The sequence below is a fragment of the Duncaniella sp. genome (genome assembly GCF_029054785.1).
Taxonomy (GTDB): domain Bacteria; phylum Bacteroidota; class Bacteroidia; order Bacteroidales; family Muribaculaceae; genus Duncaniella.
In genome coordinates this window covers 1-57,671 of sequence record NZ_JAIDEN010000178.1, presented here as the reverse complement: position 1 = coordinate 57,671, position 57,671 = coordinate 1, and the positions used below count along the sequence as shown (strand labels likewise).

Genomic DNA, 57,671 nt, shown 5'->3' with positions numbered 1-57,671 from the left:
AAGTTAGGGGTTATTGTCTTAATATAATATAACAAAAGTGTTAAAATTTCAATAAAGGGGTGGATTTGGACCAATGATCCGGAGTTTTGGGTGATTCGGCAGCCGGAGGGGTCAACTTTTGTGGGACGGAGTGTGTTTTAAAAGACGAAAAGGCATTAACCACTGTTTTAACTGTTTGATATTATGAGTGAGAAAAAATCAAAATCCGGGACAGCGCTGTGGCTTGTGATCGGTGTTGTCGTTCTGATCATATTGCTGTTTCTGTGGCTGACGATCGCTGACATATTCGGCGATACGGATGTGGCTGCGGCCATCATGCCCGCTCTTTGATGAAAAAAAGTAAGAACCGCGGAAGTTTTCTCGCCTCACGGTGATACGACTTGCGGTTCTTTAGAATGTCCGGGCGATGGAGTTGGGGGACGCCCGGACGGGCGGGTATTACTTTCTTTAAGCTTTCTTCACTACGCGGCGCTCTTTGATACGGGCTTTCTTGCCGGTGAGGGCGCGGAGGTAGTAGAGTTTAGCGCGACGCACTTTACCATATTTGTTGATGGTAATTGAGTCGATAAACGGTGATTCGATGGGGAAGATACGCTCAACGCCGATGTTGTCGGAGATTTTGCGTACGGTGAAGCGACGCTTTGCGCCGTCGCCTGAGATGCGGATCACAACACCGCGATACTGCTGGATACGTTCCTTGTTGCCTTCCTTGATGCGGTAAGCGACTGTGATGGTGTCGCCGGGCTGGAAGTCAGGGTGCTGCTTGCCTGTGGCGAAAGCTTCTTCAGCAACTTTAATTAAGTCCATTTTTCTATACGTATATTAAAAATGTTAACAATGCTCGCAATATACGCAGGCTGCTTGTCCGTGCCAGAGATTGCGAATTCGGGTGCAAAGGTAGTGCAAAATCTCTTTATTCGCAAGCGTTTGAGCGAAATTTTCTTTCACGAAGTTCGAGGATGAGTTCGTCGACAAGATAAATTTCAGAGCGGGCGTGAAGGTCGGCGATCCCTTTTTCGATGAGTTCGAATGTGGTGGAGGAGTAGAAGAGATCCATCGCTTTTTCGATCGGGAGCTTCAGTTTTTTTGCGAGGCCGTCGATTATGCGGGCATATTTCATCTGCAATATTATTCTGCGTCCGTCCATAGTGTTGTGGATGATGAGAAATGAAGATATCTGTCAATTGCCTCCTGTGATCTGAAGCAGATCTGATGGTTTGGCTTTTCGAATCTGAGACGGTTCAGGGCATCGGTTTTGGTGATGTCGCCCGACAGGTAGAGGTCGATGGTCCGGAAAATTTTGTCGTCGGCGATGCCGCCCTCGATGATGTCGTAGGGTCTGACCGGAAGGTTTTGGCGGTTTGCCATTATGAAGTCAAGCCACTCCTGGTCATAGGAATCGAATTTCCGGAAATTTGAGTTGACATATTCGGGGTCGAGAGTGTATTCGTTGAGGATTGCCGGTTTGCCGCGCAGGCGGAAGCGCTGTCCGTAGGTGACGGCTTGTTGCCGGATGAGGGTGCAGTAGAAGCCCTTGCCGAAGTCGAGGCCTTCGCGGGAATGGCAGATGTCGGGGGCGGAGATTTCGACTGTTGATGTGTGGTAGACTATCATTTGATCACCCCCCTTTCTCTCATTAGGCTGACAAGATCGTCGGCGATGTAGTCGGCGCCGTAGGTGTGCAGGACATCATAGCTGGGTACGATGTAGGAGGACAGGATGTCCGAGTCTCTGAGCATCCGGAAGATGACGGGTTGTGCGATATTCAGTTTTTCTGACAGCGCCCCGATGCAGTAGGTCGTGAAGTCCAGTTGGTCAAATGTCATGAAATGAGTGTTTTTGTTTCACAAAGATATGATTATTTTGTCGAAGATCATAGTGAGGACGGATTTTTTTGGATTGTAAATTTCGATGGAAATGCCATAAATAGTCCCCCGGATAGGTAAATCGGTGTCCTGCCGGACACCAACCGTATATGAAAATCACGAACCCGTGACACCTGTCGCTTGCGCGCCGGTGTCACGGGCTATGATAAATCTGCGTCCTGCGGACGCCCGTCCGGGACGTTCTTTGCTACGGACGCCCGTTCGGGATGCCCATCGTTTGCGGGCGGGACCGCGGGGGGTTATTTCAGGTCTTTGAGGAGGGTTTCGACGGCGGTGGTGAGCTGGTCGTCGATACCGCGGGTGATGCGGGCGGGGTCGTTGGCTACCTTGACGTCGGGTTCGAGCTGGGTGTTTTCAAGATAGTTGCCTTCGGCGGTGCGGAATCCGATCACGGGGATGCCGAACACGAGCGAGGGATCCTGCATGTCGATCCAGTTGACCGAGCTCATGGTGCCGGGGACGGGCATGCCGACGATCTTGCCGAGCTTCATGTGGCGGTAGACCCAGGGTGTGCCGTGGGCGTTGGAGTAGTTGGCCTCGCAGGTGAGCATGATCGAGGGTTTGTTCCAGCGGCGCGAGGGCATTTCGCCTACGGTCTCGCCCTTGATTTCCTGGGTGAGATATTTCTTGCCGCTGAAGAGGACTTCGATGTCTTCGTGGAGGCGGCCGCCGCCGTTGTAGCGGGTGTCGATGACGATGCCGTCACACTCGTTGTACTTGCCGAGGAGGTCGGCGTAGATGGTGCGGTAGCTTGCGTCGTTCATTGACTTGATGTGGACGTAGCCGAGGCGGCCTTTCGAGAGCGAGTCGACCAGGTGGGCGTTGCGCTTGACCCAGCGGTTGTAGAGGAGTTCGGTGATGGCTCCTGACTTCACGGGGAGGATGACTTCTTCTTCCTTGGCTCCTGAGGGGAGGGTGAAGGCTACGAGGGTCTTGCGGCCCGCTATGGAGTTGAACAGTCGGGTTGGGTCGGTCTTGGCGTCGATTTCAGTGCCGTTGATGGCGGTGATCACTGCGCCGGGCTTCATGGCCGAGTCGGCATGGTCGAAGGGACCTCCGGCGAGCACTTCGCCGACCTTGAGGCCGGGACCGGTGTGGGTCAGGTCATAGAGCAGACCGAATGAGGCAGTGGCCTCGCGTGCGCCCTGGGGATAGTAGCGGCCTCCGGAGTGGGAGACGTTGAGTTCGCCGAGGATCTCGCTGGTCAGTTCGGCGAAGTCGGCGTTGTAGGTGATGTGGGGGAGGAACTTGCGGTAGGCCTTGCCCATAGCTTTCCAGTCGACGCCGCTCATCGCGGGATCGAAGAAGCGCTTTTCGGCCTCGGTGAGCATGTAGTCATACATGTATTCACGTTCGGCGGCAGCGTCGAATTTTTGTGTGGCAGAGAAACTTACGCCTTCCACCTTGCCGCCGGGGAGGGCCATCTTGCGGATCGAGCCGCCGCCGGTCAGGAAGAGGGTGCGGCCGTCGGCTGTGGGCTGCATGCCGGTCGGACGGGCACCGAGTTTGCTTGCGAGGCTGACGTTGCCTTTGCGGAGGTCTTTTTTCCAGAGGTCATATCCGTTGTCGACCTGGGCGAGGAACCAGAGGGTCTCACCCTTGTCGTCAATGTAGGCGTCGGAGATCATGGCCGAGAAGGGTGTCAGGCGCACGATGCGGTCAGAGATGCCTTCAAGCTCGATGTTGAGTTCGGGGGTCTTTGACTTGGCGTTTTTGGTCGAGTCGGCCTGAGCCTTTTTCTTGGAATCCTTCGAGGCCTTGGCGTCGGCTTTGGCCGGAGCCTTTGCGCGCGAGGCCTTCAGCTCTTTCTGAAGATTGAAGTCTTCGGGCGAGAGGCGGTAGCGGTCATAGGCGGCCTGGTTGGTGAAGGCGAGAAGCACGTCATACTGCGATCCCCATGAAGCGTGGCTGCGCATGCCGTAGCGGTTGCTGAGGAAGAGGATGGCGTCGCCGCCCATCACCCAGCGGGGCGAGTCGTTCATGTAGGCCGTGTTGGTGATGTTGGTGATCGAGCCGTCAGTGGCGTTGATGATCGCGATGTCGAAATAGGGAGAGCGGCGGTGCATGTCGACCACGGCCACAAGCCATTTTCCGTCGGGTGACCAGGAGTATTCGAGCTGGCCGTCGCGGTCGTTGCAGATGTTGCCGTTGGTGAGGCGGCGCACCTTCTTGGAGTCCATGTCCATCACGGCGATGTCGCGGCGGTCAATGGTGAAGGCCATTTTCTTTCCGTCGGGCGACATGACGGGAGTGGCGCGGTCGGTGCGGTCATTGGCGGGGAAGACGGCGCTCTCTTCGATCAGAGTGGCGTTGGGGAAGTTGGGGTCGGCCTCGCGTCCGATGCGGGTGCTGTATATATTAAGGTGGCCGTCGCGGTCAGAGGTGTAGTAGAGAGTGCGGTTGTCCTTGCCCCATGCGATGGCGCTTTCGGCGGCAGGGGTCGAGGTGATCTGACGGGTGGTCTGGTAGTCGACCGAGGTGACGAAGATGTCGCCGCGGTTGGAGAAGGCAACCTGCTTGCCGTCAGGCGAGGCTACGGCACCGCCTGCACCGCTGACATTGCGTATGCGCAGCGGTTCCGACTGGTCGGCAGTCACGTCGATCTTGACCTTGGCAGGTTTTGAGCCGGGGCGCATGGTGTAGATCTCGCCGTCATAGGTGAACGCCAGAGTTCCGTCGGCTCCGCGGGAGAGGAAGCGCACGGGGTGGGTTGTGAAGTTGGTCAGGCGTGTGGCCTTCGAGAGATCGTCGGCAGGAGCCGAGTAGACGTTGAAGCTGCCGCCGTCACGCTCGCTCAGGAACCAGAGGGTCTTGCCGTCGGGGCTGACCACAGGGTTGCGGTCTTCGCCGGCGCGGGCGGTCAGGTTGGTGTGGCGGCCTGTCGAGGCGTCATATTTCCAGAGATCGCGGGTGACAGACGAGGTGTGGTGTTTGCGCCACTCGTCTTCAAGACCCTTGCGGTCAACGTAGACAAACGATTTTCCGTCCGGAAGATAGCTGACAGCCTCGGCGGGAGTCGAGAGGATCTGTACAGGGCGTCCGCCGCTGACGGGAACCTGATAAAGCTCGGTCTGCCATGAGGCGGGGAAGAGCAGTGAGCCGGGGGCGTCCTGGATGGCAGCCGAGTAGACCACGGCTGATCCGTCGGGGGTGAAAGCCCACGGGGTCTCGGCGACGGAGTTGAAGGTCAGGCGTGTGGCTTCACCGCCGTTGGCATCCATGATGTAGATGTCGGCGTTGCCTTCGCGGTCGCTGGTGAATGCGATTTTCTTGCCGTCGGGCGACCATACGGGCATCGCCTCGTAGGCCTGGTTGGATGTCAGACGTGTGGCACTTCCGCCGTTGGCGGGGACGGTGAAGATGTCGCCCTTGTAGGTGAAGGCGATCTTTGAACCGTCAGGCGAGATGCGTACGTCGCGGAGCCACATCGGAGTGACGGCTCCTGCACCGAAAGCCGCGCCCAGAAGGAGGGCGGCGAGGAGGTTGCGTTTCTTCATACGGAAAACAATATGGAAGTTACTTTGCTTGATTGGAAAATTCGATTGACTGGGTCGGCGTTCTGTGGAGGATCACGGGCGGATGGAGGCTCCGGAGCCGCGCTTCTGGAGGAAGTCGGCGAGCCAGACTCCGAGGAGGATCATGGCGCAGCCGCTGATTCCGATCAGGGTGATCTTCTCGCCGATGAGCAGGAAGGAGAAGATGAGGGTCACGACGGGCTGGAAATACATGTAGTTCGAAGCCTTGACGGCCCCGATCTTTCCGTTGATAACGGCCCACATCAGGTAGGCGAACAGAGAGCAGAAAAGGGCGAGGAAGAGGATGTTGAGCAGCAGCTTGGGTTGCATCAGAACCACGGGCGATGTGATCTGCGGCTCGATCAGCAGGAAAGGAAGCGCGGTGAGCACTCCGTAGAAAAAGGTCTTGCGGGTGATGAACAGGGCGCTGTAAAGAGGGTTGAGCTGCTTGATGATGATGCTGTAAATGGCCCAGCAGAGGGCTGCGAGCAGGGCAAGGAGGTCGCCGAGCGGATTGATGCTTAGTGCGAAACTACTGTTGAAGATGACAAGCCCGACACCGACGAATGCCACTGTCGATCCCAGCAGCGTGGCCTTTCCCGGACGCTCTGAGCGGTAGAGGAAGCCGACAAGGAGCACAGTGAGCAGCGGAGAGAGCGAGGTGATCAGGGAGACGTTGCTGACAAGCGTGTATTGCAGGGCTACGTTCTCGGAGATGAAATAGATCGAGCCGCCGAAAAGGCCGGCGAGCATGAAAGTGAACTCGTGGCGCCATGAGTTGCTGCGGATTCTGTTGTGGCAGAAGAGCAACAGAGCGATGTAAGCGATTGCAAAACGGTAAATGTAGACTTCGATAGGCGAGAGGCCGTTGTCCATCAGGACTTTTGTAGAGATAAACGAAATACCCCATCCCGTTACTGCCACAGCCGCGCCGGCATGATAGATGAGGTTGCTTCCGGCTGAAAAACGCTTCGTTGACATAAGAAAGCCAAAAAATCGGACACCTGCGCGCCGGTTGGTTCACTGGTATTCAAGCGCGCAAGGCGAAAAATTTAAGGTTAACCTTCGTTTTAGACGCGCAGCTATCAGCTGACCGGTGCCAGTTATGCCGACGGAAGGATTTGACGTCAACCATAACTGATGGCAAAATTAAGAATTTTTTGTCAAAGATCACACTCTGCGGTAAAAACTTTATGTCTTTGGCAGATGTATTATCTAATATAGGCGCAGGAAAGCTGCAAAACACCCCGGATTGTAGATTTTATTGGGATATGTTGAGGGATTTTCCTATTTTTGCGTCTGAATTAACACGTTAACTTAAAAATATTAAAAGCAATGAAACTCGCAAAAGCATTAGGGATTCCTGCAATGGCACTGTGTGTGCTGCTTTCGACAGGATGTTCTTCCTGGTCTAACACGGGCAAAGGCGCTGCCATCGGCGGCGGCGGCGGTGCGGCTCTCGGCGCCGGCCTCGGTGCGCTCATCGGCGGCGGCAAAGGCGCTGCTATCGGTACGGCCATCGGTGCTGCGGTAGGCGCAGGCGCAGGTGTGCTCATCGGTAAAAAGATGGACAAGCAGCAGGCTGAACTTGAGGCCGAGCTTGCAAAGCAGGCTGAAATCAAGCAGGTTACTGACGAAAACGGTCTCCAGGCCATCCAGGTTACTTTCAACGGCGGAATTCTCTTCCCAACCAACGGTACGACTCTCAGCGCAAGCGCGCGCACTGACCTGAGCAAGTTTGCCGCCTCGCTGATCAACAACCCCGGCACCAACGTGCAGATCTACGGCTATACTGACAACACCGGTACTCTCGCTGTCAACGAACGTGTTGCCACCGGACGTGCCGACGCTGTCCGCAACTATCTGCTCAACAGCGGAGTCTCAGCTACCCGCCTTTCTGCCGAAGGTCTGCCCATGCAGGACTACATCGCTTCGAATGAAACTGCCGAAGGCCGTGCGCAGAACCGCCGTGTGGAGATCTTCATCACTGCAAGCAAGGAGATGATCGACCAGGCCAACAGCGGAACACTCAAATAAGCCAACAGGCGTCTCGACAATTACAGATCATCAATTCTAATTTCATAGGATCATGAATGCGGGTGTGGGCGTTTCGGAAAACGCCTCCGCGCAGGCCCGGAGTCATACGGGACCGACCGCATTTTGACGCCCCACAAAAAAGAACAGGGCGCTTTCCGATCAAGGAAAGCGCCCTGTGTTGCGTTTATGTCTTTGGATCTTTACCTACTGCACACAGTGGATCTCGTTGTAGATGAGATTCAGCACGGTCTGTCCGGCTGCCTGCATTGCCGAGGGGTCGATGTTGTCAAGATTGTCTTTGACGGTGTGCCAGGTCGGTGCGAACGATCCTGTCTCGTCGTTTTTGGTCTCGATGATGTCGATTGCGGGGATTCCTGCTTTGTTGAGGAAGATGTGGTCGTCGATGACCGCGCCGCCGCTCTTGTTGATGAAGCGGTCGCCATAGCCTGAACGCTCGGCCACGGACCAGACTTTGTCGACGAGCTTGCGGGCTTCGTTGTCAGAGAAGAACTCTCGGTGGAATTTGGCATCCACTCCGCCCACCATGTCGAAGAGAATTGCGTAGCGGGGAAGCGAGTCGGTGGAATAAGGCATGTGTTCTACCCAGTACTGGGTGCCGAGACACCAGGTGTTGTCATGTGTGGAGAATCCGGAGGCCTGTCCGTAGTCCTCGGCATCGACAAAAAGCAGGTCGACACCGACTGGAGCTTCTTTCGAGTTGAGCTGACGGCCGATTTCAAGAAGCACGGCCACTCCGCTTGCGCCGTCATTGGCGCCGAGTACCGGTTGGAGCCTGTTTTCTTCGTTCATGTCAGAGTCGGCCCAGGGACGGGTGTCGTAATGGGCGAGCAGCAGAATGCGGTCTTTCAGTTCCGGACGGTAGGAACCCATGATGTTGCCGATCGGAAGAACGTCTCCGTTGAAGGCTTTGACTTCGCCTGTCTGGACGTTGACGTTCTGCGCGCCGTGGCGCTGAAGCTCGGAAACGATGTAGTCGCGGCAACGGAGGTTGGCCGGGGTGCCTGAGACGCGCGGCCCCAGAGCTACCTGACGGCGCACATAGGCGTATGCGCTGTCGCGGTTGAACGAGACAGGAGCTTTCAGACGCTTTTCTGCGGTGTGCGTCTCCTCCTGGCTTGTCTTTGATGATGTCCTGCAACCGATGGCGACAACGGCAACAGCAATGCAAAGCATTGCAGTATATAAAAAACGTTTCATGTTCTCCCTTCTGTGTTTGACTCTTCGAGGTGATTTTGCAAATTCGGCTGTGTCATTCACGACACAGGAGAGGTATTGTGCAGCAAAGTTACAACATAGTTACAAATTGTCAACAAATCTGTTACAAAATAATCGGCGTGTTAATTTTAATTAACACTATGGTAGCCCGCGGACTTGGATGTGAAAAAAGGCGCACACTCGCATGGAGTTGTGCGCCTTGTCTGTCTAATAGTTATTCTGTCGGTGTTCAGGACACTCTCTTATTTTTTGAAATAGCGGTTGTAGAGACCCTGGAAGCCCTGGCCGTGGCGTGCTTCGTCTTTTGCCATTTCGTGAACGGTGTCATGGATTGCGTCGAGGTTGAGCTCTTTGGCACGACGGGCGATGCGCATCTTGTCTGCGTTTGCGCCTGCTTCGGCTGCCATGCGCTTTTCGAGGTTTTCTTTGGTTGACCATACGCATTCACCGAGGAGTTCGGCAAACTTGGATGCGTGTTCGGCTTCTTCGATAGCATAGCGCTTGAATGCTTCTGCGATTTCGGGATAGCCTTCGCGGTCAGCCTGGCGTGACATTGCAAGATACATGCCGACTTCTGTGCATTCGCCTTCGAAGTGGGCGCGGAGATCTGCCTTCATTTCGTCGTCGGTGTCTTTGGCGATGCCGATCACGTGTTCTGTCACGAATTCGAGAGCTGCGCTTTCGTCAAGTTCTTTGAATTTTGAACGGGGAGCCTTGCAGAGGGGGCAGATTTCGGGTGCTTCGTCGCCTTCGTGAACATAACCGCAGACGGTGCAGATGAATTTCTTTTTCATAATTTTGGGTTTTAGATAATTATACGATATATTTTTATATTTTGATTCCTATGTGTGAGATCGGTGTGGACTGATGACGTCAGATGTTGTTTTTGATGCAGTGCGGACAGGTTCCGCGGAAGATGACATCAGCCGAGCGCACCCGGTAGCCTGGGGCGGGGAGGGGGAGCGAAGCCGGCATCGTGAAGTTTACGTCGGTCACGCGTCCGCATTCCGTGCATAGAAAATGGGCATGGTCATGCTGTGAGTAGTCCCAGCGGGCGCCGTTGCCTCCGGTCTCGATGCAGCGGATAATGTCCGCTTCTGTCAGCAGGCGCAGGGTGTTGTAGACAGTCGTGCGCGATAGTGTCGGGTTTTCGGGCTGAAGTGATCTGAAAATCTCGTCAACAGTGGGATGCACCCGGTTTTCCATCAGGAACCTCAGGATCACCATCCGCTGTGCCGAGGGTTTTACGCCTTTGGCCGAGAGGGTGTCAAGGATTTCCGAGGTGGTATAATTGTAAGAGTGCATCGAATTTTAGTTTTTAATTGATTTTAAATTTGTAATTATTACAATTTTAATTCGGATGCAAAGATAGTGTCTTTATTTCGAAAAATCAATAGTGGAATTAAGATTTAAGTGTTAAATTTTTAAAAACGGGTAGTGGCCGCTCAGGTGATGGTTTCATTTTTGCGTAAAATTAAACGGGAGCAGCTTCGCGCGGCTCCCGTTTATGAGTTTCCAATAGGTACAATTTCTAAGGTAAAAAAGATTGTTTTAGGTTCGTGATGCAAAGGTAGGCCAAGATTTGGCCTCTGACAAATAATTCTATATGTTTTCCAACATAATTTTATATCAAAGAATTTGCAATTATTGCAAATTTGGAGAATTTAGGCCTGTATATCAATGAGATGTGCAGATGTGAATTTTCGTTCCTATTTTTTAAAATATATTAATAAAGTGAACTTTTTTGATTTTTCAGCCCTCGAAAATGTGAGTTGAAAGGGCCTTTCCATCCCAGACGGCATAGCTGAAACGGCTGATCCAGTCGCCTAAAATGACTATTTCAGAGCCATTGCCGAGCGGCTTTCGAAGCAAAATGTGGCAGTGGCCGAAAATGAAATAGTCGACTTTCGGATTGGAAGGATTACTGTTGTACTTGCCGGCAAATTCGATCAGCGAGTCACCGGCCCGTTCGGAGGCAACATAGCCTCCTTGCTTGCGCGAGTGTGACGACCAGGAATGGGCGAAACCGACAGTCCATCGCGGATGGATGGCGGCGTAGAGGCGCTGTGCGGTGCGGTTGCGGAACAGTGAGCGCAGACGGCGGAACGACCAGGGGAGACGCCCCACTCCGTCGCCGTGCTCCAGCAGGAAGCGGTGTCCGTCGATCTCCGTGACGAGGATTCCGTCATGGACTTTCAGTCCGATCTCCGAAGGGAGATAGTCGAAAATCCAGATGTCATGGTTGCCTTTGAGCCATGTGATCTCGACTCCGCTGTCGGCCAGCTGTGCAAGGGCGCCGAAAAAGCGTGTGAATCCCCGCGGGACCACGTTGCGGTATTCCCACCAGAAGTCCAGCACATCGCCCAGCAGATACAGACGGCGGCAGTCCTCGGCTATGGAGCGCAGGAAGTTTACCACCCGCATCTCATGAGCGCGCGGATCGCTGATGTAGGAGGCTCCTAAGTGGAGATCGCTGATGAAATATGTCTTGGTGCGTGTTGCCACTTGCTGTTTGGTTTCTTAGAGGAATCCGAGGTCGAGTTTGGCCTCTTCGGTCATCATGTCCTTGTGCCATTCCGGTTCGAAGACTATGCGGATATCGACACTTTTGATCCCCTCGATGCTTTCGAGCTTGATACGGGCATCGTCCACAAGGAAGTCGGCAGCCGGACAGTTGGGAGCTGTCAGGGTCATGTCGATCTTCAGATTGCCGTCGTCGTCCAGATCGATGTTGTAGATAAGACCCAGGTTGTAGATGTCGACAGGGATTTCCGGGTCATAGACGGTCTTGAGCATTGTGACGATGCGTTCTTCTATCTTGAGTTTTTCTTCGGGTGTCATGATTTTTCAGCTATTGACTTGTTACTTATATATTAATTAATGTGGCTGATTTCTAAGAAACAGGTTAATTCATGTGATTTAAACTGATTCTCAGTGGGCTTCCAGCCAGTTTCCGGCCACTCCGGCCGAGACGGTGAGTGGGACTGCGCCGTGATAGGCGTTTTCCATGCAGCTGACAACCAGCCGGTGCATTTCATCGGCCTCGCCGGGGACAATGTTGAAGATGAGTTCGTCGTGGACCTGCATCAGCATTCTTGAGCGGAGGCCGCGGGCTTCCATTTCGTTGAAGATGCTGACCATCGCCACCTTTATTATATCTGCCGCTGATCCCTGGATCGGGGCATTGACGGCATTGCGTTCGGCATAGCCGCGGACAACGGCGTTGCGCGAGTTGATGTCGGGAAGATAGCGGCGGCGCCCCATGCGGGTGCTGACGTAGCCCTGCTCGCGGGCTGTCTCAACGGACTTGGTGAGATAGTCGCGTATGTGGGGATAGGTTGCGAAATATCCGTCGATCAGTTTCTTGGCCTCGGCGCGGGCAATGCCGAGTCTTTCAGAGAGTCCGAAAGCCGAAATGCCGTAGATGATGCCGAAGTTTGCGGTCTTGGCGCGGCGGCGCTCATCTTCGGTGACTTCTTCGAGGGGGACACCGTAGATCTTTGAGGCCGTGATCCTGTGGATGTCATCGCCGGAAAGGAAGCCTTCGATCATGTCGCGGTCTGCTGACAGGTCGGCGATCAGGCGCAGTTCGATCTGCGAATAGTCGGCGCTCATCATCGAGTCGCCGGGGTCGGCGATGAAGGCGCGGCGTATCTCACGCCCTTCGTCCGTGCGGACGGGTATGTTCTGGAGATTGGGGTTGGTCGAGGAGATGCGTCCGGTAGCGGTGACTGTCTGGTTGTAGGACGTGTGGATCTTGCCGGTTTTGGGGTTGACCAGTGCCGGGAGAGCGTCGAGATATGTCGTGACCAGCTTTTTCAGCCTGCGGATTTTCAGGATGAGGCTGACAAGCGGCACTTTGGCTGCATATTTTTCGAGGATCTGCTCTGTGGTGGAATAGGATCCGCGGGCGGTCTTCTTGGCTTTCGGGTCGATGTTGAGGCGCTCGAAGAGCACCATGCCCACCTGGGCGGGTGAGCCGATGTTGAACGGTCCGCCGGCCATCTCGTAGGCCTCCTCTTCGAGTCCGCGGATGCGCTCTTTGAGCCGGGCCGAGAGGTCGGTCAGTACGCTTGCGTCGATTCTGACTCCTGTGAACTCCATTTCGGCGAGCACTCTGATCAGCGGAAATTCCACATCGGTCAGCAGTCCGCTCATCTCGCGCAGGGCTACTTCCTCGTTCAGCGGTGCGCGCAGGCGCAGGGCCAGGTCTGCCTCTTCGCAATAGCGTGCCATTGCAGCCTCGGTGGTCAGGGGTGTTTTCGGATGGCCCGGTTTCATGTCGGGGTCCACGCCGGAAAGCTCCATACGCAGATATTTCGACACGACATAGCGCAGCTCGTGCTTCATCTCCGGGTCTATCAGATAGTGGGCCACGGAGGTGTCGAAGTAGGGGGCGGTCAGGTTGATTCCTTCGTTTTTGAGCAGCAGATAGCCGCGTTTGACATCGTGGCTGACCAGAGTGGCCTGACCGGTGAAAAGCGGTTCGATCGCCGCGAGTATCTCCCGGCGGCGTTCCTGATTGTCGCCGGAGAGGTCTATGAACCATCCCTCGCAGTCTTTCACAGCCAGTGCGAGTCCGTCCCAGCGGGCTGTCATGGCCTCTTCGCCAACGGCATAGAATGACGCGCCGATGAATTGGGAGGATGCTATCCGGTTGACGGTTTCAGCAACCTCCGCAGGACTTGTCAGCAGGCGGTAGTCGCGGTCCTCGCAGGCCTGGGGAAGCGTTTCAGGCCCGGAGTTTTCTTCGGGAAGATCGAAGAGGGAGCCCATTCCGCTGTCGTCGGCAGCCGGTGCCGGCGTTTGGGGTGCGGAGATGTCGGCCTGCGGGGCCGATGTCTCCTGACGGCTCTTCGATCCGGCTTTGAGCCGTGCGGCCAGGGTGCGGAACTCCAGTTCGTTGTAGACATCCAGGAGCTTGTCGGCATCCATCGGCTTCCTGATGAGAGAGTCGATTTCGATCTCGACCGGAACGTCGGTCTTTATGGTCGCAAGATATTTCGAGAGACGGATCTTCTCGGCATTCTCTCTGACCTTCTTCTGGAGCGCGCCTTTCAGGCTGTCGGTGTTTTCAAGCAGATTTTCCACCGATCCCCAGGTCTCGATCAGTGTGCGGGCTGTCTTCTCGCCTACACCCGGACAGCCGGGAATGTTGTCGGAGGCGTCACCCTCCAGTGCAAGCAGGTCGATCACCTGCGAGGGGCGTGAGATCCCGTAGCGTTCACAGATCTTGGCCGTGTCGCGTATCTCGAATCCTTCGCCACGGAGAGCGGGACGGTACATGAAGATGTGATCGTCGACAAGTTGTCCGTAATCCTTGTCGGGCGTCATCATGTAGGTGTCATAGCCCTCGGCTGCGGCGCGTTTGGCGAGGGTGCCGATCACGTCGTCGGCCTCGTAGCCTTTGACCTCGATCACGGGGATCTGATAGGCTTCGAGAATGCGTTTGATATATGGGACGGAGGCTGTTATGTCCTCCGGCTGTTTGTCGCGGTTAGCTTTATAGTCGGCGAATTCCTCATGGCGGAAGGTCGGCCCTGACGGGTCGAAGCAGACTGCGACATGAGAGGGATTCTCTTTGCGCAGAAGTTCGTCGAGCGTATTGCAGAAGCCGAACACCGCCGACGTGTTGAAACCGTTGCCGGTGAAGCGTGGCGAGCGGATCAGTGCGTAGTAGGCACGATAGATCAGCGCGTAGGCATCGAGAAGGAATAGACGTTTCTCCATTTTTGTTACTTGTTAAGCGAGTGTAAAATTAGCCAAAATCCCTGACAACGCCGAAACTTTAAGAAAATTTGTAGCTGAATGTAAGTTTTTGTAAATTTGCACCTCATTATGACCGCACTTGCCGACATACGCCAATCGCTTCAGCCGGAATTAACCCGCCTTGACGAGCTGATCAGCAGCTCGCTTGATTCGTCAAACACCCTGATGAATCAGGTGATAGGCACTTATCTCCGCCACAAAGGGAAGCAGCTGCGCCCGATGCTGGTGATGCTTACAGCCCGTCTTTTCGGCGGAGTGAACGAAAACGTGCTGACCGCCGCCGCTTCTGTCGAGATTCTCCACAACGCATCTCTGATCCATGACGATGTTGTCGACGATTCGTGTCAGCGTCACGGACAGCAGACAATCAATGCCATGTGGGACAACCATGTGGCGGTTCTCGTCGGCGACTTTTTCGTCTCAAATGCTCTGAGTCTCGCAGTCCGCACCGCCGACCTGCGTGTCATCAACGCAATCGCCGACCTCGGCAAACTTCTCTCGCTGGGAGAGATGGACCAGATCTACAACGCGCGCTTCCATGAACTCAACGAGGAGGCCTATTTCAAGGTGATCTCCCACAAGACAGCCTCACTCTTTGTCTCCTGTGTGGCAATGGGCGGTTATTGCACCGGTGCCGACGAGGAATCAATCGAAGCAATGCGCAAGTTTGCCGAACTCTTCGGACTCTGTTTCCAGATCAAGGACGACATTTTTGACTATTTCGACTCGAAAGCCATCGGCAAGCCGACAGGCAACGATCTCCGTGAGGGCAAAGTCACCCTTCCGCTGCTCTACGCCCTCAATTCAACCTCAGGAGCCGAAAGCGAAGCCATGATGGCCCTTCTCCGCTCCGGCGAACCGCTTGGAGAGGAAGAAATCGAGCGGCTGCTCGGTTTTGCCCGCGACAATGGCGGCATTGACTATGCCTATACCACAATGCAGCGTCTCCGCAGCGAGGCCGCAGCAATTCTCGCCCGCTTCGACTCACCCGCTACGGCCCATTTCCTCGCCCTCTTCGACTACATCATCTCCCGCGAGGTGTGATTAAAAGAAACTCACAAGCAGAAAAGATATATTGCTAAAATTTTTGGAGAGTGTTGTTAAGCACCCTCCCATTTTTTTATAGTGGCAATATCAGATGTCCGCAAACGCCACCCCGTATGGGGTGTCCGCAGACGGCATCCCGAACGGGCGTCCACGCAACAAGGGGCAAGCCGCATTGGCGTCCTCCAATGCCATCCGGGCGTCCTGCTGCGAGGGATCCCGGACGGGCGTCCGCAGTGAGAGACGGAAATCCGGACGGGCGTCCGTAGGACGCAGATTTATCATAGCCCGTGACACCGGCGCGTAAGCGACAGGTGTCACGGGTTCGTGATTTTCATATATGGCAGGTGTCCGGCCGGACACCGATTTACCGATACAACAATTCAAAACAACATTCGGAAAAATCATCGTTATTTTGTAAATCCGTGTCCTACCGGACACGTCTATTGGGGGGATAATCCGTGGACCCGTGACGCCATAGCGTCACGGGCTACGATAAATCCGCGTCCTGCGGACGCCTACCCTCACCCCCCCAACCCATCTGGGATACCATTGATGATCCATGTCATACGGACGCCCGCCCGCTGAATGGTCTCTTACTCTTTGCTGATAGTGAAATGTACTTTCTGAAGACCGTAACCGCTGACATTCGCCAGCACGAGGCCGAAGTCAAGCGTCCTGCCGCTTTCATACTCGGTCACAATCTCATCGAACAGCTCCTGCGAGATCACATCTTTGAGATAGAGCGTTCCTCTTGTCAATCTAACCTTTTCAATCTTATCGGTCAACGGAGAGAGCACATAGGCATAATATGCCATCTTGCCGATGCGGTTGAACTCAAGGAAATCGGGAGAACTTTTGTCAATGGCAAATTCGAGCCGGATAGCGGCGAAACTCATGTCAAGCGAGATATCGCCATCCTTGTAATTCGCATAATGCATTTCCCCGTTGGCATTGATGACGAATGCGTCTTTGTAAAGGTCATAGATATGATAGGGGCATCTCTCCTCATAAGGGATATCCTCCTCCTTGTTGACTGTTATCTTATTGTCTTCTTTCGGCTCTTCAGGCCATATTCTGTCTTCCAGAATGGCAAGGAGGCGGTAAGTATAAGAGCTTGCGTCGGCCGGAGGATTGGCAAGGATCGTGCGACGGACTTTCAGGGTGTACATGTGGCCGATCTCGTAGTCAAACCCTTCAATGGCAGACATGGACAGATTTCGCCACTCTCCGGGGAAATCCTCGTCCATCACCCGGAGGCATGGGATGGGATACTTTCCCTCATAATCAAAGAGATCATACATTACGCCGGGTTCTTCGGATACAGACATGATAATGTCTTTGGTCTTGTCTTTTGGTCCATTGTCACTGCTGCACCCAATCATAAAAAGACAGGCAATGACAACAATGGGATAGATTAGTTTGTTCATATTGAAGATGTTAAGATCAGTTTATTCTGATTTTGAAATTCCGGTGCATTCAACAGGTCGTTTTGTCTGCATCATTTCTGTGTGCGACATGCCATATAAAGAAAAAGCGTGAGAGCCGTACTTGTTGCCCGTTCCGCTACTTGAGGCCCTGGAATTGCCTTTCACTGTGGAACGGACAACGCAGAAGCCTCACGCAGAATATGTGCAAACGCACCATGACATGACGCTCGCGCGTTGTCATGGAGTAATATACATATCCATAAGGCATCTACCGTTGTCTCATCCTTGACAGTGAGTTGAAGTTTTCCAGGTTTCAAGTAGCCAAGAAAGAGCGTCGAGTAAACGCATTTTCATTATGTTCCGGCAAACCGCAAGCGGTCAGCCTGTCATTGCCGAACCCTCCCGCGTTCTCCTCAGACCGAAGATTGATCCGAAAGGGACCGTGCCATTGTCCGTGGCAGTCTGCGTGAGAAGGTCTGCACTCGCAAATGTACAACTTAGTTAGTTGTTTTGCAATAATTAGAGTCACTATTCAGCGAATATTTCCAATCTAATAGCCTCATTAACCTCGTTTTCGGATGCACCATGGTGCATCCCTACCCTAATAATGAGGCTCTTAGGTTGGCAATATTCGCTGAATAGTCACTCTTAGGGAATAAAAAATTGCGCCTTCAGGCATGCCGATTGTATGAGGGGCATGGCTGAAGGCGTTTGGGGTTAAGCCGGTCTGAGTCTTTCGGCGGTCTGGAGCGATGCGAGGTGCTTTGGGACGGACTCAGATCGTTCAGCGGAGGGAGTCCAGGAGGGCCGGGGAGGGTGATTCGTAGTTGGTGATGGGGAGTGAGATTTTTTTCAGACGGTCGAGCGGGCAGTCAGGCTGTGTTACACCGGCGGGATAGGGCAGGCCGGAGAATTCACGGAAATATTGCAGACAGGCGTCTTTCCACCATCGGGCATCGGCGGCCTGGGTGCGCAGGCGTTCGGCCACGTCGGTGTGCAGGGCCGGATCAATGTATGGTGCGGCTTGCTGCCAACGTCGCTGATAGTCCTGGGCGGTGTTGACGCCGCGTTCGTAGTGGTAGCAAAGTTCATCCCAGAGGGTGCGCCCCGATTTGAGACGGTGGATCCAGGGGACATGGTGGAACCACAGCAGAAATTCCTCAGGACAGGCCGAGAGACTGTCGAGCCGCGAGCGAAGCGGTTCGGGGTATTGTTCAACGGCATTGCTTCCGGAGGAGGTGCGGTCGAATCCGAGGCCCTTGGTGTCGGCACGGTGATAGTATTTCGGGAGCCAGTCGGGACGTGCGCCGGGGACGTCACACCAAGGCTCAGGGCCGTAGTGATGGCCGAATGCGAAGATGTGGTGCAGTCCGAGGGGCATCATGTAGTCCACGACGGTCTCGCGGCTTGTGAGAAACATGTCGGTCAGGCTGTCGTATATGCTGTCAGGCACAGCTGACGGATTAGTAAACAGCCGGCTGTCGATCCATTCTTTTGCAATCTGTCCTGCCGACAGTTCCGGGTCCCAGGCGAGACGCCCGAAGGCATACCAGTTGGCGGCTGCGAGCGGATTGCCGGTCATGTTGTCGGAATCGCCGATGTTGGCCACTCCGGCGATGGCTTTGAGTGAGGATGGCCTGACGTAGTCGAAGAACTCCTTCCACATCGGGGCCAGGTAGGCCAGGTGGTTGGCATGGCCGAGATATTCCTGGGTCACCTGAAACTCGACCATCTCGTCGGTCTGAGGCATTGCCCCGAACAGCGGCGAGTATGGCTCGCGGGGCTGGAAGTCGATCGGTCCGTTTTTGATCTGGATGATGACGTTCGGATCAAACTGACCGTCGAGGGGCTGGAACTCCATATAGGCCTGCTTGGCGCGGTCGGCGTCGATCGGCGAGTAGACAAAGGCGCGCCACATGACTATACCATTGTGGGGCGCAAGCGCGCGGGCAAGCATGTTGGCCCCCTCGGCGTGAGTGCGTCCGAAATCCATCGGGCCGGGCTGACCCTCGGAATTGGCCTTGACAAGGAAGCCCCCGAAGTCGGGGATGAGCCGGTAGATCTCGTCGGCCTTGTTCTTCCACCATTGGCCTACATCCGGGGAGAGCGGATCGGCTGTCGGCAGCGAGTCAAGGACCATCGGAGATGCGAAGTTGACAGAGAGATAGACCTTTATGCCGTAGGGGCGGAAGATGTCGGCCAGACGCGCCACTTTGGTGAGATAGTCGGCGGAGAGGATGCGCGGCGAGGCGTTGACATTGTTGAGCACAGTTCCGTTGATGCCAATGCGGGCGTTTTCGCGGGCATATTCTTCATAGCGAGGCGAGATGCTGTCAGGAAGCGCTTCCCAGTCCCAGAGAGAATGGCCGGCATAGCCCCGCTCTACGGTGCCGTCGAGGTTGTCCCAGTGGTTGAGCAGGCGCAGGGCGAAAGCCGGCGACTCCTCACGCGGAATCTGCATTGAATCGCGCAGCAGAGAGTAGGCACCGTAGAGCGCGCCCCGCTCATCGGCGCTTGAGATCACTATCTTTTTGCCGTCGCGCCTGATGCTGAACGACTCGGCTTTTAGACCTGAGTCATGACGGAATTCTACCGGAGTGCCTTTCCACTCGCGGTCAAGCTCCCGCCGCGCCATAGCCGGTTCGGACGAGGTGCAGGAGGCCAACGAAAGCAGGACGGAGACGAGGATCAGAAGTTTGTGCATTGTGGGTGGGGGAGTGGTTGAGGTGGTGAATGGTGGGATTGACCGATTGCTGAAATAAGCCAAACTGGTCCGGTAAGTCTGAAACTTTAGCCTGGATTATTCATCCCAGGGGTCGCCGCCGCCGTCGATCGGGAGGATGCGGCCTTCGGCATCGTAGGTCAGTTCGCAGACTTTCAGGCTGCGAAGCCAGGATTTGCCTCCGGAGGGCACACTGTCGTGGTGGAAGAGATACCATTTGCCGCCATATTCGATGATGCAGTGGTGGGTGGTCCAGCCGACAACCGGCGTAAGGATCACTCCCTGATAGGTGAAGGGGCCGTAGGGGTTGTCGCCGACGGCATAGCAGAGCAGATGGCTGTCACCGGTCGAATAGGAGAGGTAATAGCGGCCATTGTACCTGTGGACCCAGGAGGCTTCGAAGAAGCGGTGGGGATCATTAGCTTTCAGCGGATTGCCGTCGGCATCGAGGACTACGATCGGGCGCGGTTCCTCGGCAAACTGGAGCATGTCGGCGCTCAGTCTCACACAGCGCGAGGGAAGTGCGGGCTGGTCTCCTTCTGGCAGTTCGGCCGATTCGAGGGCCTTGTTGTCACGGTAGCGCTGGAGCTGACCGCCCCAGAGGCCTCCGAAATAGAGATAGTATTCGCCATTGTCGGGGAGCACACAGATGTCCATCGAGTATGATCCGCGGATCGGATCCGGCTGAGGGATGAACGGACCTTCGGGGCGGTCGGCCACGGCCACTCCGATACGGAAGATGTCATTTTTGTCCTTGAGAGGGAAGTAGAGATAATATTTCCCGTCCTTTTCCGTGCAGTCGCAGTCCCAGAGCTGGCGTCCGGCCCAGGGGATGTCGGCGATGTCAAGCGCCTTGCCGTGGTCGGTGACCTTTCCGGTCATAGGGTCGCCGTCGATCGAGAGCACGTGCATGTCCTTCATGACATACTGGTCGCCGTTGTCGTTTTCGACATTCTCGCATTCCCAGTCATGGGAGGGATAAATATAGATTCTGCCGTTGAACACATGGACGCTCGGATCGGCCATGAAATCGTCAGGAAAGAGGTAGCGTTTATCGGGATTGAGCAGTTTCATGATTGTATTTCTTTTATAGACTTGGGTTATGAGTTGACTTTGTCTGAGATGTTGTCATTCCTTCTCTGCGGGGGCGAGGCGTTTGGCAAGGAAGGGTTTGAGCTGATAGTCGCGGTCGAAGAGCAGGGGATATTCGACGCGGCCTTTCATCGGGAAGTTGTTTTTCCATGACATTCCGTCGAAAGTGCCCCAGGCGGTCACACGCGAGATTACGTCGGCATGGCGCAGGAGGATGTCGGTGACGGAATCCATGCGGGAGTTCCACTCATCGGAAATCTCGGCGGGGAGTCCGTCGGGATAAGGATTGAAGAGGGTGTTGTAGACGATGCTGTCCGAGATGTTTGCGCTGTGGCTGACGGTCGGGAGGGCGCTCATGTCCCACTCGGTGATCATCACCTTGCAGCCAGTCGAGGCATAGGCTTCGATCGACTTTTCAAATTCCGAGAAGTCGGGATAGTCCATGCCCATGTGGCCCTGCATGCCGATGGCATCTATCCGCAGTCCTTTTGATTTCATGTCGTTGACGAGTCTGACGTAGGCCTCGCGCTTGGCGGGCATGTTCATGGCATAGTCGTTGATGTAGAGTTCGGCGTCGGGATCGGCCTCGTGGGCATACTGGAACGCCAGTGGGATGAATTCTTCGCCGAGAATCTCGTAGAAAGGCGACTTGCGGTAGCTGCCGTCGTCGACTATGGCCTCATTGACCACGTCCCAGCCCTTGATCTTGCCTTTGTAACGGGTCATGATGGTGGTGATGTGGTCGCGCATGCGTTCTTTGAGCACTTCGGCTGTGACCTGGGCGCCGGTGGAGTCTACGGCAAACCAGGGTGCGAGCTGGGAGTGCCAGATGAGGGTATGGCCGATGATAGCCATATTGTTGCGGGTTCCGTAGTCGACAAAGGCATCGGCATCGTCCCAGAAGTAGACACCCTCCTGGGGGTGGATTTCCTCGCTTTTCATGCAGTTTTCAGCTACGATCGAGTTGAAGTGGCGGCACACGATGGAATCTGCCTTCGGGTCGAGGCCCTTGACATGGTCGACATTGAGGGCTGTCCCGATGAGGAAGTCATCGGCGAAGTAGTCCTTAAGAGTCGGCTCCTGCTTCTCGGCTGTGCAGCCGATGGCGAGCAGTGCCGGGAGGCTGAGCAGTATGGCTGATGGTTTCATGGGGGGTATAAGTTGTGGGAGACTCGGATTTTAACTCTTGTTTTTAAACAATCTCTTAGTTTCTTGATTCGATTTCACGGTTGATGCGGTCGATGACATCGTCGTCAAGCTCGTAGCGCGAGATGATGAACATAGCCAGGGCGAGGAGGATTGCCGGGATGACTGCGACAAGCCAGAGAATGCCCTGCTGGGCGAAGGCTGTCTGCGTGAGGGCTTCTTTCTCGAATCCGACAAAGGCGAGCACAAGGCCGGGGACAACTCCGCCCAGGGCCATGCCGGCTTTGTAGAAAATGCCTGTCAGGGCGTTGACTATGCCGGAGATGCGGCGTCCGTGGGTGTATTCGCCGAAGGAGATCACTTCGGGGACGAGCGCCCACATGTAGCCGGTGGCCACGATCACTCCGGTCGATTTGATGAACTGCGCGATGTAGACAAGGATCATGTGTTCCTTGAGCGCGTCGATCATGGAGATGGCATAGAGCATTGCCATGCCGATGATGGCCACAAGAAGGAAAATGTAGAACATCCCTTTCTTACCAACCATTTTCTTGATTGCCGGGATCATCGGCATGAAGATGAAGGCGGGGATCGAGCCGAGTCCCATGAAGATCGAGAGTTCGGCGGCTGAGCCTCCGAGATTGTACTGGATGTAGTAGGCTCCCGCGGCATTTCCGACAGCCATCATGGCGAAGGCGGTCACGAAGAAGAAGGCGAGGATGCGCAGCGGACGGTTGTGGACAAATTCCATCCAGAGGTCCGAGACGCTGACATTTTCAGTCTCTTTGGAGTCCATCACAACCCGCTCTCTGCACTGCGAGAAGCAGAAGAGGAGCAGGGCGAGACCGACGCAGCCGTAGAGGGTCATGGTTGCGAACCAGGCACCGTCGTCCATCGACATGTCGGTGTTTTCCGAGGGGTCGAACAGGCGGAGGACAAAGGGGATGCCCATGCCGACGGCAAGACCGCCCACATTGGCCATGAACATGCGGACCGAGGTGAGCTTGGTGATCTCGGCGGTGTCGCGGGTGAGGGAGGCGTTCAGTGCGCCGTAGGGGACATTGACCAGTGTGTAGCACATCGAAAGTCCGACATAGGTTATGTAGGCATAGAGCAGGGAGCCGGAAAAGCCGTTCCAGAAGCAGAGGATTGCGAATCCGGTCAGCGGAATGCCTCCGAGCACAAGGTAGGCGCGATATTTGCCCAGGCGGGGATTGTGTTTGTCGACAAAGGTGCCGACCAGCGGGTCCCAGATCACATCGACAATACGCACGATCAGAAACATCACTGCGGCCACTGCCGGTGCGAGACCGTAGACGTTGGTGTAGAAGAACAGCAGATACATGCTGATGGTCTGATAGATGAGGTTCTGGGCGAGGTCGCCGGAACCGAAGCCGATGCACTGGAGCATCGAGAGCTTGTAGAAGCCTTTGGCTTCCTGCGATTTGGTCATGTTTATGCTTGCGTCCATGATTTGGATGGTGTGGTTTTGTCTGTTTGGAAATTTAGGTCTCTTAGAGGTCGTACAAATGTACGACCTCTTATATTCAGCCTCCCTATTACTTTTGGGGTGTTTGCGGCTGACTGTCGGAGAGAATCTTTTCGGCTACACGCTGGCCGAGGGTCTTTTTGTCGAGCGGATGGATGTCGTTCCACTCGCCGAGATCGGAATTTCTGACGAGAGTGGCGCCTGGAGTCTCTTCGGCTGCCTCGGCCTGACGTTCGCGCATTGTCTGCCAGGCCGCGCGGCCTCCGCGGTCGTCTTTGTGGAGGAAGTCGGCGAGTTCGACGATATAGAATGGCATGTCAGCATCGCCCGAAGCCTTGCGCCAGTCGGCGATCATGGTTTCGAGCAGGGCGGGATACTGGTTGCTGCGGCCTACGTTCGATTCGCCCTGATACCAGACGGCCCCGCGGACCGGATAGCTGATCACAGGTGAGATCATGCCGTTGTAGAGCACGCAGGGCATGTAGCAGTAGAACATCATCGGCGGCCCGGCGGGCATCGGGGTGCCCTGATGGTAGCGCCAAGAGCCTTCGAGCGTGATCTCATCCGGGCAGGTCTGTCCGTAGAGTGCATAGGGGCGCTTGCCGAAAATGATCTTGTAGGGCTTCTCGGCAACGAAGTGCGGGGTGCCGTTCTGAGAGATCAGGCGCACGGCTATCGTGTTTTTGCCCTCTTTGAGGAGACCTTCGGGGATAGGGTAGATGCGTGGCGGATACTGATAGGATGTGAAGCCGACCTGGCGTCCGTTGACCCACACGGAATCTGCGTCGACCACGCATCCGAGGCGCAGAGTGGCCGCTTGTCCGGCGTGGGCTGCGTCGATCTCGATCGTCTTGCGGAACCAGTGGGAACCGTTGACGGGGTTCATGCCGTCAGTGGCCCATGAGGTCGATAGGAGATCAGTCTCCTCCCATCCGCTGTCGTTGAGATCGGGGGAGTAGTATTTCATCGGGTCCTTTAAGCCGGGATCTGCGGCGTCGATGACCGAATTCCAGGCCTGATAGTTGCGCCATTCCTGCTCTTTGATTGCATTGCGGTAGGCTTCGGAACTGTACAGCGCTTTCTGGTTCAGATAGTAGGGATAATCGGCCAGGGCGCTCTCTGAGATCCATGACTCGACCGGAGTCCCGCCCCAGGAGGCGTTGATGATACCGACCGGAAGGCCTGTCTGTCCGTTGATGGCCTTGGCCGTGAAATAGGCCAGAGCGGAGAAGCTCATCACATCGTCGTCCACCGACTTCCAGGCCGTCGGGCTGACATCGCTGCGCTCTGCGTCGAAATCAAATTCTTTCGGGACAAGAAACTGACGTATGGCCGGATTTCGGTATTCGAGGATTTCATCGGCAAACATATCGGTCACGCGGCTGACAGGCAGCTCCATGTTCGACTGTCCGGAACAGAGGAGCACATCGCCTACGGCCACATTGCTGATGGTCTTGTCGCCGACAGTGATCGTGTAGGTCCTGCCGGTTTTCAGAGCCGGAAGCTCGGCGCGCCATTTGCCGCTCTCGTCAGCAGTGACGGTCGCGCTTTTACCTTTGATGACCTTGACGGTCACACTTTCGCCCGGATCGGCGGTGCCCCAGAGGGTCAGCGGCCTGTCGCGCTGCACCACCATGCCGTCTGAAATGATCTGAGGCAGTCTGACTTCGGCCTGAAGAGCCTGCGCGAGAGATCCTGCGCCTAACAGGACTGCGAATATCAGTGATTTATTCATATTTATAGAGTTTTACACGGAGGATTTTAAAGTCGTCGACGCCGATTCTGACGTGGCGTCCCTGGTGGGTCTCGTCGCCGTTGAAAGTGCGGAGTTTCCGCTGCGATCCGTCTTCTCCGACGGCAATCTCCTCGACAGATGCTAGCCCGATGCGGCACCCTTTCCATTTGGAGGACGTTTCGGCGCTGCGGTCGGAACCGGCGGCGAGAAAGCCGTCCTCGCCGAGTTTTTTCGCAGGTGTGGAGGCAACGCCCTCAGGCTCGAAGGTGATGACCAGTCCGGAACCGGCAACGATGTATTCCATCGGGGCCACCTTTATAATAAGGCCGCCTGTCGCGGGCCATGCGGAGCCGTCAGTGGCACGAGGATCCCAGGGGAGGGTGAAGTAGTGGCGAGCGGTGATCCTGAGTCCGTCGCGGTTTAGGATGCGTTCGGTCGAGTCGGCATCGAAATAGAAACCGTTCATCGACCCCTTGCCGAGATTGTCGGCGATCAGAGGTGTCAGACTGCGCAACACGGCGGTCCCGGCAGCCTGAAAGGAGGTCTCCTTGAGTCCGTCGCGGCTGTTGTAGGCGAAGGGGCAGAGTCCTATGGCGTTGTGCTCGCCGACGGTATATAAAGCCTGGGCTGCGTTGGGCTGCGCACATTTTATTTCGGGGATGAAAAGCGGATTGTCAGGCAGTGCGTAGGCTCTGACCCAGTCCATGAAGCCTGAATCGTAGAGGTCAGGAGCGAGTATATTGACTGTCGGTGCAGCCGCATGCCAGATGTCTTTGAGATGGGCGAGAGGTCCGGCAGAGGGATATTCGCCGGGCTTGCGGCCACGGGAGTTCATGGCTGCGTTGACGTAAAGCGGCATTGTCGGGAAGATCCCGCGGGCGATCTGTGCGAGGCCTTCCACGTAGCGCCCGTAGTTCCAGGCCATGAAGATCTCGTCGGTGTAGATGTCGTCGCCAAACACTTCGGTCCAGCTTCCCTTTTGCTTCATGCCCGCGTCCTGCCACTTTTCGAGGAGCTGCGGATGAAGTGATTTCTTTTGGTTGATGAGGTTGAGATGGGCGGTGAGAGCACCCGGCACACCTTTGGCATATTCTTTTTCGGCCAGTGGCGAATGGTCACGGGCATCTTCCAGCATCCCGATCTCGTTTTCGATCTGAAGGATGATCACGGTTCCTGCTGTGTCGGTGTCAGCGATGTGGCGCAGCAGTTTTGTGAATGCCGCTGCATCGGCATCGAATACGTTTTTCGAGAAGGCTGAGGCGATTTCCATCGGTTTGCCCGAAGCGGTGCGCGCCCGCGGATAGCGTTTGCTGTCCGCTTTGAACCATGCGGGGGCATAGCAGCTCATGGAGTTTTTCCAGGCGCCGAACCAGAGGACGCCGACCTTGATTCCACGTCGGGTGGCCTGGCTGACGATCTCGTCGACACTTGAAAAATCGAATTTGCCTTTCTGCGGCTCGATCAGCTCCCAGGCAATCGGAAAAAGCACCGTGTTGTAGCCGTGGAGGTCGGCCACGTCAAGACATCGGCTGACATCGTCGGCACATGAGGCCATTGAATTGCCGCATTCACCGCCGATGATTATGAACGGTTTGTCATCGACGATCAGTTTCGTGGCTGTGCCCTGACGCTCAAGACGAGATTCGTTGCGGGCCATAAGGGAGGTCCAGCAGAGCAGCAGGGTGATGAAAAGCACTGTTTTCTTCATGGTCAGTGAGAGATTCGGGGTGATATGAGTGGTGTGGAGGGAGGTTGAGGGAGAGAGATGTTTGAAAAACTCCCGCAGCCGGGTCAATAGCCTGGCCGTCGGCTGCGGGAGTAGGGGGGAGATTATTGCATTCTGTCAAGAATCTGTGCGATTACGGATTATTCTTCGGTCTCCTCTTTCTGATAGAGGTCTTTCCAGGCATCGCCTGAGAACTCGGCGCCGATGTCGAAGCCGGCGAGAGCGTCGCAGACTCCCTTGTAGGCAACCTTGCGCTGGTATTTGGCGTCAAAGATGTTTGGCGCATCGCCCTTGAACCAGTACTCGTGTTCTTTCTTGTTGTCAGAAAGAGTCCAGAGGGTGATTGACGACTGCTGTTCCTTGGGGATGTTGGTCAGATAGGAGGTGAGAATCATCTGATAGACTTCAGACTGCTGGATAAGCTGTGCGGCTGACGGTGTGATCTCCTTGCCTTCCTCGACACCGAAGTTAACGTCAAGTTCGGTGATACGGATGAGCTTGCCGGTTGCGGCGAGAGTCTGGAACATGGCGTCGACCTGAGCCTTTGAGATTTTAACGTTGACGTGCATCTGGGTGCCGATACCGTCGACCTTAGCGCCGTTGGCATCGATGTAGTTGACGAAGTCGATGAGTGCGGCGAGCTTGCCGGGGCTGGTCTCAAGGTTGTAGTCGTTGACGAAGAGTTTCACATCGGGGTTGGGAGCGTGTTTGCGGGCAAATTCGAAAGCCTTGACAGCATAGTCCTTGCCGAGGTAGTAGCCCCAGTACCAGTGCTGGTTGCCGACATCGTTGGCCCAGTTGAGGTTCAGGCCGCTGTCTTCGGTTTCAACCGGAGCTGCGTCGGGAGTGCCGTCGTTGGCGTTGCTTCCGAAGATGTTGTCGATACCGCGCCACTTGTTGTAGCCGTCGGCGATAGGTTCGTTGATCACGTCCCAGGCGTCCACGCGGTCACCCATATGGGTCATCACGTCCTTGATCCAGGTCTCCATAGCGTCGAGGAGGATGGCTTTCTTCTCTTCGGCCGACTTGGGAATGAAGGTGATGCTTGATGCACGGCTGGCACCTGCGCGTGAAACGGTCCTGGCGGCGCTTTCTTCGGTGACGTCGGTGACAACGATGTTGTCGATATAATATGTCATGTCGGGGATGTAGCCGAACTCAAGGTTGAAGTGCCACATGGCTTCGCCTTCGGCAAAGTCGAAGCTATAGTTCTGCATGACGAACTTGATCTGGGTCCATTCAGCGGAAGTCTCGAAAGCTTCGGTCCAGCTTGACTGATTGCCGGTCCAGTTGATCCAGGGCCATTCGTTGGTCATGCCTTTGAATGTCAGGCGGCCTTTGCCTGTGCCTTCTGACTTGACGAAGAATGATATCTCGACCTTCGAGCCTGGCATTGTAGGCATGTCGGGGCTGAGCACCTGAAGGTTGTAGGCTTCCTTTGAATCAGCACTTGAGATGAGCTTCATTACTTTATTGTTGCCCGAAGGTGTGCCGTCCATATCTATGACACTCACTCCTGCGCCTTCATTTTTGATAGTCCAGCCGTCCATTCCTTTTGAGAAATCGCCGTTGGGGCAGAGTCCGGCCGGAGCTTCAGTCTTTTCGCCGAATTCAAAGTCGTCGACATAGATGACGGCGTTTTTATTATTACCGAACTGGATGCCGATGCGGTCGATCTCTTTGGACTCGTTGTACTCGAAAGAGCCTTCGCAGAGAACCCACTTGTCGCTAAGAGAGAAGAAATCCTTGTAGATTCCGGCGTAGCTATTCGAGTTCTGGCCTACGAACTGCACCTGGACATTGTCTGGAGACTTGGCCCAGAAACGGTAAGCGTAGGTTTTTCCTTCTTCAAGATTGTAGCTCCACCAAAGCTGGCAGTCATAGTCGACGGCGGTCTTGTCGTCACACTCAAGACGCAGAGCATAGTCCGACTCATGACCGGGCGATACGACACTCATTGAATAGTTGCCCCAGTCGCCGATCCATCCGTTCTTGGTTCCGTTTTCGAAATCTGAGTTGGTGATGATGTTGTTGATACCGCTGTTTCCGGTGGAAGGGAAGATAGGTTCCGGCGCGATGAGCGATTTGAGGTAGGCCTGCTGCTGCTGGGTGTGCCAGAGGAGGTTGTGGCCGTAGAATTTCATGCCCTGCGGGAGTGATGCGAGTACCTGGTCTACGGTGCTGAAGTCGATGGTGCCGTTTGATTTCATCAGCACGCCCATCTTCATGGCGTTGCCTAAGGTGATGCCGGTGAAGTTGGCATCGACCGTGGCTTTGTAATCGGGATCGCTGAGATACATGTCAGCCCCCATGCCGATGGCAAGGTTCAGATGAGGCTGATACTGGGCCACGTAGTCCTTGATCGGTTTGTAAAGAGCTATCTGTTCCTGGAGCTGGAGAGGGATTTCAGAGATCTCCACCGTCGGGTCGCCCGGTTTCCATTCCATGATCTGCTCGTCACAGGCGGTGGCGAGAAGCGCAAGGGCAAGTGTTGCGGCGGAATATGTGATTTTATTGCGTTTCATAATGTTGGTCTCTTGGATTTAAGATTTATTCTTCGGTCTCTTCATCTTCGGGGTAGTCGGAGATGGTGACAAACTTGTAGGGGACAATGCGCCAGTTATCTACGTAGATCTCCTGGGTCGAGAGTGCCGAGGGGAATTTGGCTACTGTTTCTTTGCCCTTGTCGTTGGTGTAGGTCACCTCGATGTCTGAGTTGACGAAGCCCATGCCGAACTGCTGGTTCGAGGCGTCGTTGCGCAGGGTGATCACATCCTGGAATGTCGGTGCTACGGCTTCTTTGTCTTCAAGAATCTTCTTGTAGTTGTTGAATTCCGACAGAGGTACTGTGACGGTTGTCCATCCTTCGGTGAAGAAGGGGATGCTTGCCGGATTGCCCTCTTTGTCGGTGCCGAGCCAGGGGATGTAGAAGTAGGTGTTCGAGCTGCGTTCGTCGCCGTTGTAGCCGCTGAAAGTGATGTTGTTGACCAGGGTGATGACAACCTGTCCGGTGACGGCCCAGGGGTTGGGGACATAGACTTCAAACTGAAGTGCCACTTCGGTCAGAGGCGTTGTGGCGGGGATGAAAGGAGTCATGCGGGTCCAGTCTTCGGTCTCGTGTTTGTTGCCGGTTGTCCAGACTTCGGTCGCGCGGGGCTTGGCCGAGGAGATGCCTCCTTCGTTGATAAGACGCTGGGGGATGAGCTGACACACCTTGCCGTAGCCGGTTCCTAAGGGATCGTCAACGAGGTCGGTGTCATAGATCATGGAGACTCCGGGCTTGATGTTGTCATTCTCGTCTTTGTTTGACGAGCCCCAGAATCCGTGGACGCCGTTGCCGTCGAAGTCGAGAATCATGCAGTTGCGGTTGTTGAAGAAGTCGGGCGACTGGGCCTTGCCGTTGGCGCCGTCAGACTGGATGCAGCCTGCTTCGCTGACTCCTGAAGGCATCACGAATGAATACCATTCGCCCTTCGGGTCGTTTTCGATGTTTTCAGTCACCTGAACGCCACCGGGGAGGGTGATGAGATAGGTTTCGTGGAGCGAAGAACCGTAGACGGTCACTTTCTGTCCGGCAGAGGGGAGAGTGTTGCTCACTGAGGTGATCGAGGGGAAGGCGGCGCGGATCTCGAATTCATAGACGGTCTCTGTTCCGTCCTTTACAAGGCGGATGGTGTTGCGGACGGTCTCGTCGGCCTCGGTTATAGGGGTTTTGCCGTTAAGAGTCACGAGCATGGACTTGTCGGAGACATAGGCGCGGTTGAAGTAGGTCTCATAACCGTTGATGTAGACTTTCTTCATGCCCATGAATCCCTGGCCCTGGAGGCGGATCATCTGGCCGAGGCGTGCGAACGAGACTTCGCGGTCAGGAACGGATGATTTCACGTCTTCAAGGAAGACTTTCTCGATTACGATTTTGCGGCCCTGATATTTGTCGTCGAAATATTCGTCGTCTTTGTTGCAGGATGCAAAGCCTGCCGACAAGAGGACTATGGCGGTGAGCCAGATATATTTTAAACTTTTCATGGAGTCGGATTATTTAAAAAGGTCGTTAACGTTGATTTCACGCGGACCGAATTCGTAGGCCACCGGATCTTTGCCCAGAAGCGGGTTGCGGCCGCGGTCAACGTCGGAAATCGGGAGTGTGAGATGGGCGACAGTGGCTGTCGATACGTCGTCGGCATCAGCTGTCTTGGCATACTGGCAGTCTTCGCTCTCGTCCCATGCGTAGGAGGCGTTGCGGTCCTGATGGTTGAGATAGTTGACCACTTCCGACTGCTGATAGTAGGAACGGCGCAGAAGATCGTACCAGAAGAGGCCTTCGAAGGCAAATTCGATGCGGCGTTCGTAGATCAGGTCAGAGTAGCTGACAGAGCTGAGGCGGGGCATTCCGGCGCGTTCGCGGATGCGGTTGAAATATTCGGTGTCGTTTGTCGATGCGCTGTTGCCCATGGCGGCTTCGGTGTAGTTGAGATAGACTTCGGCGAGGCGCATCATGTAGGTGTTGACGCCTGATGACTGCTGGTAGCTCTGGCCGTTGTCGTCGAGCTTGCCGATGACGTGTTTCTTGACGTTACACTTCTTTTCGTAGTCGGCTTCGGTCACGTTGTAGATATATCCGTCGTTTTTGGTGTTGAGGTCGGGGTAGACTTCGCCGACGGTGCAGATCGAGTAGTGACGGCGGATGCGGTCTTGCGGATCGTAGGTGCGGACAAGGTCATAGGAGGCGTATGTCGCGTTGCCCCAGTTTGTCTCGCCGACCATTGTCGACCAGCTGAAGAAGGCCGAGATTGCGTTGTTGGCGCCCCAGCCGATTGCATCGGTCGAGCCTGAGAGCCACTGGAGCTGGAAGACTGATTCCTCATTGTTGTTCCAGGTCTTCACGGCAAAGAGGTCGCCGTAGTTGTCAAGGAGACGGTAGGGGCCCTGGATGCACTTGAGGGCGGCTTCCTTGGCGAGATTCAGATAGTAGGGGTTGCGGTTGCCGCGGTCGAAGTCGGTGGCGATGTTGGTGCCGTCATATTCGCCGTCGGTTGTCAGACCCGCCATCGAGAGATAGAAGCGTGAGAGCATGCCGAATGCGCTGTAACAGGTGACGCGGCCCGGATTGGCCTGGCTTTCCGAGAGGTTGGCGGCGGCATATTCCATGTCGCGGATGGCGAATTCCATCACGTCGGTCATGCGGTGGGCCGGAGTGACGGTGTTGGCCGATGCCTCGATTGTGTTGGTGTAGATGATGCCTTTGTTCCAGAGAGAGCCGATGTACCAGTAGGCGAGACCGCGCATGAAGCGGGCTTCGGCCATGCCCTGGGTCTTGGCGGCTTCAGAAACCGCAGAGCTGCTGTATTTCTCGATACGGTTGATGACGTTGTTGGACTGTGCGACCACGGAGTAGAGCGCGTTCCATGAGTCTTCAAGACCGGGCGAGAGAGCTGTTTCGGTGAAGTTGGTGTAGGGGAAGATGTAGTCCGACCATCTTGCGGTCAGGTTGTTGGCGCGGCCGTCGCCCATGCTGTAATAAGCCTTCTCGTTGAAGTTGTTCCAGACATAGTTGTAGAGAGGCGAGGTGGTCGCGGCGACGGAAGCGTCGCTGTCGAGGAAACTTTCGTCGTTGCCCTGGGTGGTGTTCTGTGTTGTCAGGAAGTCGTCACACGAGATCATCGAGAGGCTTCCGGCCACAAGGACAGCTGAGATTAATATGTTTTTCTTCATTGCTGGTTTCGATTAGAATGATACGTTGAGGCCAAACGTGTAGATGCGCGGTGAGGGGTAGCGGCCATAGTCGACTCCGGTCATGAGGGCATCGCCGTACATGGCGCCCACTTCGGGATCGAGACCTTTGTATTTGGTCCAGGTGTAGAGGTTCTGGGCGCTGAAGTAGACGCGCACGTTTTCAAGATAGAACTTGTTGACGATCTGACGGGGCAGAGTGTAGCCGAACGATACGTTCTGGAGACGGATGTAGGATGCGTCTTCCACAAGCAGGTCGCTGATGCGTGTGAAGTTGGCGTTGGCATCGGTGCGCTGGAGGGCGGGGAGAGTCGTCGAGCCGGGATTGATCACCTGGAGGTTGCGGTAGTCGGTGTCGGGGAGCGAGGGATCGATTACCGATACTCTTGCGAAGTTGAGCGACGAGCGCAGGATGTTGGAATTCTGGCGCGGGTCTTCGATGCGCATGCGGGTGAGGTTGAGGGCCTTGTTGCCGTAGGCGCCGGAGAACATTACGTTCAGGTCGAAACCTTTGTAGTTGAATGTGTTGCCGAAGCCCCAGGTGAATTTCGGTTCGGGGTTGCCGATGAAAGTGCAGTCTTCGGCGTTGATCTTGCCGTCTTTGTTGATGTCTTCGAAGATGTAGTCGCCGATCCAGGTGGAGCTTTGTGAGATGGTGTTGCCTTCGGGGATGGCCACCTGCTGGATGTTGCCGGCGGCGTCATGGCGGTAGAAGTCTTCGGGCTTGTCGAAGCGTCCGATCACTTTATAGCCCCAGAACTGGCCGATGGGCTGGCCTACCACTGTTTTGGTCACGATGTAGTTGGTCGAGCTGGGCTGGAAGGTTTTTTCGATCGACGAGCTTGCGGTGTCAAGCGATTTGACCTTGTTGCGGTTGAGCGAGAAGACAATGTTAGAGGTCCATGAGAAGTCGCGGTTGGTGATGTTGGTGGTGTTGAGTGTAAGCTCTATACCTTTGTTCTCGATCGAGCCGACGTTGCCCCAGGGGTTGCTTGCGGCGCCGTGTCCGGCAGATCCGAGGAAGCCGGGGAGCGGAAGCTGGAGCAGGAGGTTGTCGGTTTTCTTATAGTAGAGGTCGGCTACTAATTCGATACGGTTCTGGAGGACACCGAAGTCAACACCGAGGTTGTAGGAGCTGGTCGATTCCCAGGTGAGTTCGGGATTGGCGGTATTGCCGGTGAGCACGCCGACACCCCAGGGAGTGGTCTTGTTGGCGAGGAGCGCCATGTAGGCGTAGTCTGAGACATTCTGGTTACCGGTCTTGCCCCAGCCGAGACGGAGTTTGGCGTTGTAGAGCCACTGAACGTCGCGGAGGAAACTTTCCTGTGAGGCGCGCCATGCGAGGGCCACAGCGGGGAACCAGCCCCACTTCTCGCCTGCGGCGAACTTCGAGGAGCCGTCGCGGCGGATGGTAGCGGTCAGGAGGTAGCGGTCGTCAAACGAGTAGAACGCGCGTCCGAAGAACGATGCGAGGGTGTTGATGTTTCGCGAACCTGTTGATGTCGAAGTGCTGATGTCGCCTGCCGAAAGGTCGGGAGTTGTGTTGTTGAGGAAGCCTGATGTGGTGCCGACCTGTGTTTCCCAGTAGCTCTTGGAGATTTCCTGGCCGACCATCACGTTGACATTGTGCTTGCCTGCGAAGGTGTTGTTGTAGTTGAGGATGTTGCGCCATGACCAGTACTTGGTGTCAGTCTTGGTCCAGCGTGAGGTGCGGATGTCCTGGGTCTTGATGCCGAAAGTATAGTCGGGCATGTAGTAGTAATACTTGTTCAGGTTGTAGTCGCCCGAAATTTCGGTCTTGAGGGTCAGGCCTTTGTAGAGAGTGGCTTCAAGATAGGAGTTGAAGCGGAAATTGACTTTCTTGTTCTTGTTGGTGATGATGGTGGCGAGGCCTACGGGGTTGTCAGGCATCCAGACATCGTCCGGTCCGTCAAAAGTGCCGTCGGGAGAGGTCACGGCCACTGTCGGCTGCTGGATGAGGGCGCTGATGATGGTGTTGTTGTCAGTGCCTACATTCTGCTTGGAGTCTGTGAATGAGAAGTTTACTCCTCCTCTAAGCCAATTCTTGATCTGAGAGTCGAGGTTGGAGCGCAGAGAGAAGCGCTTGAAGCCTGAACCGCGGGCAATACCGTCCTGATCGAGATAGCCGCCTGAGAATGCATAGGTTGTCTTCTCGTTGCCGCCGGAGACGGAGATGCTGTGGTTCATCATGAATGCCTTGCGGAAGAGTTCGTCCTGCCAGTCGGTGCCTTTGCCGAGGAGGTCGGGGCGGATGAATGCCGCGCTCTGGTCCACGGAGCTGATGTATTTGGCGCGGTAGTTGTGGTGTTCGGCATATTCGCGCAGGTTGAGCATGTCATATTTCTTGGGCATTTCCTGCCAGCCGAGATACATGTCGTAGGTGACAGTGGCTTCGCCTGACTTGCCGCGCTTGGTGGTGATCATGATCACACCGTTTGACGCGCGCGAACCATATATAGCGGTTGCGGAGGCGTCCTTGAGGATGTCCATCGACACGATGTCAGAGGGGTTGATGGAGCTGAGGGGGTTGGAGGTCTCGTCGTCGGTAGTGGAGTCGATCACCACACCGTCGATCACGAAGATAGGCTGGTTGGTTGCGTTGAGCGAGTTGATACCGCGGATGCGGATCGAGGTCGATGCGCCGGGCGTACCGGAGTTGGCCTGGATCTGCACACCGGCCGCACGGCCCTGGAGCACCTGGTCGATGCTGGTGGCGATTGATTTTTTGACAGCGTCTTCGCCTACGGAGGTGACAGATCCGGTCAGGTCGGATCGTTTCATCTGTCCGTAGCCGACAACGACTACTTCGTCAAGCACTTCGGAGTCTTCTTTGAGGACGATTGTCAGGTTTGTGCGTCCGTCGACAGCCACGGTCTGTGTGGTGTAGCCTACGTAAGAGACAACGAGAGTAGCGTTTTTCGGAAGATTCAGGCTGAAACGACCGTCAACATCGGTCGCAATGCCGTTGCCTGAGCCCTTTTGTTGGACTGTCGCGCCGATCAGCGGATCGCCCGCTTCATCCTGCACGGTTCCCGTCACTGTGATGTTCTGGGAGAAGGCCCATAGCGGCGTCATGCAGACAAGCCATAATACTATGGACCTGAGATTGGTTACTGTGCACTTCATGAAATGAAAATGGTTTAGGTGGATTAAGGTAAGAATATTGGTTTGTATTGATTGGTCAGTAGAGTTTTGATCCATTGCAAAGATATGGATTTAATCTATTTTTCAAAGAAATTTTAATGAAAATAACAGAAAAATTTCATCAAAATGTCCATTTGAGGCTAAAAATGTAAGAAATAAGATAAAAAATGCAAATTTTGGATTTTCGAAGGCAAAAGAGGTGCTTTTATTGTCTAAATGTCTGTTTTTGACTTCTCTGAGGGGCTTATTGTATTTTGTTCGCTAAGAATGTTCCCCTCTATCGGGAGGCGGGAGCGGAGACTTGTTGTCCGCTGAGCGAGACGGCGCCTTCATCGGCGAGGGCGCGGATGGCTGCCAGGATCTGCTCACGCGGACCTGTGCAGTTGCTGAGGATTTCTGCCACTGTGCACCCTCCTGCGCGTGAGGCCTGGTAGACAATGCTTTCGTGCAGAGACCTGGCGGTGTTTGCGCGGTCTGATGCCGAACGGCGGCTGCGGCAGACGTCACATTTGCCGCAGTCTCCGGCCTCGCTTTCGCCGAAATAGCGCAGCATGCCCCGGACCCTGCATTCGGTGGGGTTGAAGGCGAAGTTTTTCATGGCCTCGATGCGCAGGGCCATGCGTTCGCGCTGCCGTTCGTAGACTTCAAGCGGCATCTGGACATGTTTGGGAAGTTCGCGCGAGGTGCTGTAATATATATATGGTGTGGTGCGGCGCGGCACGTAGTGGATCGCATGGATGCGCCCCAGATAGAGCAGCGCCTGATAGACCTGTTCGGACGAGAGGCCGGTGGAGCGGGCGATGAGCAGTTCGCTGATGTAGACGTAGTCGGCGAAGAGTCCGGTGTAGTTGCGCAGCACGCACTGGAACACCTCTTCGGCATCGGCTGTCAGTTCGAGATCATAGAGCTGGTCCTTGCGCATGATGACCATGAGGCGCGAGCGTGAGGTGGTCTCGTCGATGTATTCGAAGTAACCGGCGCGGCTCAGAAGAGTCAGGGCGCTGCGTGTCGGCGTCGGGGGGAGGGAGTAGGTGCGGCAGAAGAGGTCGAAGTTGAATTCATAGAGCATGCCGTAGCCTTCGCCGACGGCTACGCTCAGGAAGTTGCCCGCGAGTTCGTAGATGTGGCGGATGAAGTCTTTGTCGGGGAAACTTTCGGTCAGGCGGCGGCTGAGTGTGGCCTTGTCGCGCGGCGAGGTGATGACCACGGCGAATGACTCGCGTCCGTCGCGTCCGGCCCGCCCGGCTTCCTGATAGTACTCTTCGAGTGAGGAGGGGAGGTCATAGTGGACCACGGTGCGCACGTCGGGTTTGTCGATTCCCATCCCGAATGCGTTGGTCGCGACCATTATGCGCACGCTGTCATCTTTCCAGAGGTTCTGCCGCAGGTCTTTTTCCTCAGGGTCAAGTCCGGCGTGATAGAATTCGGCGCTGATCCCCTCGCGGCGCAGCAGATCGGCGATCTCGCGGCAGCGTCTGCGTGAGCGCACATAGACTATGCCGCAGCCGGAGGTTGCGCGCAGCACCCGCAGCAGGGTCTCTTCCTTGAAGTCGGCATAGCGCACGATGTAGGAGAGGTTGTCGCGTGTGAAGCTGCGGGCATAGACTCTGGGCGATCTGAAACGGAGGACGCGCATGATGTCGGCGGTCACCTCAGGAGTGGCCGAGGCTGTCAGCGCAAGGATCGGGACCTGCTCGCCCACGGTTTCGCGCAGGCGGACCACTTTCAGATATGACGGGCGGAAGTCATAGCCCCACTGCGAGATGCAGTGGGCTTCGTCGACAACGATGAGGCTGACGGTCATGGCCCTCAGTTCGGCCATGAAATTGTCGTTCTGGAGGCGTTCCGGAGAGATGTAGACGAGTCTGACCTTTCCCAGACGGCAGCGGGTCAGGCCCAGTTCGGTCTCCCGGCGGGTCAGTCCTGAGTGGAAGCTGACGGCACGGATGTCGCGCTGGCGCAGGTTGTCGACCTGGTCTTTCATCAGAGAGATCAGCGGAGTGACCACGACGGTGAGGCCGGGCAGCAGTAGCGCCGGCACCTGGAATGTGATCGACTTGCCCCCTCCGGTCGGGAGCAGTCCGAGCGTGTCGTTACCCTCCAGGACTGAGTCTATGATCTCGCGCTGGAGAGGTCTGAAGGCGTCATAGCCCCAGTATTGTTTCAGGACGGACAGCGGCATCGGAGTGGCGGAAGAGGTGGAGTGGATGCGTGGGAGCTTGCCGGACGGTCAGCCGCTATTCGGGGTGGATCTCCTTGATGAACAGCTGGATCGCGGAACCTCCCTTGTGTTTGTTTTCCTCGATGGTGTAGCAGATGCTGAAGGGCTTTCCGGCGTGGATGTGCTCGAAGCTGGAGGCGCTGTTGAACACTATGCCGTTCATGACCTTGCCGCAGGTGCTGTCGACGAGTTCCAGCTTGATGTGCTCGCTGTGGCGGCCGACGAGTTTCGAGGTGCCGAAATCGGTCACTCCGCGGGTGCAGAAGACGGGTTTGTTGTTGCCCGGCCCGAAGGGGTTGAACTGCTTGAGCAGCGAGAGGAATTCGGGGGTGATTTCCGCGAAAGTCAGATAGGCGTCGATGTCAAGCTGTGGTCTGAGCTGTTCGGGGCGGATGTTGTCGCTGACAAACTGTTCGAAGCGGCGGGTGAATTCCGGGATGTTCTCTTCCTTGAGCGAGAGACCGACGGCATAGGTGTGGCCGCCGAAGTTCTCAAGCAGATCGCGGACCGATTCGACAGCCTTGTAGACGTCGAATCCCTGCACCGAGCGTGACGATCCTGTGGCGAGGCCGTTGGAGAAGGTCAGCACCACGGATGGTTTGTAGTACAGTTCCGTCAGGCGCGAGGCCACGATTCCAATGATCCCTTTGTGCCAGTTTTTGTTGTAGATGACAATTGATTTCTGGTCGGAAGTCATCTCGCCGCGTTCTTCGAGGATGCTGTTGGCCTCCTCGGTGATCTGCTTGTCAAGCTCCTTTCGGTCCTGATTGTAGCGGTCGATCTCTTTGGCGCGGGCATAGGCGTCGGCCACGTCGCGGGCCACAAGGAGGTCAACGGCTTCCTTGCCGCTCTGCATGCGGCCCGATGCGTTGATGCGGGGGCCGATCTTGAAGATCACATCGCTGATCGTTATCTCGCGGTTGCCGAGTCCGCAGATGCGGATGATGGCTCGCAGCCCCATGTTGGGGTTGGAGTTGAGACGCTTCAGCCCGTGGTAGGTCAGGATGCGGTTTTCGCCGACCATCGGGACAATGTCGGCGGCGATGGAGACGGCGACCAGGTCCAGAAGCCCTTCAAGTTCGGCGCTTCCCAGACCGTTGGATATGGCGAAAGCCTGCATGAGCTTATAGCCCACGCCGCAGCCTGAAAGATGGGGGCAGGGGTATGTGCTCCCTTCCAGCTTGGGGTTGAGGATGGCGACCGCCGGCGGCAGTGTCTCGTCCGGGACATGATGGTCGCAGATGATGAAGTCTATGCCCAGCGTCCGGGCATATTCGATCTCTTCGGTTGCTTTGATTCCGCAATCGAGAATGATAAAAAGTTTGACCCCTTGACGGGCGGCCATGTCGATGGTAGCCTTCGAGATCCCATATCCGTCCTCGTTTCGGGTCGGGATATAGTAGTCGATATGAGAGTAGAAGTTACGCAGATACTTGTAGACGAGCGCCACCGCAGTGGTACCGTCCACGTCGTAATCTCCGTAGACCATAATCTGCTCCTTTGACCCCATGGCACGGTTGAGCCGGTGGACGGCCTTGTCCATGTCGGGCATGAGAAACGGGTCGTGCAGATCCTTCAGCGAGGGGTGGAAGAATTTCTCCGCCTCTCTGACCGAGGAAATGCCCCGTTGCACAAGCAGCTCGCTAACGGGCGGCACTCCGGCATAGCTTCTGGCCAGCTCGGACTCCACTTGTTGTTCGTCGGATGTAAGGGGACAGTAATTCCATTTACTTGTCATTTATGTTGTTTCTTTTTTATTTCAAAAGAAGGCGGAGAGGGGAGGTGCGCGATCATTGCAAGCGATAAGGCACTTCGACCCTACTATTTGCAAAAGTACGCAGAATAATTGGATAAATTGTCATAAGAAATGTTATTTATCCTTTAATGGAAGTAATGGAAATGATATGGACTGCCTTGTTTCGTGGCTGCCCGTGGCTGCCGTGTCGAGCGCGGGGATGTCGGCCGGGGACTGAGGGGTCGAATGGGTCAGGCCTGCCGGTCGTCTGATGCGGGGACCACGTGGACGTCGAGCTGCGGGAAGGGGAACGAGAGGCCGGGGGCGGCGGTGATGGCGTTGTAGAACTCTTCGTTGTGGTCAAAGAAGACTCCCCAGTAGTCGGCGCTGGCTACCCAGGCGCGGACACTGAGATTGACCGAAGAGTCGGCCAGTGCGCTGACAACTACAACGGGGGCTTTGACCGAGGGGGCTTCCGGCTTTTCGTCCCACAGGACGCGCCGGTCTTTGCGGAGGAGTTCCAGGATCAGCGAGCGGGCCTGGTCGATGCTTTCGCCATAGGAGATTCCGATGGTCCAGTCGACCCGCCGGTAGGGCTGGATGGAGTAGTTGTTGATGCTTCCGGTCGACAGGCCTCCGTTGGGGATGATGATCGACTTGTTGTCAGCGGTGCAGATTATGGTGTTGAAGATTTCTATGCGGGTAACTGTTCCGGCAAAGCCCTGGGCTTCGATGTAGTCGCCGACTTTGAAGGGCTTGAGCAGGAGGATCAGCACTCCGCCGGCAAAATTCTGCAAGGTGCCGCTCAGGGCCATGCCTATGGCTACGCCTGCCGAGGCGAAGAGGGCGAGAAAGGAGCTTGTCTCTATACCGAGGATGCCTATGACGGTGACGATCAGGATGAAGTAGAGGACGATTCTGACCAGCGAGAGCACGAAGGTGCTCAGCGAGGCTTCGACCTGCCGCCGGTGGAGTATGCCGTAGACGAAATTGTAGAGTTTGCGGATGATGTATTTGCCTGCGTAGAATACGAGTATGGCTACGGTCAGCGAGATTGCGAAATGGACCATATCACTGATCAGCGTGTCGATCAGCTGGTCGAAGGAGATGTTTTTCAGTGCGCCGCTCTCCTGGGCGACAGTGGGGATTGAATCAGTCGGTAGGATGTCGAGTTGAATCATTTTTCAGGATCGTGTCAAATTGTACTTTTCCGTATCAGTTGAAGAGAGGGGCGGCAGACACCACGTCGAGCCACCAGAGGGTCTTGTCATAGCCGCGATAGCTCGTCTCTTCTGCTTTTTTGATTATAAACGAGCCGAGGCCGCCGTAGGTTCTGATCGCTATGCCCGTGAAGTCCCGTGAGGTCGTGGCCTTATAGAGGATACACTTGTCAAATGCTTCCTGCCAGGCGGCGAGCAACTGAGGCTGCTGTCTGCCGAGCAGCTGCATGTAGTCTTCCATGTCGTAGACCGGACGCGTGTTGCTGTACACCGGATCAAGCGGGTTGAATCTCTGTGACAGGCATTGGACGAGGCCAAGATCTTCAGGATAGGAAGTTAGAGTGGCGAAGATATCGCGCGAGGCTTGCGCAAGATCGTCGAGGCCGGAGGTGTCGACGACAACCATCTGTGAACGCAGGCCTTTACCGCTGAGGTAAGTGTAGGTGTTTTCGGCAGCGCGGACCATGTCAGGCGCGTCGCTTGCGAAGAAGGCCGGGAGATTGAGATGATAGGGCATTCCTTCGCCTTCCACTTCAGTGGGCGAGCCGGTGATCACAGGAGTCACGTCGCGCAGCTCATAGGCAATCTCGACAGTCCCCATCAGGCAGCAGTCAAAATAGATGAACGAGAATTTCTCCCCTTCGAGAGCCTTGCCGAGTGACGAAAGACTCATCCACCGGTCGCGGTCCGTGCCGTAGGAGCGTGAGACCATCGATGCATCCATGTCTTCTGGGTGGGTCATCCAGGCTGTGGCATGTCCCCAGAAGACCATTCCATAGTCTTCGGCGGGAGCGAGAGTCTTCATGTCGGCGAGCACCTGGCGCATGCGGCCTATCTCGACCGAGTAGAGATCCGGGTCGTCGGGGTAGGTCTTGAGCACTGTCTCGCCCTCCGGAGTTATCTCGATCAGCTGCGGCGGGTTGCCTTGGGCTGTGTAGGGGCGGTTGTAATAGACAATCAGACGACCTCCGTTGAGAGCGCCGTCCCTCACCCCTTGCTTCATCTCGGCAAGGTCGTTGCGGTCAAAACTGTTGTAGGTGCCGAGGTTGTTGTCTGCAAGCATATAGACCAGCACCGTGCGGCGGGTGGTCATCACCGGAGGTTCCGGCGGATCGGGCGGATTCGGTGCGGGCGGCTCATCAGCGGATGTCCCGCATGAGCTTAGGATGAACAATGAGCACAGAATGAGGAGCAGACTTAGCAAAAATCGGTGCATGAGAGTGAGTTTCAATCGGTTTAAGCAGACGAATTTACGAAATTTTTATCATAGGAGTCATTTCCGATCTGAGATTTTAGGATTTTTTGTGAAATGAACAAAAGCAGCACCCGTGCCGTTCGTGAATAAAGGGAGAATCTTTCGAAATGATCTCCAGGGCTTTGCTTTGAATTGTTTTAGGCTAAGTTAACATTGTGGCCGCCACAATAAATTAAATTTAACACAGAACGATACTATCTTTGCTATTGCCGCAAGGCAGTCATCAAAACCATCACATTATGAGCGATCAACTTAAGATATATTGCGTCAATCTTGGCGAATACATACCCGTCAGCGGCGGACAGACGCTGCATCAGATCTATGAAGCTATCCGCGACCGCCTGTCATTCACTCCGGTCTGCGCGCGGGTCAACAACAAGACCGAAGATCTCTCCTTTCCGGTGTTCATGCCGAAGCAGGTCGAGTTTCTGTCCCTCGAATCGCCCTCAGGCCACAGATGCTATATCCGTTCGCTCTGCATGGTGCTCTACCGCGCTCTTGAGACTCTCTACCCCGGTGCCCGCCTGGTGATCAGCCACTCCGTTTCGCGCGGCTACTATTGCCGTCTGGAGGATGTCCATGCCGATGCCAACGTGGCGGCGGCCCTGAAAGAGGAGATGCGCCGTCTGGTCGACAGGGATCTGCCTTTCGAGCGCAAGGAAAGGCTGACACCCGATGTGATCGAGATCATGCGCCGCCAGGGGCTTCACGACAAAGTCAAGCTGCTCGAAAGCCTCCATGAGCTTTACACCGTCTACTATCGTCTTGACGGCCTCTGTGACTGCTACAACGGCAATCTTGTGCCGCGCACCGGAATGCTTAAGGTTTTCGACCTGCTTCCTTATGAAAAGGGGCTTCTGCTGCTCGGTCCTGATTCCGCCGACGATTCGCGTCCGGCAACTCCGCTGGCCCAGCCGAAACTCTACCGGGCTTTCACTGACTATCTGAAGTTCAACTCCATCATCGGCATCCGCGATGCGGGCGATGTCAACTCCGTTGTGGCCGGATCGGGTACGGCGATGATGATCAACGTGGCCGAGGCGCTGCACACGAAGTATATAGGAGCCATAGCTGACCGCATCACCGAGCGCTACCATGAAGGAGGCGCGAGGGTTGTGCTGATTGCCGGCCCGTCCTCCTCAGGCAAGACCACATTCACCAAGCGACTTGCGGTCCAGCTGCTGACCAATCTGCTGAACCCGGTGATGATCTCGCTTGACAACTACTTTGTGGACCGCACGAAGACTCCGCGTGACGAGAGCGGCGACTATGACTATGAGTCCCTCTTCGCCCTTGACCTTGAGCTTTTCAATGATCATCTCAACCGCCTTATCAAGGGCGAGCGGATTGAGCTGCCTTACTATAACTTCGAGCGCGGCGAACGTGAATACCGCAAGGAGAGCATCGCCCTTGACTCCAATTCGATTCTTCTGATCGAGGGCATCCACGGCCTGAATCCCGAACTGACCCGCGATGTGGCTCCTGAGATGAAATACCGGATCTATGTCTCGGCCCTCACGACTCTTGCCATTGATGACCACAACTGGGTGTCGACAACCGACAACCGCCTGCTGCGCCGCATCATCCGTGACTACAAATATCGCGGTACCAGCGCGCTTGACACCATCCGCCGCTGGCCGAGTGTGCGCCGTGGCGAGGAACGCTGGATTTTCCCCTATCAGGAAAACGCCGACTCGATGTTCAACTCCTCGCTGCTTTTCGAGTTAGGCGTCATGCGCGACGAGGCAGAGCGGGTGTTGCGCAACGTGCCGCGTGATCTGCCGGAATATGCCGAGGCCCACCGTCTGCGCAAGTTCCTGTCCTACTTCTCCTCGATCCCCTCGAACATGATTCCGCCGAACTCCCTGCTGCGAGAATTTCTCGGCGGAAGTTCCTTCCATTACTGATTCCTATAAAGGGAGTCATAAAAAAGACAGACATAAAAAAGGCCGTATCCTGCTAAATGCGTCGGATACGGCCTTTTTCAGTTGTCGTTTATGTGTCGGACGAGGGAATGTTACATGTCAACGGTCTGTACAATCGGGTTGTTGCCGGGGTTCTGGAGCACACGGATGGGATAGGGCATGATCCACAGGTGTGAGTCAGGGGCAAGGGTGTAGGTCACACCGTCGATTGTCTTTGTGAGAGTGCGCGGATAGAGACCTTCCTTGTTGAGGCGGCGATAGTCGCAGAAGATCACCTGAGTCTGCACGAATTCGTTGGCCTTGTCGTCGATGATCTTGTTGATGGCCTCGGTCTGGTCGGCGGCTGTCAGATCGTGGTAGTAGTCAGGCAGGAAACGTGTGCGGCGCACGGTGTTTACTGTCTCCAGAGCGTCTTCCCACTCTCCGGCACGGGCCTGGCATTCGGCTTTGATGTAATACATCTCGGCTGAACGGATACCTCCGAAGTTGGGGACATTGCCATAGATTCCGCGGTAGTATTCCACTCCGGCTGCCGTCTGGTAGTAGCGCCAGTGAGCGAGCAGGCGGATGTCGCCTTCCTCGAACTTCTCGGCGCGTTCAACCGGCAGTGTCAGACAGCCGGCGGTCTGGCCCTGCCAGAACATTGACGATGCCTGATGGTAGATATAGTTTTCGGGATTGTCCATTTCCGGGTTGGTTGTTGTCGCTCCGCCCCAGTCAGCTACATTTTCGATGCGAGCCTTGTTGTCGTTATAGAATTTCACCCAGTCGTAGAGCGCGTCATTTTCGGCGAGCGCGTATTCAGCGGCAGTGCGGGCCTCCTCATAGCGGCCCATCGAGAGGAGCGCACGGGCAAGCATGCCGTAGCCTGCGGCCTTGGTCGGGTGCAGAATGGTCTCGCCATAATGCGGGAGATAGGGGATGGCAGAGTTGAGGTCCGAAAGAATGAGGTCATAGACCTGTTGGAGGGTGCCCTGTGGCGAGGGAGCCTCTACGGATGCCGAAGTTACGATGGGCACGGAGAGCTTGTCAGTGGTGGTGCTCCAGTATTGGTCGGCATGGTAGTTGACAATGTAGTGGTATGTCATGGCGCGGAGCACTTTGGCCTGTGCCACGAGCATACGGCGCTGCTCGTCGGTCGCTTCGGTGGTATTCATGCCGTCCTCGATGATCAGGTTCCAGTAGAACATCATTTCGTAGGCACTGAAGTAGGGCATGAAGTCACCGCTGTTGATGAGCGTGCGGTTGACATCTGCGAGATAGAGGTAGTTGGCACGGGTGAGTTCGTTGCTGTTGAGCGCAGTCGGAGAACGGAAATAGTCACCCAGGAGGAAGAGCAGCTGCTCTGTCTCATAGTTAGAGGTGTTGTTGTTGCGCATGAAGGCGTTGTAGTCCTCCCAGGTCTTGGGAGTTTTCTGGCCCTTCGGGATGTCGTTGAGGTAATCGTTACACGACGAGGCTGTCGTCAGTACGATACCGGCAAGCATGACTTTGGATAATATATTGTGTATAAGTTTCATTGTGATTGAGAGATTAGGCGTTTATAAGCCGAGGTTGAGGCTGAATACGAAGTTGGGGTTCTCCTTGCCGCCGAGCAGGTAGTGGGCCTTGCTGTCCATGGCGATTGTGGCCACGTTCTCTACCGACACTCTGAACTTCACAAGTTTGAAAGCAGCTTTGCGGCTGAGCTGTGAAGGCAGGATGTAGGATACGCCGATGTCACGGATGCGGATGTTTGACGCATCGTAGATGAACAGGTCGGAGTAGCTGTAAAGCGAGCTGCGGTAGGAGTTGTAATTGTCAGTATTGTTGGAGAAAAGCAGGCGGGGCACATCGGTGTGTGCTTCGTCGCCCGGTTTGGTCCAGGCCTTCATGATGTCCTTGCTTGTGGATGTGATTCGGCCGGATGTCATCGAGATGTTCGGAGTAAGGGTGTCGCGCAGTTTATGACCGAAAGCGAAGGTGATCATTGCCGAGAATTCGAAGTCTTTCCACTTCACCACGTTGGAGAACGAACCGCTGTGCGGAGGTACTGTTGTTCCGCAGTAGACGATGGCGTCCACGTCGCGGATATCCTCGGTGGTCACGTTTCCTTCGGCGTCATAGATCTGAGGTTCGCCATCAGGGCTTACGCCTGCCCAGCGGTAGGCATAAATGCCGTTGTAGGGGTTGCCGACTGTGGGATAGGATGTGGGGAATGTGAGTCGCGAATTGTAGAGGGTAGGTTCGATTGAGATGCTCTTGACCTTGTTGTGGTTGAGCGCATAGAGCAGAGTGGATGTCCAGGTGAGATTCTTGTTGCGGATGATCTGGCCTGACAGTCTGAGTTCGAAGCCCTGGTTGTTCATGGCGCCGTTGTTGGTGGTCAGCGTGTTGAAGCCGAAGCCCTGGGTTGGCGAGCCGTTGATGAGGGCAAGCAGGTCGGTACTCTTCTTGTGGTAGTAATCGATGCTACCCCACAGGCGGTTGCGCAGAAGGTCGAAGTCTACACCGACGTTGATTGTGCGGGTTTTCTCCCAGCGGATATCCTTGTTTGGGGGAGCGATGACCATGCCGACTGTGCCGAATGCGCCTGAAAGATATTGCGCGGTGAGATATGGAGCCGTGTTACGGCCGATGTTACCTCCGATACCGTAGGAAGCGCGGAGCTGAAGGTTGTTCATCCACCACAGCTGGCTGAGGAAGGCTTCGCGGTTCATGTTCCAGCTTGCGCCGACTGACCAGATGGGTTTGTTCTGATATTTGGAGCTGGTGCCCCAGAGGTTCGAACGGTCCCAGCGGAGGCTTCCGGTGATGTTGTACTTGTCGGCCAGAGAGTAGGAGGCATTTCCGTAGAACGACACGAAGCGGTTGGTGATCTCGTGCATCGACTCCATGTTGGACATGTTGAGCTGTGCGGCGCCGAGAATGCCCGACATATAGGCGAGGGTTTTCTGGTTGAAGGGCTGCCAGGTGAGCAGTTCGGGATCATAGCCGAAGTAGGTGTTGTCGGTATAGGTGATGCGGTTTTCACGCACTTCCTGACCGATGAACACGAGCAGGTTGTGGAGATCGTTCAGACGATAGTTGAAGTTGAGCTGATGGCGGAAGTCATAGCCGCGCGATTTCATTGATGTGCGGTACATCATGTCCCCTTCGGGAAGATTGTAGAGCAGCTTTCCGGAATAGGAGTCTCTGGTGACAAAGTTGTTCAGAAGGCTGGTCACATTGTAGCTGTTGCGCTTCTGGAGATAATCGGTGTCAGTGTTGCCGGTTTCGTACTGGAACTGCGCGTCATAGGTGAGCCATGATGTGAGGTTGAATCTCAGCTTTGCAAACATGCGGGTGTCGAGGCTCTTGGCCTTTGAGACTCCGTAGCCGAGTTCGTCCATCGGGACAAGAACTTCAGGCACCATGCCGTTCTGAGCGATTGTCTCGCGGCGTGAGGCGTTGCTTGGTGAGGGAGCGGCGATGTAAGAGCCGTCGTTTGCAACGAGTCCGTCGTATGGAAGGAAGTTGAAGCCGGGATTGAGCAGGTCGTATTTCTGGAGATTTTCGCGGCCATATTTGATGTAGGCGCCGATGTCGGCTGTAAGCCAGCTGGCGAGCTTCATCTGGTCGGTGATGTTGATGCCGAGCGAGTGGTCGCCGTGGTTGACATCTTCATAGTTGTGTTTCCAGTATGTGGCCGAAGCGTTGAAGCTGTTGCGGTCGGATGACTGGGCCACACGCAGGTTGTACTGCTGGTGGAAGGGGTTGCGCTTGCCGTATTCCTTCACCTGGTCATAATAGTTGTAGCCGAGTGAGGCGAGCGAATTGAGGCGAGCATTGCCCTCGTCCATGGAAATGGCGCCGGTGTACATGTCAAGCAGCGTGTTGACACCCATGCTCGGCACTGCGCCGAGACGCAGGTCGTCGGCCACCTTGGCGGCGGAGGCACCTCCGGCAAGCAGTTCGGGATACTGGGCAGCCCAGGCGCGTTCCAGTGCGATCACATCGGCTGCATTGGTGCGGTTGCTGACATAATCGGAGTATTTCTGCGTGGTGAGCGTGGCCGAGAAGCTGATCTCACGGCCCTGCTGGGCTTTCTTTGTAGTGATGACGATGACGCCGTTGGCGGCTCGCGCACCGTAGATTGAAGCTGCGGCGGCATCTTTCAGCACCGTAACGCTCTCGATATCCTCCGGGTTGAGGTCGGGCATGTTTTCGGTGGTCGAGCCTACGCGGTTCATCGAGGTGTTTTCAACCGGAAATCCGTCGATGACCACAAGCGGGTTGGCGATGGCGTTCATTGTGGTGATACCGCGGATCTTGCCGTCGACATAGCCTGCGATATTGCCTTCAAGGATGTCCTCAAGATTGTCCATGCGCCGCAGTTGAAGGCTCTCTCCTGAAATTTTCTGGAAGGAGCCTGTCGACTGGGCTTTTGAGATTGAGGAATAACCGGTGACCATCACTTCGTCGAGCATGGTCTCGTTGTCGTAGAGGGTCACATTATATGTCCCCGATTTGCTGACTGTCACCTTTGCCGGATTCTTGCCGATGTAGGTGAATTCAATGATGCTGCCGGAGGGGACCTTGATCAGATATGCACCGTCGATGTCGGTCACAACCACATTGTTGGATCCGGTCTGAGTGACTGTTACGCCGGGGAGAGGTTCGCCGTCGACATCGGCTACGATGCCTTTGGCTTCAGCTGTGCCTGAGGATGCCTGAGCATAGGCTGGAATCACCCCCCCTAAAAGTATTGCCATGATACATAGCGCGTTACGTATCACGGAATTCCATGCAGGAAAGAAAGTATTGTTTGAATTGAACATAAAACTGAGTGATAAGTGGTTATTCCATAAGTTTGCGGTAGCGGCGGCGTGGCGGTTCTTTGCCATCGTTGTGGGCTTTTTTGAACTCTTCGTAGTCAGAGTAGGAACCTTCATAGAAGATGACATTGCCGTCTCCTTCAAACGAGAGGATGTGGGTGCAGATGCGGTCGAGGAACCAGCGGTCGTGGCTGACGACAACGGCACAGCCAGCAAAGTCCTCAAGACCTTCTTCGAGCGCGCGCAGGGTGTTGACGTCGATGTCGTTGGTAGGTTCGTCGAGCAGGATCACGTTGCCTTCCTCTTTCAGGGCCATCGCCAGGTGCAGACGGTTGCGTTCGCCGCCGGAGAGCACTCCGATCTTCTTTTCCTGGTCGGCGCCGGTGAAGTTGAAGCGTGAGAGATAGGCGCGGGCGTTGACGTCGCGGCCTCCCATACGGAAGCTCTCGACACCCTGCGAGATCACTTCATAGACGCTCTTTTCGGGCAGCAGATCGTGGTGGGTCTGGTCGACATAGGCGATCTTCACGGTTTCGCCGACTTCGAATGATCCGGCATCAGGAGTCTCCTGGCCCATGATCAGGCGGAAGAGGGTGGTCTTGCCGGCGCCGTTGGGACCGATCACTCCGACAATGCCTCCCTGGGGAAGCGAGAAGCTGAGATCCTTGAAAAGCTGCTTCTTGCCGAAGGCTTTCGAGAAGCCCTGCACGTCGATGACCTTGCTGCCCAGACGGGGTCCGTTGGGGATGAAGATCTCAAGGCGTTCTTCTCTTTCCTTCTGGTCTTCGTTGAGCAGGCGGTCGTAGCTCGACAGACGGGCCTTGCCCTTGGCCTGACGCGCTTTCGGTGCCATGCGCACCCATTCCAGCTCGCGTTCGAGAGTCTTGCGGCGCTTGCTTGCCTGCTTTTCTTCCTGAGCCATGCGTTTGGTCTTCTGGTCGAGCCATGACGAGTAGTTTCCTTTCCAGGGAATTCCCTCGCCGCGGTCGAGTTCGAGGATCCATCCGGCCACGTGGTCAAGGAAGTAGCGGTCGTGGGTGATGGCGATCACTGTGCCCGGATACTGCTGGAGATGCTGTTCGAGCCAGTCGATCGACTCGGCGTCGAGGTGGTTGGTAGGCTCGTCGAGCAGCAGGATGTCGGGCTGCTGGAGCAGCAGACGGCAGAGAGCCACACGGCGGCGTTCGCCTCCGGAAAGAGTGGTCACATTCTGGTCATCGGGTGGGCACTGGAGGGCATCCATCGCACGTTCGAGCTTGGAGTCGATGTTCCAGGCGTCGGCGGCGTCGAGTTTGTCCTGAAGTTCGGCCTGGCGGGCGAGAAGGGCATCCATCTTGTCAGGATCTTCCAGCACGTCGGGGTCGCCGAACGATTCATTGACCTTGTCGAACTCGGCGAGCAGGTCCATGATCGGCTGCACACCCTCGCGGACAACTTCAATGACCGTCTTTTCGGGGTCGAGCTGAGGGTCCTGTTCGAGATAGCCCACGGAATAGCCGGGAGAGAACACCACTTCGCCCTGATAGCTCTTGTCGATGCCGGCGATGATTTTCAGCAGTGATGACTTACCGGAACCGTTCAGACCGATGATGCCGATCTTGGCGCCGTAGAAGAAGGAAAGATAGATGTTTTTCAACACCTGTTTCTGGGGAGGGTAGGTCTTTGAGACTCCTACCATCGAGAATATTACTTTTTTGTCGTCAGCCATGATTGGATGGTTGTTGATAAGTAGCTTTTCGTATTAAAAATGTGATAATGGGAACGCGGACGGCCTCTTCGGTCAGCGCTTTCTTGGGGCGCATTTCGCGGGATAGTCACAGCGGATTTTTCCGGCGATGATGTTGTTGAGTTTCCCTTTGATCAGCTGCTTGCGGATCATTGAGATGTGGTCGATGTAGAGCTTGCCTTCGAGGTGGTCGCACTCGTGCTGGACGATGCGGGCCAGGAAGCCGGTGATCACTTCTTCGTGGGGCTCGAAATTCTCGTCGACCCAGCGCAGGCGGATGTTTTCCACACGGCTGACGTTTTCCGAGAGTCCCGGCAGGCTCAGACAGCCCTCGCCGCGGCTGACTGCTTCGCCGTCGAGCACTTCGACCTCAGGGTTGATGAGCACGAATTTGCGGCCCTCGCATTCGGGGAAAGAGTCTTTGACAGGATCGGCGTCGATCACCACGATTCTGTCCGAGCGTCCGATCTGGGGCGCCGCGAGGCCTACGCCTTCGCTTGCATACATGGTGGTGAACATGTTTTCCACGAGCTCTTTCAGCTCAGGATAGTCTTGGCCTACCGGCGCCGCGGTCTTGCGGAGCACAGGATGGCCGTAAAGATAGACGGGTAAACGCATTTCTTTGGTATATTCAGTTTCTTGTTTCGTTGAATCTTGATTTCAGGAGCGCGGAAATCTCCGTTTTTTAACAATTGTCTTTTAACAATTTCGGATGTTTTCAGCAACCAATTAGTTCAGACATGGCTCGTTGCAGGTTCAGAGTCGCTTTGATTCGAGATAGCCGTTGAGGATGATGACGGCAGCCATGCGGTCGATCGCCCCTTTGTCACGGCGGTCACTCTTTTTCACTCCGGCATCAAGCATCGCGCGGTGGGCCAGGGTGGAGGTGAAGCGCTCGTCGAAAAATTTGATCTCTACTCCGGGGATTTCCTTTCGCAGGCGGTTGATGGCCGGAGTGATGTAACGCATTGATTCCGAGGGTTCGCCGCTGAGAGTCTTGGGAAGGCCGACAATGATCTCATCGATAGGCTCGCGCCCGATATAGGCCTTCAGATATGGGATCAGCCCGGCTGACGGCACAGTGTCAAGCGCCGTTGCCACGATCTGCAACACATCGGTCACAGCCAGTCCGCAGCGTTTGCGGCCATAGTCGATAGCAAGTAATCGTCCCATAATGCCTGCAAAGATAGTAAAAATATTTACATTTGCACCACAAATTTAAGAACCATGAATTATAATCGCATCTTATCGGAGATTGCTGCTGAAGTGGCCCCATTGCGCGCTGTCGGACGGCAGGCCTCATATATTCCGGCTCTTGCGAGAGTCAACCCCGACCGTTTCGGCATCTGCCTGCTCACTGCCGGTGGAGAGGAAGCCGAACTCGGCGATGTCGGCGAGCGTTTTTCAATCCAGAGTGTCACGAAGGTTTTCTCGCTGACAATGGCGTTGTCGCTGAGAGGCGAAGCTCTCTGGCAGAGGGTCGACAAGGAGCCTTCAGGATCGGCTTTCAATTCTCTGATCCAGCTTGAACTCGATCATGGGATTCCGCGCAATCCGTTCATCAATGCCGGTGCTATCGTGGTGGCCGACGTTTTGCTGTCAGAACTTGAAAATCCGGAGGCTGACTATCTTGAATTTGTGAGGCTTATATCCGGAGATCCCACCGTTGACTATAACCGGGAGGTTGCAGATTCCGAGCGTGTCACGGGCTATCTCAACGCCGCCATAGCCAACATGCTCAAATATTACGGCAATCTGACCAACGATATCGAGGATGTACTTCACTTCTATTTCATGCAATGTTCGGTCGAGATGGACTGCCGTCAGCTGGCGCGTGCCTTCCTCCCCTTTGCCGACCGCAAAAAGGAATTTTCATTCGGCAGCGTCAGGCTGACCTATTCGCAGGTCAAACGGATCAATGCCATCATGCAGACCTGCGGGTTCTACAACGATGCCGGCGAATATTCCTATCTTGTCGGACTGCCGGGCAAAAGCGGTGTCGGCGGAGGCATAGCCGCTGTCTACCCCGGACGCTATGCGGTTGCTACGTGGAGTCCCCGTCTCAACGAAAAAGGCAACTCCGTCATGGGCATGAAAGCCCTTGAGCTGCTGACCACCTACACCAGTGAATCCATATTCTGACCAACAGAGCCCATATCGCATCTTTTTTCAGTGCGAAAAATTGGCGGGCAGGGAGAAAGTCGCGGTGAAAAATTGATAATGAAGGGAAATTTTCGTAAGTTTGCAACTCCATATATCATACTTACTTATCACATTTATTCCTTACTTTATTTAGAAATGAAACATCGCATACTATTCACACTCGCACTTGGTGCAGCCGCTACCGGCGCATCACTGGCAGATGAGGTGCTGAAATCTCCTGACGGCGACATCGCACTGACGTTTGAGATCCGCAACGGACGTCCGACCTATTTTGTCGACTTCAAAGGCCGACAGGTCATCGCTCCTTCGGGCCTCGGCTTTGATCTGTCAAGCGAATCGGGACGCAACAGTTTCGAGCATCAGGGCAAGAAGGCCGCTGCCGACGCCCTTTCGCTCAAAGACGGCTTTGAGCTGGTCAAGACCGAGCGTGACAGCGTCGATTCGACCTGGGAACCTGTCTGGGGCGAGGAGACTCAGATCAGAGACCATTACAACGAAATGGCCGTCACTCTCCGACAGCCGGACTTCGACCGCACGATGACGGTCCGTTTCCGTGCCTATGACGACGGCATCGGATTCCGCTATGAATTCCCCGAACAGCCCAATCTGAACTACTTTGTCATTGCCGAAGAGGCCACGGAGTTCGCCATGACCGGCGACCATACGGCCTACTGGATTCCGGGTGATTATGACACGCAGGAATACAACTACACCAAGTCGCGCCTGAGCGAGATCCGCTCTCTCTTCCCCTCGAAGATCAATCCCGACAACGCCTCGACCACACCCTTCTCTCCGACCGGAGTGCAGACTGCTCTCCAGCTCAAGACCGACGACGGCGTATATCTCAACATCCATGAGGCTGCGACTGTCGACTATCCGACAATGCACCTCAATCTCAACGACACCACCATGACTTTCAGCTCATGGCTGACGCCTGACGCCCAGGGCCGCAAGGGCTACATGCAGACCCCGACCAAAAGCCCCTGGCGCTCGGTGATGATCGTCGATGACGCACGTGACATCCTCGCCTCGCGTCTGATCTACAACCTCAACGATCCGACCTCCTATGAGGACACCTCCTGGATCAAGCCGGTCAAATATATAGGAGTCTGGTGGGAGATGATCTCAGGTGCCGGATCCTGGAACTACACCGACGATGTCTATTCGGTCAAACTCGGCGAGACCGATTACACCAGGACCCGCCCCAACGGACGCCACAGCGCCAACACCGCCAAAGTCAAGCGCTACATCGATTTCGCCGCCGAACACGGTTTTGACCAGGTGCTCGTCGAGGGCTGGAACCAGGGCTGGGAAGACTGGTTCGGCCAGTCGAAGGACTATGTGTTTGACTTCGTGACCCCTTATCCCGACTTCGATCTGAAATATCTCAACGACTATGCCCGTTCGAAGGGTGTGCGCCTGATGATGCACCACGAGACCTCGGCCTCTGTCCGCAACTACGAGCGCCATCTCGACGAGGCATATAAACTCATGAATGACTACGGCTACAATGCTGTCAAGAGCGGCTATGTCGGCAACATCATCCCCCGTGGCGAATATCACTACTCGCAGTGGCTCAACAACCACTATCTCTACGCCGTGCGCAAAGCCGCCGACCACAAGATCATGGTCAACGCCCATGAGGCGACCCGCCCGACAGGCCTTGCGCGCACCTATCCCAACCTGATCGGCAATGAAAGCGCCCGCGGCACCGAATATCAGGCGATGGGCGGCAACGAGAAATGGCACACCTCGATTCTCCCCTTCACCCGTCTCCAGGGAGGTCCGATGGACTATACTCCCGGCATTTTCGAATTCGACCTCTCAACCTTCACCCCAGGCAACAACTCGAAGATCGCTTCGACCATTCCCGGCCAGCTGGCTCTCTATGTCACAATGTACAGCCCGCTCCAGATGGCGGCGGATCTTCCTGAACACTACGAGAAGCACATGGATGCCTTCCAGTTCATCAAGGATGTGCCCGTAGAGTGGGAGCGCTCGGTCTATCTCGAAGCCGAACCGATGGACTATGTGACCGTGGCCCGCAAAGACAAGAACTCTGATGAATGGTATGTAGGCTCGACTGCCGGGACCGCCGACCGTAAGAGCACCATCTCCCTTTCGTTCCTTGATCCGGGCCGCAAATACGAGGCCACTATCTATGCCGAGGCCCCTGACGCCAATACCGTCGACGGCCAGACCCGCTACACCATAAGCCGCAAAAAAGTCACCTCGAAGTCAAAACTGACTCTCGGCGCCATTGCCGGAGGAGGCTACGCGATCTCGATAAAACCGATTGACTGACTTCCGGCTTGCCTGAAGCCGTCAATTGCCAAATATACCATATAAGTAATGAAAAGATCTCTATTGCTACTCGCCATTGCTGCCGTAGCCGCAGCATCGGCCGATGCCAGGACTCTCACTCCTGCCGAGGCATTCGCCCGTGCCGCAAATCTTCCGCAGGCTTCAGGCACAAGCCGCGGCCATGCCGTCCCGACCCCTGTGATGACAGTTGGCGAGGCCCAGTCGCCGTCTCTTTATGTGTTCACTCAGAATGATACATCTGGCTATCTGATTGTCTCGGCTGACGATGTGGCCGCGCCGATTCTCGGTTACAGCGACTCAGGCTCTTTCGACCCTGAAAACATGTCGCCCGCCATGCGCTGGTGGCTCGACGAGTACAGTGCTCAGATCCGTGCTGCTTCAGCTCAGAACGCAGGAGCCTATCAGGCTGTGGTTCGTGAGTCCCGTGCTCCCATCAGCCCACTGCTGGGAACCAAATGGGATCAGGGGGAGCCGTACAACAAGTACTGTCCTGCCTATAAGGAGGGTAGCAAGAGCTATGAGACTTATACCGGTTGTGTGGCCACTGCGATGGCTCAGGTGATGAAATACCACCGTTGGCCTGAAAAGGCATCTTCTTCGGCTGTATTCAGCTATGAATGGGAGGGACAGGGAACCCTCAAAGCCGACTTCAGGAATTTTGCCTTTGACTGGGGCAATATGCTTCCGTCCTATTCTTCATCGTACACCGTAGCCCAGGCCGATGCAGTGGCTAAACTCATGCAGGCCTGCGGCTATTCGGTCAAGATGGACTACGGACCGTATGCTTCAGGAGCTTCTTCGACTGCCGTAGGCGGTGCGCTGGTGAAATATTTCGGCTATGACGGCGGTCTCCGCAACGAAGTCCGCCAGAGTTATACGCTTGCCGCTTGGGAAGACCTGGTCTACAACAGTCTGAAAAATGACGGCCCGGTTCTCTATTCCGGCAGTAACAGCGAGGGTGGCCACTGCTTTGTATGCGACGGCTATAAGCCTGACGGCTATTTCCACATCAACTGGGGATGGTCCGGAATGAGCGACGGTTACTTCCTGCTCAATGCCCTCGACCCTGACCAGCAGGGAGCCGGCGGCAGCACCGCAGGCTATAACAGCGGTCAGGAAGTCCTGATCGGCATCCGTCCGGCCACATCGTCGACAACTGTCACAGATGTGAAATTTGTCGCGATCGGCGTTGTCTCAGGTGAAATCAGCGGATCAAATCTTGTGATTTACGGTGACTTTGCCAACTACTCGATCAACACTGTGTCGGGAGTTATCGGTTTTCGCATCACTGATCTTAATGGGAAGGAGATCAAAACCGTAAACCGTTATAATGTCACCGACTTTTCCCCCGGCTTATATTATCCGTCTCTGTCATGCCCTCTGTCCACCCTGGGGGTTGCCAATGGATCTTACAGGATCTACCCGGTTTTTAAGATCGGCTCCACAGTCCATCCCTTCCAGGCTTCGATCTCGCAGCCCGGCTATGTGATCCTGACCCGCTCAGGATCGTCATACACGGTGACAACGCCGACCATTGGAGACTATACCGTCACAGGTCTTTCTGTCGGTCCGACACTTTATGTCAGCAATTCCTTCATGGCCAAAGGCACAGCGAAATTCTCTGAAAACATGGAGGCCAATATGCCGATCTACGGACTTCTGCTCAATCAGTCGGGACGGATTCTGGGCCACGGTGTAGAGCTGAACCAGGAATTTTCTGTCTCAGGCGAGCCGTTTGAATACTTCAGCAGCTGGTTTGTTGACTCATCGGATAATAATCTGACATTGGCGGCAGGCTCCTATAAATTCGCTATGGGCTACAAGTCCGGATCTTCCTACAAGCTTGTCTCGGATATGATCGACGTTACCGTGAAGGCCAATCCGGGTACACCGAAACTTAAGATCACCAACTGGACAATCGGGAATGCCAATGCTGTCGATCCTGACAATGTAGTGATCAATATGACTGTGACGTGTCAGTCCGGATACCTTGCGGGCAATCTGTTCGCGGTTTTCTTCGGCGAAGGTTCGCAGTATGCCGACGCGCAGTTGAACTCGCCGATAGTAGTTCTGAGTGCCGGACAGACGGCTGATGTCGTTATCAAAGGCTCTCTGACCGGATTTGCCACAGGCGAGAAAGTTGATGTCGGCATCTATTATGGTTATGATCTGGTTTCCGATACATACAAGAAAATCACCGTCGGCGAGCGCAGCGGCATTGCCGGAGTGATAGCCGACGGTGCCGGTGCGATCAGCGCATCGCCGAATCCTACCGCTGACTTCACTCTCATATCAGCTCTGGCAGAGATCCGCCGTGTCGATCTTTTCAGCTTCGGCGGACAGCAGACCGGCGCCCCGGCTGAGATTGACGGCGCGACTGCACGTCTTGACCTTTCGGCACTTCCCTCAGGGCTATATATAGCGAGAGTAGTGACCGCCGCAGGGGTTCAGGCAGTGAAGATAATCAGAAAATAAGACGGCAGATTCAGCCCCCGCTGAATCGGTCTGCGTCTTTGCATAATTAAGAAGGCACCATTGGAAGCGATCAGCTTCCAATGGTGCCTTCTTAACAGTGGTAAAATA

The 57,671-nt window shown here is 55.4% G+C and carries 40 protein-coding genes; 7 read left to right on the top strand and 33 right to left on the bottom strand.

Going from position 1 to position 57,671, the window contains the following annotated elements; all coding sequences use genetic code 11:
- The first annotated feature begins 183 nt into the window (after nt 1-183).
- Nucleotides 184-330 (top strand): hypothetical protein, encoded by a 147-nt coding sequence (locus K2H17_RS10940; protein ID WP_300134714.1) that lies wholly within the window; start codon nt 184-186, stop codon nt 328-330.
- Between the two features lie 117 nt (nt 331-447).
- On the opposite strand, the gene rplS is transcribed toward K2H17_RS10940, so the two are convergent.
- From rplS to K2H17_RS10910, 6 genes are all read right to left on the bottom strand, one after another.
- Complete coding sequence (gene rplS / locus K2H17_RS10935; RefSeq protein WP_300134712.1) at nt 448-807, bottom strand: 50S ribosomal protein L19; 360 nt, start codon at nt 805-807, stop codon at nt 448-450.
- Nucleotides 808-913: 106 nt separating this feature from the next.
- The gene (locus K2H17_RS10930; RefSeq protein ID WP_300134710.1) at nt 914-1,147 is read right to left on the bottom strand and encodes a DUF3791 domain-containing protein; all 234 of its coding nucleotides are present in this window, start codon (nt 1,145-1,147) and stop codon (nt 914-916) included.
- Nucleotides 1,129-1,614: a DUF3990 domain-containing protein gene (locus K2H17_RS10925; protein WP_300134708.1), complete on the bottom strand. Its 486-nt coding sequence runs from the start codon at nt 1,612-1,614 to the stop codon at nt 1,129-1,131. The genes K2H17_RS10930 and K2H17_RS10925 overlap by 19 nt, the downstream gene beginning before the upstream one ends.
- Nucleotides 1,611-1,826: a DUF3791 domain-containing protein gene (locus K2H17_RS10920; RefSeq protein ID WP_300134706.1), complete on the bottom strand. Its 216-nt coding sequence runs from the start codon at nt 1,824-1,826 to the stop codon at nt 1,611-1,613. Before K2H17_RS10920 ends, K2H17_RS10925 begins: the two co-directional genes overlap by 4 nt.
- A gap of 299 nt (nt 1,827-2,125) precedes the next feature.
- Entirely contained in the window at nt 2,126-5,383 is a 3,258-nt protein-coding gene (locus tag K2H17_RS10915) for a S41 family peptidase (protein WP_300134704.1), read from the bottom strand.
- A 72-nt stretch (nt 5,384-5,455) separates the two neighbouring features.
- Complete coding sequence (locus tag K2H17_RS10910) at nt 5,456-6,382, bottom strand: DMT family transporter (RefSeq protein ID WP_300134702.1); 927 nt, start codon at nt 6,380-6,382, stop codon at nt 5,456-5,458.
- A 354-nt stretch (nt 6,383-6,736) separates the two neighbouring features.
- Here K2H17_RS10910 and K2H17_RS10905 point away from each other — a divergent pair, with 354 nt between their 5' ends.
- Nucleotides 6,737-7,438 (top strand): OmpA family protein, encoded by a 702-nt coding sequence (locus K2H17_RS10905; protein WP_300134699.1) that lies wholly within the window; start codon nt 6,737-6,739, stop codon nt 7,436-7,438.
- A 204-nt stretch (nt 7,439-7,642) separates the two neighbouring features.
- Here the strand turns inward: K2H17_RS10905 and K2H17_RS10900 are convergent, their stop codons facing one another.
- The 6 genes from K2H17_RS10900 to polA form a co-directional block, all read right to left on the bottom strand.
- On the bottom strand, nt 7,643-8,656 hold the full coding sequence (locus K2H17_RS10900; protein ID WP_300134697.1) for a M28 family peptidase: 1,014 nt from the start codon (nt 8,654-8,656) through the stop codon (nt 7,643-7,645).
- A 260-nt stretch (nt 8,657-8,916) separates the two neighbouring features.
- Entirely contained in the window at nt 8,917-9,468 is a 552-nt protein-coding gene (locus K2H17_RS10895; protein ID WP_300134695.1) for an NADH peroxidase, read from the bottom strand.
- A gap of 79 nt (nt 9,469-9,547) precedes the next feature.
- On the bottom strand, nt 9,548-9,979 hold the full coding sequence (locus tag K2H17_RS10890; RefSeq protein WP_300134693.1) for a transcriptional repressor: 432 nt from the start codon (nt 9,977-9,979) through the stop codon (nt 9,548-9,550).
- Between the two features lie 447 nt (nt 9,980-10,426).
- Nucleotides 10,427-11,179 carry a UDP-2,3-diacylglucosamine diphosphatase gene (locus K2H17_RS10885; RefSeq protein ID WP_300134691.1) on the bottom strand — a complete coding sequence of 251 codons (753 nt, stop codon included), beginning with the start codon at nt 11,177-11,179 and terminating at the stop codon, nt 10,427-10,429.
- A gap of 15 nt (nt 11,180-11,194) precedes the next feature.
- Nucleotides 11,195-11,515, bottom strand: a complete 321-nt coding sequence (locus tag K2H17_RS10880) for an iron-sulfur cluster assembly protein (RefSeq protein WP_300134689.1) — start codon at nt 11,513-11,515, stop codon at nt 11,195-11,197.
- 90 nt (nt 11,516-11,605) lie between these two features.
- Nucleotides 11,606-14,404: a DNA polymerase I gene (polA, locus tag K2H17_RS10875; protein WP_300134687.1), complete on the bottom strand. Its 2,799-nt coding sequence runs from the start codon at nt 14,402-14,404 to the stop codon at nt 11,606-11,608.
- Between the two features lie 108 nt (nt 14,405-14,512).
- Here polA and K2H17_RS10870 point away from each other — a divergent pair, with 108 nt between their 5' ends.
- A complete protein-coding gene (locus K2H17_RS10870; protein WP_300134685.1) occupies nt 14,513-15,487 on the top strand; it encodes a polyprenyl synthetase family protein in 975 nt (324 codons plus the stop codon).
- Nucleotides 15,488-15,577: 90 nt separating this feature from the next.
- Here the strand turns inward: K2H17_RS10870 and K2H17_RS10865 are convergent, their stop codons facing one another.
- The 16 genes from K2H17_RS10865 to K2H17_RS10790 all read right to left on the bottom strand — a co-directional run bounded on the left by K2H17_RS10865 (nt 15,578) and on the right by K2H17_RS10790 (nt 42,114).
- Nucleotides 15,578-15,808, bottom strand: coding sequence for a hypothetical protein (locus K2H17_RS10865; RefSeq protein ID WP_300134683.1), 231 nt, complete (start codon nt 15,806-15,808; stop codon nt 15,578-15,580).
- A gap of 275 nt (nt 15,809-16,083) precedes the next feature.
- A complete protein-coding gene (locus K2H17_RS10860) occupies nt 16,084-16,818 on the bottom strand; it encodes a DUF4377 domain-containing protein (protein ID WP_300134681.1) in 735 nt (244 codons plus the stop codon).
- Between the two features lie 883 nt (nt 16,819-17,701).
- Nucleotides 17,702-19,621: an alpha-glucuronidase gene (locus K2H17_RS10855; RefSeq protein WP_300134679.1), complete on the bottom strand. Its 1,920-nt coding sequence runs from the start codon at nt 19,619-19,621 to the stop codon at nt 17,702-17,704.
- A gap of 96 nt (nt 19,622-19,717) precedes the next feature.
- Nucleotides 19,718-20,713 (bottom strand): glycoside hydrolase family 43 protein, encoded by a 996-nt coding sequence (locus tag K2H17_RS10850; protein ID WP_300134678.1) that lies wholly within the window; start codon nt 20,711-20,713, stop codon nt 19,718-19,720.
- A 54-nt stretch (nt 20,714-20,767) separates the two neighbouring features.
- The gene (locus K2H17_RS10845; RefSeq protein ID WP_300134676.1) at nt 20,768-21,880 is read right to left on the bottom strand and encodes an endo-1,4-beta-xylanase; all 1,113 of its coding nucleotides are present in this window, start codon (nt 21,878-21,880) and stop codon (nt 20,768-20,770) included.
- Between the two features lie 55 nt (nt 21,881-21,935).
- Nucleotides 21,936-23,348 (bottom strand): MFS transporter, encoded by a 1,413-nt coding sequence (locus K2H17_RS10840; RefSeq protein ID WP_300134674.1) that lies wholly within the window; start codon nt 23,346-23,348, stop codon nt 21,936-21,938.
- An 88-nt stretch (nt 23,349-23,436) separates the two neighbouring features.
- A complete protein-coding gene (locus K2H17_RS10835) occupies nt 23,437-25,101 on the bottom strand; it encodes a sialate O-acetylesterase (RefSeq protein WP_300134673.1) in 1,665 nt (554 codons plus the stop codon).
- On the bottom strand, nt 25,094-26,809 hold the full coding sequence (locus K2H17_RS10830; protein WP_300134672.1) for a DUF5597 domain-containing protein: 1,716 nt from the start codon (nt 26,807-26,809) through the stop codon (nt 25,094-25,096). Before K2H17_RS10830 ends, K2H17_RS10835 begins: the two co-directional genes overlap by 8 nt.
- 158 nt (nt 26,810-26,967) lie before the next feature.
- Complete coding sequence (locus tag K2H17_RS10825; protein ID WP_300134669.1) at nt 26,968-29,352, bottom strand: endo-1,4-beta-xylanase; 2,385 nt, start codon at nt 29,350-29,352, stop codon at nt 26,968-26,970.
- A gap of 25 nt (nt 29,353-29,377) precedes the next feature.
- On the bottom strand, nt 29,378-30,853 hold the full coding sequence (locus K2H17_RS10820; protein WP_300134667.1) for a glycan-binding surface protein: 1,476 nt from the start codon (nt 30,851-30,853) through the stop codon (nt 29,378-29,380).
- Nucleotides 30,854-30,862: 9 nt separating this feature from the next.
- Nucleotides 30,863-32,539, bottom strand: a complete 1,677-nt coding sequence (locus K2H17_RS10815) for a RagB/SusD family nutrient uptake outer membrane protein (RefSeq protein WP_300134665.1) — start codon at nt 32,537-32,539, stop codon at nt 30,863-30,865.
- Between the two features lie 12 nt (nt 32,540-32,551).
- Nucleotides 32,552-35,704, bottom strand: coding sequence for a TonB-dependent receptor (locus K2H17_RS10810; RefSeq protein WP_300134663.1), 3,153 nt, complete (start codon nt 35,702-35,704; stop codon nt 32,552-32,554).
- Between the two features lie 295 nt (nt 35,705-35,999).
- A complete protein-coding gene (locus K2H17_RS10805) occupies nt 36,000-37,904 on the bottom strand; it encodes an ATP-dependent DNA helicase RecQ (RefSeq protein ID WP_300134662.1) in 1,905 nt (634 codons plus the stop codon).
- A gap of 55 nt (nt 37,905-37,959) precedes the next feature.
- The gene (recJ, locus tag K2H17_RS10800) at nt 37,960-39,681 is read right to left on the bottom strand and encodes a single-stranded-DNA-specific exonuclease RecJ (protein ID WP_300134661.1); all 1,722 of its coding nucleotides are present in this window, start codon (nt 39,679-39,681) and stop codon (nt 37,960-37,962) included.
- A gap of 248 nt (nt 39,682-39,929) precedes the next feature.
- Nucleotides 39,930-40,859 carry a mechanosensitive ion channel domain-containing protein gene (locus tag K2H17_RS10795; RefSeq protein WP_300134660.1) on the bottom strand — a complete coding sequence of 310 codons (930 nt, stop codon included), beginning with the start codon at nt 40,857-40,859 and terminating at the stop codon, nt 39,930-39,932.
- Nucleotides 40,860-40,893: 34 nt separating this feature from the next.
- The gene (locus K2H17_RS10790) at nt 40,894-42,114 is read right to left on the bottom strand and encodes a clostripain-related cysteine peptidase (RefSeq protein ID WP_300134658.1); all 1,221 of its coding nucleotides are present in this window, start codon (nt 42,112-42,114) and stop codon (nt 40,894-40,896) included.
- 278 nt (nt 42,115-42,392) lie between these two features.
- Between K2H17_RS10790 and K2H17_RS10785 the strand changes: the two genes are divergently transcribed.
- Nucleotides 42,393-44,060 carry a nucleoside kinase gene (locus tag K2H17_RS10785; RefSeq protein ID WP_300134657.1) on the top strand — a complete coding sequence of 556 codons (1,668 nt, stop codon included), beginning with the start codon at nt 42,393-42,395 and terminating at the stop codon, nt 44,058-44,060.
- 110 nt (nt 44,061-44,170) lie between these two features.
- Here the strand turns inward: K2H17_RS10785 and K2H17_RS10780 are convergent, their stop codons facing one another.
- The 5 genes from K2H17_RS10780 to ruvX form a co-directional block, all read right to left on the bottom strand.
- Nucleotides 44,171-45,598, bottom strand: coding sequence for a RagB/SusD family nutrient uptake outer membrane protein (locus tag K2H17_RS10780; protein ID WP_300134655.1), 1,428 nt, complete (start codon nt 45,596-45,598; stop codon nt 44,171-44,173).
- Between the two features lie 21 nt (nt 45,599-45,619).
- The gene (locus K2H17_RS10775; RefSeq protein WP_300134652.1) at nt 45,620-48,811 is read right to left on the bottom strand and encodes a SusC/RagA family TonB-linked outer membrane protein; all 3,192 of its coding nucleotides are present in this window, start codon (nt 48,809-48,811) and stop codon (nt 45,620-45,622) included.
- An 85-nt stretch (nt 48,812-48,896) separates the two neighbouring features.
- Nucleotides 48,897-50,582, bottom strand: a complete 1,686-nt coding sequence (gene ettA, locus K2H17_RS10770; RefSeq protein ID WP_300134650.1) for an energy-dependent translational throttle protein EttA — start codon at nt 50,580-50,582, stop codon at nt 48,897-48,899.
- 72 nt (nt 50,583-50,654) lie between these two features.
- The gene (gene def, locus K2H17_RS10765; RefSeq protein WP_300134648.1) at nt 50,655-51,218 is read right to left on the bottom strand and encodes a peptide deformylase; all 564 of its coding nucleotides are present in this window, start codon (nt 51,216-51,218) and stop codon (nt 50,655-50,657) included.
- A 138-nt stretch (nt 51,219-51,356) separates the two neighbouring features.
- On the bottom strand, nt 51,357-51,773 hold the full coding sequence (gene ruvX, locus K2H17_RS10760; protein ID WP_300134646.1) for a Holliday junction resolvase RuvX: 417 nt from the start codon (nt 51,771-51,773) through the stop codon (nt 51,357-51,359).
- Between the two features lie 54 nt (nt 51,774-51,827).
- Here ruvX and K2H17_RS10755 point away from each other — a divergent pair, with 54 nt between their 5' ends.
- From K2H17_RS10755 to K2H17_RS10745, 3 genes are all read left to right on the top strand, one after another.
- Nucleotides 51,828-52,742, top strand: coding sequence for a glutaminase (locus K2H17_RS10755; RefSeq protein WP_300134644.1), 915 nt, complete (start codon nt 51,828-51,830; stop codon nt 52,740-52,742).
- A gap of 156 nt (nt 52,743-52,898) precedes the next feature.
- Entirely contained in the window at nt 52,899-55,067 is a 2,169-nt protein-coding gene (locus tag K2H17_RS10750; protein ID WP_300134642.1) for a glycoside hydrolase family 97 protein, read from the top strand.
- Between the two features lie 48 nt (nt 55,068-55,115).
- Entirely contained in the window at nt 55,116-57,563 is a 2,448-nt protein-coding gene (locus K2H17_RS10745; RefSeq protein WP_300134640.1) for a thiol protease/hemagglutinin PrtT, read from the top strand.
- Nucleotides 57,564-57,671: the final 108 nt, after the last annotated feature.

Bases quoted from the DNA above. Each gene is read 5' to 3' on its own strand.
- K2H17_RS10845 (WP_300134676.1), bottom strand. From the start codon at position 21,880: ATGAAACCATCAGCCATACTGCTCAGCCTCCCGGCACTGCTCGCCATC.
- recJ (WP_300134661.1), bottom strand. From the start codon at position 39,681: ATGACAAGTAAATGGAATTACTGTCCCCTTACATCCGACGAACAACAA.
- rplS (WP_300134712.1), bottom strand. From the start codon at position 807: ATGGACTTAATTAAAGTTGCTGAAGAAGCTTTCGCCACAGGCAAGCAG.
- K2H17_RS10785 (WP_300134657.1), top strand. From the start codon at position 42,393: ATGAGCGATCAACTTAAGATATATTGCGTCAATCTTGGCGAATACATA.
- ruvX (WP_300134646.1), bottom strand. From the start codon at position 51,773: ATGGGACGATTACTTGCTATCGACTATGGCCGCAAACGCTGCGGACTG.
- K2H17_RS10780 (WP_300134655.1), bottom strand. From the start codon at position 45,598: ATGAAACTTATACACAATATATTATCCAAAGTCATGCTTGCCGGTATC.
- polA (WP_300134687.1), bottom strand. From the start codon at position 14,404: ATGGAGAAACGTCTATTCCTTCTCGATGCCTACGCGCTGATCTATCGT.
- K2H17_RS10795 (WP_300134660.1), bottom strand. From the start codon at position 40,859: ATGATTCAACTCGACATCCTACCGACTGATTCAATCCCCACTGTCGCC.
- K2H17_RS10840 (WP_300134674.1), bottom strand. From the start codon at position 23,348: ATGGACGCAAGCATAAACATGACCAAATCGCAGGAAGCCAAAGGCTTC.
- K2H17_RS10905 (WP_300134699.1), top strand. From the start codon at position 6,737: ATGAAACTCGCAAAAGCATTAGGGATTCCTGCAATGGCACTGTGTGTG.
- K2H17_RS10775 (WP_300134652.1), bottom strand. From the start codon at position 48,811: ATGGCAATACTTTTAGGGGGGGTGATTCCAGCCTATGCTCAGGCATCC.
- K2H17_RS10755 (WP_300134644.1), top strand. From the start codon at position 51,828: ATGAATTATAATCGCATCTTATCGGAGATTGCTGCTGAAGTGGCCCCA.
- K2H17_RS10790 (WP_300134658.1), bottom strand. From the start codon at position 42,114: ATGCACCGATTTTTGCTAAGTCTGCTCCTCATTCTGTGCTCATTGTTC.
- K2H17_RS10825 (WP_300134669.1), bottom strand. From the start codon at position 29,352: ATGAAACGCAATAAAATCACATATTCCGCCGCAACACTTGCCCTTGCG.
- K2H17_RS10920 (WP_300134706.1), bottom strand. From the start codon at position 1,826: ATGACATTTGACCAACTGGACTTCACGACCTACTGCATCGGGGCGCTG.
- K2H17_RS10915 (WP_300134704.1), bottom strand. From the start codon at position 5,383: ATGAAGAAACGCAACCTCCTCGCCGCCCTCCTTCTGGGCGCGGCTTTC.
- K2H17_RS10855 (WP_300134679.1), bottom strand. From the start codon at position 19,621: ATGCACAAACTTCTGATCCTCGTCTCCGTCCTGCTTTCGTTGGCCTCC.
- K2H17_RS10880 (WP_300134689.1), bottom strand. From the start codon at position 11,515: ATGACACCCGAAGAAAAACTCAAGATAGAAGAACGCATCGTCACAATG.
- K2H17_RS10830 (WP_300134672.1), bottom strand. From the start codon at position 26,809: ATGAAGAAAACAGTGCTTTTCATCACCCTGCTGCTCTGCTGGACCTCC.
- K2H17_RS10745 (WP_300134640.1), top strand. From the start codon at position 55,116: ATGAAAAGATCTCTATTGCTACTCGCCATTGCTGCCGTAGCCGCAGCA.
- def (WP_300134648.1), bottom strand. From the start codon at position 51,218: ATGCGTTTACCCGTCTATCTTTACGGCCATCCTGTGCTCCGCAAGACC.
- K2H17_RS10820 (WP_300134667.1), bottom strand. From the start codon at position 30,853: ATGAAAAGTTTAAAATATATCTGGCTCACCGCCATAGTCCTCTTGTCG.
- K2H17_RS10900 (WP_300134697.1), bottom strand. From the start codon at position 8,656: ATGAAACGTTTTTTATATACTGCAATGCTTTGCATTGCTGTTGCCGTT.
- ettA (WP_300134650.1), bottom strand. From the start codon at position 50,582: ATGGCTGACGACAAAAAAGTAATATTCTCGATGGTAGGAGTCTCAAAG.
- K2H17_RS10805 (WP_300134662.1), bottom strand. From the start codon at position 37,904: ATGCCGCTGTCCGTCCTGAAACAATACTGGGGCTATGACGCCTTCAGA.
- K2H17_RS10940 (WP_300134714.1), top strand. From the start codon at position 184: ATGAGTGAGAAAAAATCAAAATCCGGGACAGCGCTGTGGCTTGTGATC.
- K2H17_RS10925 (WP_300134708.1), bottom strand. From the start codon at position 1,614: ATGATAGTCTACCACACATCAACAGTCGAAATCTCCGCCCCCGACATC.
- K2H17_RS10850 (WP_300134678.1), bottom strand. From the start codon at position 20,713: ATGAAACTGCTCAATCCCGATAAACGCTACCTCTTTCCTGACGATTTC.
- K2H17_RS10815 (WP_300134665.1), bottom strand. From the start codon at position 32,539: ATGAAGAAAAACATATTAATCTCAGCTGTCCTTGTGGCCGGAAGCCTC.
- K2H17_RS10910 (WP_300134702.1), bottom strand. From the start codon at position 6,382: ATGTCAACGAAGCGTTTTTCAGCCGGAAGCAACCTCATCTATCATGCC.
- K2H17_RS10895 (WP_300134695.1), bottom strand. From the start codon at position 9,468: ATGAAAAAGAAATTCATCTGCACCGTCTGCGGTTATGTTCACGAAGGC.
- K2H17_RS10750 (WP_300134642.1), top strand. From the start codon at position 52,899: ATGAAACATCGCATACTATTCACACTCGCACTTGGTGCAGCCGCTACC.
- K2H17_RS10810 (WP_300134663.1), bottom strand. From the start codon at position 35,704: ATGAAGTGCACAGTAACCAATCTCAGGTCCATAGTATTATGGCTTGTC.
- K2H17_RS10870 (WP_300134685.1), top strand. From the start codon at position 14,513: ATGACCGCACTTGCCGACATACGCCAATCGCTTCAGCCGGAATTAACC.
- K2H17_RS10890 (WP_300134693.1), bottom strand. From the start codon at position 9,979: ATGCACTCTTACAATTATACCACCTCGGAAATCCTTGACACCCTCTCG.
- K2H17_RS10930 (WP_300134710.1), bottom strand. From the start codon at position 1,147: ATGGACGGACGCAGAATAATATTGCAGATGAAATATGCCCGCATAATC.
- K2H17_RS10860 (WP_300134681.1), bottom strand. From the start codon at position 16,818: ATGTCTGTATCCGAAGAACCCGGCGTAATGTATGATCTCTTTGATTAT.
- K2H17_RS10835 (WP_300134673.1), bottom strand. From the start codon at position 25,101: ATGAATAAATCACTGATATTCGCAGTCCTGTTAGGCGCAGGATCTCTC.